General features: G+C 73.2%; 53 protein-coding genes, 1 tRNA gene, 1 pseudogene and 1 riboswitch (1 of these 56 only partly in view). Of the genes and pseudogenes, 30 read left to right on the plus strand and 25 right to left on the minus strand.

Translation table 11 applies throughout. The features are described from left to right. Positions 1-68: 68 nt before the first annotated feature. Together ACSNN7_RS08445 and ACSNN7_RS08450 are read left to right on the plus strand one after the other, a co-directional pair. Positions 69-653 (plus strand): helix-turn-helix domain-containing protein, encoded by a 585-nt coding sequence (locus ACSNN7_RS08445; RefSeq protein ID WP_436680110.1) that lies wholly within the window; start codon positions 69-71, stop codon positions 651-653. Between the two features lie 139 nt (positions 654-792). Next, entirely contained in the window at positions 793-1389 is a 597-nt protein-coding gene (locus ACSNN7_RS08450; RefSeq protein ID WP_334451287.1) for an ATP-dependent Clp protease proteolytic subunit, read from the plus strand. 361 nt (positions 1390-1750) lie between these two features. On the opposite strand, the gene ACSNN7_RS08455 is transcribed toward ACSNN7_RS08450, so the two are convergent. Beyond that, on the minus strand, positions 1751-3154 hold the full coding sequence (locus ACSNN7_RS08455; RefSeq protein WP_436680111.1) for an FAD-dependent oxidoreductase: 1404 nt from the start codon (positions 3152-3154) through the stop codon (positions 1751-1753). 73 nt (positions 3155-3227) lie between these two features. Next, positions 3228-3725, minus strand: coding sequence for an N-acetyltransferase family protein (locus ACSNN7_RS08460; protein ID WP_436680112.1), 498 nt, complete (start codon positions 3723-3725; stop codon positions 3228-3230). A 97-nt stretch (positions 3726-3822) separates the two neighbouring features. Between ACSNN7_RS08460 and ACSNN7_RS08465 the strand changes: the two genes are divergently transcribed. The 3 genes and pseudogenes from ACSNN7_RS08465 (at position 3823) to ACSNN7_RS08475 (ending at position 5600) form a co-directional block, all read left to right on the plus strand. Beyond that, a complete protein-coding gene (locus ACSNN7_RS08465; RefSeq protein ID WP_436680113.1) occupies positions 3823-4191 on the plus strand; it encodes an ArsR/SmtB family transcription factor in 369 nt (122 codons plus the stop codon). A 106-nt stretch (positions 4192-4297) separates the two neighbouring features. After that, a pseudogene (locus ACSNN7_RS08470) lies at positions 4298-5020 on the plus strand (aquaporin); the annotation flags it as partial. 172 nt (positions 5021-5192) lie between these two features. Then, positions 5193-5600: an arsenate reductase ArsC gene (locus tag ACSNN7_RS08475; protein WP_436680175.1), complete on the plus strand. Its 408-nt coding sequence runs from the start codon at positions 5193-5195 to the stop codon at positions 5598-5600. A 279-nt stretch (positions 5601-5879) separates the two neighbouring features. Here ACSNN7_RS08475 and ACSNN7_RS08480 read toward each other — a convergent pair. Further along, positions 5880-5955, minus strand: a tRNA-Arg gene (locus tag ACSNN7_RS08480). A gap of 429 nt (positions 5956-6384) precedes the next feature. On the opposite strand from ACSNN7_RS08480, the gene ACSNN7_RS08485 reads away from it, so the two are divergent. The 9 genes from ACSNN7_RS08485 (at position 6385) to ACSNN7_RS08525 (ending at position 19639) form a co-directional block, all read left to right on the plus strand. Further along, positions 6385-7116 carry a GAF and ANTAR domain-containing protein gene (locus ACSNN7_RS08485; protein WP_436680114.1) on the plus strand — a complete coding sequence of 244 codons (732 nt, stop codon included), beginning with the start codon at positions 6385-6387 and terminating at the stop codon, positions 7114-7116. A 545-nt stretch (positions 7117-7661) separates the two neighbouring features. Further along, positions 7662-8036, plus strand: coding sequence for an STAS domain-containing protein (locus tag ACSNN7_RS08490; RefSeq protein ID WP_436680115.1), 375 nt, complete (start codon positions 7662-7664; stop codon positions 8034-8036). A gap of 15 nt (positions 8037-8051) precedes the next feature. Next, the gene (locus ACSNN7_RS08495) at positions 8052-9194 is read left to right on the plus strand and encodes a carboxylate-amine ligase (RefSeq protein ID WP_436680116.1); all 1143 of its coding nucleotides are present in this window, start codon (positions 8052-8054) and stop codon (positions 9192-9194) included. Between the two features lie 34 nt (positions 9195-9228). After that, positions 9229-10611, plus strand: a complete 1383-nt coding sequence (locus ACSNN7_RS08500; RefSeq protein ID WP_436680117.1) for a M20/M25/M40 family metallo-hydrolase — start codon at positions 9229-9231, stop codon at positions 10609-10611. A gap of 159 nt (positions 10612-10770) precedes the next feature. Beyond that, the gene (gene glnA, locus ACSNN7_RS08505) at positions 10771-12195 is read left to right on the plus strand and encodes a type I glutamate--ammonia ligase (protein WP_436680118.1); all 1425 of its coding nucleotides are present in this window, start codon (positions 10771-10773) and stop codon (positions 12193-12195) included. A gap of 287 nt (positions 12196-12482) precedes the next feature. Next, positions 12483-13199 (plus strand): GAF and ANTAR domain-containing protein, encoded by a 717-nt coding sequence (locus ACSNN7_RS08510; RefSeq protein ID WP_436680119.1) that lies wholly within the window; start codon positions 12483-12485, stop codon positions 13197-13199. A gap of 926 nt (positions 13200-14125) precedes the next feature. Continuing rightward, a complete protein-coding gene (ctaD, locus tag ACSNN7_RS08515) occupies positions 14126-16120 on the plus strand; it encodes an aa3-type cytochrome oxidase subunit I (RefSeq protein ID WP_436680120.1) in 1995 nt (664 codons plus the stop codon). Between the two features lie 109 nt (positions 16121-16229). Beyond that, a complete protein-coding gene (locus tag ACSNN7_RS08520) occupies positions 16230-16985 on the plus strand; it encodes a formate/nitrite transporter family protein (RefSeq protein WP_436680121.1) in 756 nt (251 codons plus the stop codon). Between the two features lie 173 nt (positions 16986-17158). After that, complete coding sequence (locus ACSNN7_RS08525) at positions 17159-19639, plus strand: choice-of-anchor D domain-containing protein (RefSeq protein WP_436680122.1); 2481 nt, start codon at positions 17159-17161, stop codon at positions 19637-19639. Here ACSNN7_RS08525 and ACSNN7_RS08530 read toward each other — a convergent pair. The 4 genes from ACSNN7_RS08530 to ACSNN7_RS08545 all read right to left on the minus strand — a co-directional run bounded on the left by ACSNN7_RS08530 (position 19636) and on the right by ACSNN7_RS08545 (position 21583). Further along, the gene (locus ACSNN7_RS08530) at positions 19636-19797 is read right to left on the minus strand and encodes a hypothetical protein (protein ID WP_436680123.1); all 162 of its coding nucleotides are present in this window, start codon (positions 19795-19797) and stop codon (positions 19636-19638) included. The two genes, ACSNN7_RS08525 and ACSNN7_RS08530, sit on opposite strands and share 4 nt — an antisense overlap. 17 nt (positions 19798-19814) lie before the next feature. Continuing rightward, a complete protein-coding gene (locus tag ACSNN7_RS08535; RefSeq protein ID WP_436680124.1) occupies positions 19815-20267 on the minus strand; it encodes an ATP-binding protein in 453 nt (150 codons plus the stop codon). A 289-nt stretch (positions 20268-20556) separates the two neighbouring features. Continuing rightward, complete coding sequence (locus ACSNN7_RS08540; protein WP_334452534.1) at positions 20557-20775, minus strand: hypothetical protein; 219 nt, start codon at positions 20773-20775, stop codon at positions 20557-20559. Positions 20776-20914: 139 nt separating this feature from the next. Then, positions 20915-21583: a DUF1707 SHOCT-like domain-containing protein gene (locus ACSNN7_RS08545; RefSeq protein ID WP_436680125.1), complete on the minus strand. Its 669-nt coding sequence runs from the start codon at positions 21581-21583 to the stop codon at positions 20915-20917. Positions 21584-21720: 137 nt separating this feature from the next. On the opposite strand from ACSNN7_RS08545, the gene ACSNN7_RS08550 reads away from it, so the two are divergent. From ACSNN7_RS08550 to ACSNN7_RS08560, 3 genes are all read left to right on the plus strand, one after another. Continuing rightward, positions 21721-22149 carry an ATP-binding protein gene (locus ACSNN7_RS08550; protein WP_436680126.1) on the plus strand — a complete coding sequence of 143 codons (429 nt, stop codon included), beginning with the start codon at positions 21721-21723 and terminating at the stop codon, positions 22147-22149. 78 nt (positions 22150-22227) lie between these two features. Next, positions 22228-23424, plus strand: coding sequence for a PP2C family protein-serine/threonine phosphatase (locus ACSNN7_RS08555; protein ID WP_436680127.1), 1197 nt, complete (start codon positions 22228-22230; stop codon positions 23422-23424). A gap of 110 nt (positions 23425-23534) precedes the next feature. Continuing rightward, entirely contained in the window at positions 23535-24326 is a 792-nt protein-coding gene (locus ACSNN7_RS08560) for an ANTAR domain-containing protein (RefSeq protein ID WP_436680128.1), read from the plus strand. Here ACSNN7_RS08560 and ACSNN7_RS08565 read toward each other — a convergent pair. Both ACSNN7_RS08565 and ACSNN7_RS08570 read right to left on the minus strand, forming a co-directional pair. Then, on the minus strand, positions 24280-24648 hold the full coding sequence (locus ACSNN7_RS08565; RefSeq protein WP_436680129.1) for an STAS domain-containing protein: 369 nt from the start codon (positions 24646-24648) through the stop codon (positions 24280-24282). The two genes, ACSNN7_RS08560 and ACSNN7_RS08565, sit on opposite strands and share 47 nt — an antisense overlap. Positions 24649-24773: 125 nt before the next feature. Further along, positions 24774-25634 carry a DUF3152 domain-containing protein gene (locus ACSNN7_RS08570; protein WP_436680130.1) on the minus strand — a complete coding sequence of 287 codons (861 nt, stop codon included), beginning with the start codon at positions 25632-25634 and terminating at the stop codon, positions 24774-24776. Between the two features lie 153 nt (positions 25635-25787). Between ACSNN7_RS08570 and ACSNN7_RS08575 the strand changes: the two genes are divergently transcribed. The 4 genes from ACSNN7_RS08575 (at position 25788) to ACSNN7_RS08590 (ending at position 29411) form a co-directional block, all read left to right on the plus strand. After that, a complete protein-coding gene (locus tag ACSNN7_RS08575; RefSeq protein ID WP_436680131.1) occupies positions 25788-27029 on the plus strand; it encodes a DUF2786 domain-containing protein in 1242 nt (413 codons plus the stop codon). Between the two features lie 116 nt (positions 27030-27145). After that, positions 27146-27505, plus strand: coding sequence for a YciI family protein (locus ACSNN7_RS08580; protein ID WP_436680176.1), 360 nt, complete (start codon positions 27146-27148; stop codon positions 27503-27505). Beyond that, positions 27502-28746 (plus strand): RNA polymerase sigma factor, encoded by a 1245-nt coding sequence (locus tag ACSNN7_RS08585; RefSeq protein WP_436680132.1) that lies wholly within the window; start codon positions 27502-27504, stop codon positions 28744-28746. The genes ACSNN7_RS08580 and ACSNN7_RS08585 overlap by 4 nt, the downstream gene beginning before the upstream one ends. A 29-nt stretch (positions 28747-28775) precedes the next feature. After that, on the plus strand, positions 28776-29411 hold the full coding sequence (locus ACSNN7_RS08590) for a dihydrofolate reductase family protein (RefSeq protein ID WP_436680133.1): 636 nt from the start codon (positions 28776-28778) through the stop codon (positions 29409-29411). Between the two features lie 12 nt (positions 29412-29423). Here ACSNN7_RS08590 and ACSNN7_RS08595 read toward each other — a convergent pair whose 3' ends face one another. From ACSNN7_RS08595 to ACSNN7_RS08615, 5 genes are all read right to left on the minus strand, one after another. Further along, on the minus strand, positions 29424-29924 hold the full coding sequence (locus ACSNN7_RS08595; RefSeq protein WP_436680134.1) for a hypothetical protein: 501 nt from the start codon (positions 29922-29924) through the stop codon (positions 29424-29426). 323 nt (positions 29925-30247) lie between these two features. Beyond that, positions 30248-30421, minus strand: a complete 174-nt coding sequence (locus ACSNN7_RS08600; protein ID WP_334452516.1) for a CsbD family protein — start codon at positions 30419-30421, stop codon at positions 30248-30250. Positions 30422-30579: 158 nt separating this feature from the next. Next, entirely contained in the window at positions 30580-32838 is a 2259-nt protein-coding gene (locus tag ACSNN7_RS08605; RefSeq protein ID WP_436680135.1) for a heavy metal translocating P-type ATPase, read from the minus strand. Between the two features lie 14 nt (positions 32839-32852). Beyond that, positions 32853-33833 (minus strand): hypothetical protein, encoded by a 981-nt coding sequence (locus tag ACSNN7_RS08610; RefSeq protein WP_436680136.1) that lies wholly within the window; start codon positions 33831-33833, stop codon positions 32853-32855. A 32-nt stretch (positions 33834-33865) separates the two neighbouring features. Then, positions 33866-34075: a heavy-metal-associated domain-containing protein gene (locus ACSNN7_RS08615; RefSeq protein WP_436680137.1), complete on the minus strand. Its 210-nt coding sequence runs from the start codon at positions 34073-34075 to the stop codon at positions 33866-33868. Positions 34076-34169: 94 nt separating this feature from the next. Here ACSNN7_RS08615 and ACSNN7_RS08620 point away from each other — a divergent pair, with 94 nt between their 5' ends. Next, positions 34170-34469 carry a metal-sensitive transcriptional regulator gene (locus ACSNN7_RS08620; RefSeq protein WP_154939970.1) on the plus strand — a complete coding sequence of 100 codons (300 nt, stop codon included), beginning with the start codon at positions 34170-34172 and terminating at the stop codon, positions 34467-34469. Positions 34470-34576: 107 nt separating this feature from the next. Here ACSNN7_RS08620 and ACSNN7_RS08625 read toward each other — a convergent pair whose 3' ends face one another. The 3 genes from ACSNN7_RS08625 to ACSNN7_RS08635 all read right to left on the minus strand — a co-directional run bounded on the left by ACSNN7_RS08625 (position 34577) and on the right by ACSNN7_RS08635 (position 37989). After that, positions 34577-35200 (minus strand): DUF305 domain-containing protein, encoded by a 624-nt coding sequence (locus ACSNN7_RS08625; protein ID WP_436680138.1) that lies wholly within the window; start codon positions 35198-35200, stop codon positions 34577-34579. 69 nt (positions 35201-35269) lie between these two features. Beyond that, positions 35270-35926 (minus strand): hypothetical protein, encoded by a 657-nt coding sequence (locus ACSNN7_RS08630; protein WP_436680139.1) that lies wholly within the window; start codon positions 35924-35926, stop codon positions 35270-35272. Between the two features lie 29 nt (positions 35927-35955). Continuing rightward, a complete protein-coding gene (locus ACSNN7_RS08635; RefSeq protein WP_436680140.1) occupies positions 35956-37989 on the minus strand; it encodes a heavy metal translocating P-type ATPase in 2034 nt (677 codons plus the stop codon). A gap of 306 nt (positions 37990-38295) precedes the next feature. Here ACSNN7_RS08635 and ACSNN7_RS08640 point away from each other — a divergent pair, with 306 nt between their 5' ends. Both ACSNN7_RS08640 and ACSNN7_RS08645 read left to right on the plus strand, forming a co-directional pair. Beyond that, complete coding sequence (locus ACSNN7_RS08640) at positions 38296-39645, plus strand: YibE/F family protein (protein ID WP_436680141.1); 1350 nt, start codon at positions 38296-38298, stop codon at positions 39643-39645. 166 nt (positions 39646-39811) lie between these two features. Then, a riboswitch (cyclic di-AMP (ydaO/yuaA leader) is annotated at positions 39812-39942 on the plus strand. 4 nt (positions 39943-39946) lie between these two features. Then, positions 39947-40966, plus strand: a complete 1020-nt coding sequence (locus ACSNN7_RS08645) for a coiled-coil domain-containing protein (RefSeq protein ID WP_436680142.1) — start codon at positions 39947-39949, stop codon at positions 40964-40966. A 62-nt stretch (positions 40967-41028) separates the two neighbouring features. Here the strand turns inward: ACSNN7_RS08645 and ACSNN7_RS08650 are convergent, their stop codons facing one another. Further along, the gene (locus tag ACSNN7_RS08650) at positions 41029-41691 is read right to left on the minus strand and encodes a carbonic anhydrase (protein ID WP_436680143.1); all 663 of its coding nucleotides are present in this window, start codon (positions 41689-41691) and stop codon (positions 41029-41031) included. 232 nt (positions 41692-41923) lie between these two features. On the opposite strand from ACSNN7_RS08650, the gene ACSNN7_RS08655 reads away from it, so the two are divergent. Together ACSNN7_RS08655 and mycP are read left to right on the plus strand one after the other, a co-directional pair. Beyond that, positions 41924-42244, plus strand: coding sequence for a helix-turn-helix transcriptional regulator (locus tag ACSNN7_RS08655; protein ID WP_436680144.1), 321 nt, complete (start codon positions 41924-41926; stop codon positions 42242-42244). 106 nt (positions 42245-42350) lie between these two features. Beyond that, on the plus strand, positions 42351-43583 hold the full coding sequence (gene mycP, locus ACSNN7_RS08660) for a type VII secretion-associated serine protease mycosin (protein WP_436680145.1): 1233 nt from the start codon (positions 42351-42353) through the stop codon (positions 43581-43583). Positions 43584-43711: 128 nt separating this feature from the next. On the opposite strand, the gene ACSNN7_RS08665 is transcribed toward mycP, so the two are convergent. The 6 genes from ACSNN7_RS08665 to eccCa all read right to left on the minus strand — a co-directional run bounded on the left by ACSNN7_RS08665 (position 43712) and on the right by eccCa (position 52117). Further along, a complete protein-coding gene (locus ACSNN7_RS08665) occupies positions 43712-45052 on the minus strand; it encodes a WXG100 family type VII secretion target (protein WP_436680146.1) in 1341 nt (446 codons plus the stop codon). Positions 45053-45069: 17 nt separating this feature from the next. Beyond that, positions 45070-45633: a hypothetical protein gene (locus tag ACSNN7_RS08670; protein ID WP_436680147.1), complete on the minus strand. Its 564-nt coding sequence runs from the start codon at positions 45631-45633 to the stop codon at positions 45070-45072. Positions 45634-45666: 33 nt separating this feature from the next. Next, positions 45667-47199, minus strand: a complete 1533-nt coding sequence (locus ACSNN7_RS08675; protein WP_436680148.1) for a S8 family serine peptidase — start codon at positions 47197-47199, stop codon at positions 45667-45669. A gap of 84 nt (positions 47200-47283) precedes the next feature. Further along, the gene (locus tag ACSNN7_RS08680) at positions 47284-47562 is read right to left on the minus strand and encodes a WXG100 family type VII secretion target (protein WP_436680149.1); all 279 of its coding nucleotides are present in this window, start codon (positions 47560-47562) and stop codon (positions 47284-47286) included. 28 nt (positions 47563-47590) lie between these two features. Next, complete coding sequence (locus tag ACSNN7_RS08685; RefSeq protein ID WP_030329557.1) at positions 47591-47899, minus strand: WXG100 family type VII secretion target; 309 nt, start codon at positions 47897-47899, stop codon at positions 47591-47593. A 255-nt stretch (positions 47900-48154) separates the two neighbouring features. Continuing rightward, complete coding sequence (gene eccCa / locus ACSNN7_RS08690; protein ID WP_436680150.1) at positions 48155-52117, minus strand: type VII secretion protein EccCa; 3963 nt, start codon at positions 52115-52117, stop codon at positions 48155-48157. 169 nt (positions 52118-52286) lie between these two features. Between eccCa and eccD the strand changes: the two genes are divergently transcribed. Further along, positions 52287-53684: a type VII secretion integral membrane protein EccD gene (eccD, locus tag ACSNN7_RS08695; protein ID WP_436680151.1), complete on the plus strand. Its 1398-nt coding sequence runs from the start codon at positions 52287-52289 to the stop codon at positions 53682-53684. Here eccD and ACSNN7_RS08700 read toward each other — a convergent pair. After that, positions 53668-54849, minus strand: a complete 1182-nt coding sequence (locus ACSNN7_RS08700) for a type VII secretion protein EccE (RefSeq protein WP_436680152.1) — start codon at positions 54847-54849, stop codon at positions 53668-53670. The genes eccD and ACSNN7_RS08700 overlap by 17 nt on opposite strands. 164 nt (positions 54850-55013) lie before the next feature. Between ACSNN7_RS08700 and eccB the strand changes: the two genes are divergently transcribed. From eccB to ACSNN7_RS08715, 3 genes are all read left to right on the plus strand, one after another. Continuing rightward, entirely contained in the window at positions 55014-56486 is a 1473-nt protein-coding gene (eccB, locus tag ACSNN7_RS08705; RefSeq protein WP_436680153.1) for a type VII secretion protein EccB, read from the plus strand. 131 nt (positions 56487-56617) lie between these two features. Next, complete coding sequence (locus ACSNN7_RS08710; protein WP_436680154.1) at positions 56618-56953, plus strand: hypothetical protein; 336 nt, start codon at positions 56618-56620, stop codon at positions 56951-56953. Continuing rightward, on the plus strand, positions 56946-57003 hold the 5' portion of the coding sequence (locus ACSNN7_RS08715) for a WXG100 family type VII secretion target (RefSeq protein WP_436680155.1). 1226 nt of this gene lie beyond the right edge of the window; the window shows 58 of its 1284 coding nt (coding positions 1-58); the start codon lies at positions 56946-56948; its stop codon lies off the right edge, out of view. Before ACSNN7_RS08710 ends, ACSNN7_RS08715 begins: the two co-directional genes overlap by 8 nt.

Raw genomic sequence — 57003 nt, forward strand, 5'->3', positions numbered from 1 at the left:
GTGGGCGGGCAGAACGACGGGCATGATGGGGGAGAAGTCCGGCAGACGCCGACCGCGAGGAGGCCCGCATGTCGTTGCTGCGTCGGGTGATCGGTGGGGTGCTGCGCCGGCTACGGCTGCGCCAGGGCCGGACGCTGCGCGAGGTCGCCGAGGCGGCCGGGGTGTCGCTGCCCTATCTCTCCGAGGTGGAGCGGGGGCGCAAGGAGGCCTCCTCCGAGGTGCTCGCCGCCATCTGCCGCGCCCTCGGCATCAACCTGTCCGACCTGCTCGAAGAGGCCCGCGACGACCTGCGCCGGGTCGAACGGCGGATTCCCGCCGCGCCCCGGGCCGCCCTGTCCCGGCTGGAGCGGGTGCCGGCGGCACGCGGCGAGGCCGGCCCGACGCTCCGGATCGGCTTCCAACCGGCCGGGGCGACGCCGCCGCCGGCCGCCCCGACCTCGGTGCGGCAGCCGGTCGGACCGGTGCTGCGGCTGGGCGGGCCGCTGCTGCACGTCGGCGGTCCCGCGCCGGCCGTCGGGTCGACCGTCGGCGGGGTGGGCCTGCGGGTCCGGCTGATCGCCTCCGCGCCGGCCGGACGCCCCGGCCCGCGTACCTCCAGGATGCTGGCCCGCCGCCGGGCCCGGACCGGCCGGCGGCGGCTGAGCGCGGTGTAGGCCGGCCGCCGTTCTGCCGTCGGCGGATCTGCCCGCGGCAGAAACCCTGGGGGCGCGACCGGCGCCGGGCGCAGGCTGGAGATCGCCGGTTCCCGGGCGGTGCCCCTCGCCCGCCGGCGGCAGTCTGGAGGGCGGTCACATGATCGGGTACGACGTGCGCATGCTGGACGGTGGTCAGCCGACGTTCGGAGACCACGTGTTCGAGCGGCTGCTGCGGGAACGGATCGTCTTCCTCGGCACCGAGGTCACCGACGCCACCGCGAACCAGATCTGCGCGCAGATCCTGCTGCTCGCCGCCGAGGACAGCGACCGGGACATCTTCCTCTACATCAACTCGCCGGGCGGTTCGGTGAGCGCGGGGATGGCCGTCTACGACACCATGCGCTACGTGACCAACGACGTGGCCACGCTGGCGCTCGGCTTCGCCGGGTCGATGGGGCAGTTCCTGCTCTGCGCCGGCGCGGCGGGCAAGCGCTTCGCGCTCCCGCACTCGCGGATCATGATGCACCAGCCCTCCGGCGGGATGGGCGGCACCGCCGCCGACATCACCATCCAGGCGGAGAACATGCTGCACGTGAAGCGGACCATGCACGAGCTGATCGCCCAGCACAGTGGTCGCACGCTGGAGGAGATCCAGCGCGACTGGGACCGGGACCGCTGGTTCACCGCCGAGCAGGCCCGCGACTACGGCCTGATCGACCAGGTGATCACCCGCGCGGACCAGCTCGCCGGCTGACCGGCGGGCGCCGGCCAGCGCCCCGGCGGCGAGAGTGGTACGACGGACAGAACCTCCGGGGTGCTGACGCGGGTCTCGCGTGGAATACGCCGATCCCGGCCCGGAGCGGACTCGCCCCCTCGCTCGCGTCCGCCCGGCCCGTGACCTGCGATCCTCGGTGCACTTTGGAGCCTATGCCGGGCACGCGCCGCGCCGCTGAGCAAGACGCCGCAGCGCTTTCGGAGCAAATCCTGTTACATCCTGCGCGTCGCCTCGCTCCCCGTTGACAGCGCCATCCGGTCGGACAGCGGCGGACCGGCCCCCGCGCGGCCCGCTGCCCGCCGGCGGCCGGGCCCGCGGACAGATGATGGCGGTGGCGGACTCAGCTGCCGCAGCAGCCGCTGGGAGCGGCGTCGAGGCTGACGAGGTGCAGCGGCGTCGACAGCAGGCCACCCGAGATGCCGGTGGCCAGGCCCCGGCTGCCCGGCTCGGCGGTGGGCGCCGGCCCGCAGCAGCCGTCGCTCGCGGCGGAGTCGGCCGGGTTGCTGTTGCACACTCCGGTCTCCGGGAGGTCGAGCTGCACGTCCCGGGCGGCGTCCCAGTCGCCGGCGAGGGCGGCGACCACGGAGCGGACCTGCTCGTACCCCGTGGCCATGAGGAAGGTCGGCGCGCGGCCGTAGCTCTTCATGCCGACCGCGTAGTAGCCGGCCTCGGGGTGGGCGAGCTCGTCGACGCCGTGCGGTGGGACGGTGCCGCAAGAGTGCTCGTTCGGGTCGATCAGCGGGGCGAGGGCGCGGGTGGCACCCATGACGGGGTCCAGGTCCAGCCGCAGCTCGGCAGTGATGGAGTGATCGGGGCGGAAGCCCGTCGCGGCCACGATCCGGTCGACGACCACCGACTCCTCGCCGCCGTCGGCGTGCCGTACGACCACCGCGACCCGTCCGTGGTCGGGCGTGAGGGCGTGGACGGAGAAGGCGGTCAGCAGGGTGATGCGGCCGGCCTCGACGTGCTCGCGCAGCCGGGCACCGAGAGCCCCGCGGGCGGGCAGCGCGTCGGCGTCACCGCCGCCGTAGGTACGGCCCGGCGAGGCGGACCTGATCGCCCAGGTCACCTCGGTGCCCGGCGCGGCGGCGGCCAGCTCGGCGAGGGAGAGCAGGGTGTTGGCGGCGGAGTGCCCGGCGCCGACGACGAGGGTGTGCCGGCCGGCGAACCGCTCCCGGTCGACGCCGAGGACGTCCGGCAGGGCGTGCTCCAGGAACGGGGTGACCGCGCGCTCGCCGTGGGCGGGCAGACCGGATGCCCCGAGGACGTTGGGCGTCCCCCACGTGCCGGAGGCGTCGACGACGGCGCGGGCCAGGAGCTCCTGCCCGTCGGCGAGCCGGATCAGGAACGGAGCCTGCTCCCGGCCGGCGGTACGCAGCCGGTCCAGGCCGAGCCGGCTGATCGCCTCCACCCGGGCGCCGTAGCGCAGATGCGGCTTGAGCTGCGGCAGCTCCGCGAGCGGCTGAAGGTAGCCGGTGACGAGTTCGGCGCCGGTGGGCAGGGCGTCCGGATCGGGGGCGACCCAGCCGGCTTCGTCGAGCAGCCGTCGGGCGGCGGCGTCGAGGTCGTACCGCCACGGGGAGAAGACCCGGACGTGCCCCCACTGCCGGACGGCGGCACCGGCGGTCTCACCCGCCTCCAGCACCACGAACGGCAGGCCGCGCTCGTGCAGGTGGGCGGCGGCGGCCAGACCGACCGGCCCGGCGCCGATCACGGCCACCGGCAGTTCTTCCAGGACGCTCATCGATGACTCCCTTACTAGATGTATTTCGAAACAAGAGGGCGCACCGCGGCGCGGGCACAGACGACCCGACAGGTCAGTCGATGACGGCGCTGCGCCGTTCGAGCAGGACCACGTCGCGCCAGCGACCGTGGTGGCGGCCGATGCGCACGCGGGTGCCGATGACGCGGAACCCGGCCCGCCGGTGCAGGGCGAGGCTGGCGGCGTTCTCCGGGAAGACGCCGGACTGGACGGTCCAGATCCCGGCCGCCTCGGTGGAGGCGATCAGCGCGTCCAGCAGCAGCCGGCCGACGCCACGGCCCTGGGCGACCGGATCGACGTAGACGGAGTGTTCGACCACCCCGGCGTAGACGGCACGGGACGAGGTCGGCGCGACGGCCACCCAGCCGAGGACGGTGCCGTCGGCGCCGACGGCCACCAGCCGGTGCGCGGCCAGTTTGGCGGCGTCGAAGGCGGCCCAGGTGGGGGCCGTCGTCTCGAAGCTGGCGTCACCCGCGTCCAGTCCGGCCTGGTAGACCGCAAGCACCGCGTCGGCGTCGGCTGCCGTCATCGGTCGGACGGTGATGTCGGCCATCAGCAGGCTCCGTTCGGGCCGGGGGCGGGTCGACTTGTCTCGACATCCGTCGAAGCAGAGACTTGCACGTTGATTAGAGAAATGTCAACCTAGAGACATGTCAAAGCAAGCCGCACCCCTGGCGGTGGTGGACCTCACCGCCGACGCTTCCTGCTGCCCGCCCCTGGCGCAGCGGCGGGTGCCGGCGGAGACCGCCGCGGTCCTCGCGCCCGCGTTCAAGGCGCTCGGCGATCCGGTGCGGCTGCAGCTGATGTCGATGATCGCGTCGGCCGAGCAGGGCGAGATCTGCGTGTGCGACCTGACCCCGGCGTTCGACCTGACCGGGCCGACCATCTCGCACCACCTCAAGACGCTGCGGGAGGCGGGCCTGGTGGACGCCGAGCGGCGCGGCACCTGGGTCTACTACCGGGCCCGGCCGGGCATCCTGCGCCGGCTGGCGTCACTGCTCACCGTCGATCCCGCCTAGGCGCCACGGTCAGCGCTCCGGGTCCCGCCTCGCCGAGATGAGCGGCCGACCTGGCAACCGTCCGACTGAGCACCCGGGCAGCCCGCACATGGGAGAGAACAGACAGATGACCATCGCACTCCGGCGGCGCCTGCTGGCCGAGTTCACCGGCACCGCGCTGCTGGTCACCGCCGTGGTGGGCTCCGGCATCATGGCCACCACGCTCTCCCCCGACGACGTCGGCCTCCAGCTGCTGGAGAACTCGATCGCCACCGCGTTCGCCCTGGCCGCGCTGATCCTGATCTTCGGTCCGGTCTCCGGCGCCCACTTCAACCCGGTCGTCTCCGCCGCGGACTGGCTCCTCGGCCGCCGTACCGGCACCGGCCTCCCCGCCCGCGACCTCGCCGGCTACACCGCCGCGCAGGTCCTCGGCGCGATCGCCGGGTCGATCCTGGCGAACCTCATGTTCGACCTCGCCGCCGTCGGCTTCTCCAGCAAGGACCGCTCCGCCGGGCACCTGTGGCTCGGTGAGGTGGTGGCCACCGCCGGCCTGATCCTGCTGATCTTCGCGCTGGCCCGCTCCGGCCGCGCGCCCGTCGCCCCCGCCGCCGTCGGCGCCTACATCGGTGCCGCCTACTGGTTCACCTCGTCGACCTCGTTCGCCAACCCCGCCGTCACGATCGGGCGGGCGTTCACCGACAGCTTCGCCGGCATCGCGCCCGCCTCGGTGCCCGGCTTCGTCCTCTTCCAGTTTGTCGGCCTGGGCGTCGGCGTCGGGCTGCTGGCCGCCCTCTACCCCGACGCCGGACGCGCTGCCGACCAGGTCGTCGTCCCCACCGAGGACGCCGCGCTCGACCACGGCGCATGACCACCGACTTCCGCGGTCTGGTCAACCCCGCCCGGCCCTCCGGACGCTATCGGCTGCTCGACCGCAACAGCGACCCCGGCCGCCCCCTGCCGGAAACCCTCCGCGACGGGCCGGTCAACAGGCCCTGCGACCGACACCGCCAGAAAGGCTCATGATGTCCGACAAGCCCAGCGTCCTGTTCGTCTGCGTCCACAACGCCGGCCGCTCCCAGATGGCCGCCGGCTGGCTGCGCCACCTCGCCGGTGACACCGTCGAGGTCCGCTCCGCCGGCTCCGCCCCCGCCGACACGGTCAACCCCGCCGCCGTCGAGGCCATGCGGGAGGTCGGCATCGACATCACCGACCAGACCCCCAAGCTCCTGGAGTACGCCACCGCCGAGTCCTCCGACGTCATCGTCACGATGGGGTGCGGCGACGCCTGCCCCGTCTTCCCCGGCAAGCGGTACGAGGACTGGAAGCTCGAAGACCCGGCCGGCAAGGGCGTCGAGGCCGTACGCCCGATCCGCGACGACATCCGTACCCGGGTAGCGAAGCTGCTCTCCGAGCTGCGTCCCCCCGCCTGACCAGTCGGGTCGCCGCCGCCCGTTGCTCGTCGCCTGTTCGCCGGCCGTGGCTGTTGGGTCGCGTCGGGTCGTGGTCGGCTCGCCGTAGGCGGCGTGAAAAGCCCGACGTAGGCGAAGCCGAGCGGGTCGCCGAGCCCCACCGAGCGGCCCGGACGGGCCACCAACGTCGACGGCTTCCCGGTATAGCGGGTGACCGTCGACCTGGAAACGGTGGGGCGGGCGCGAGCGGGCACGAAGGCCCCGACACGAGGAAGATGATCAATGATCAAGGTTGTGACCTGGTGCCCCCGGCAGGATTCGAACCTGCGACACACGGTTTAGGAAACCGATGCTCTATCCCCTGAGCTACGAGGGCGCGAGGGCCCAGCTTACCTGCCAGCGGATAGCCACGAGTGCCCAGGAGTGGCGTCCCGCGTCCACCCGTGTCTGTCGCCGCTACTCGGCCGGAATATGGTCGTGACGGCGAATTCCGGGCAGGCGGCCGGGTCGACGGCCGGGACCAGGCCAAGCAAGTAGGCCAGGGCGTGTGCCAGGCGGCCGTCGGCCTGCAGGACAGGGTTGATCGGGATGCGCCGGCGGTGACGGAGGGGAGTATCGTGAGAGGCCTGTAGCCCACATCCGCCTTGTTCGGATGTGGCGAACCGGCGTCGAGCAACTGGCGTGGGTCCCGGCTCCGCCATGGTGGGTCCGTGCAGCAGTCCGCGACGCGCGGACTGCCATTCCCGCACCCCACCCCCGGTTCAGACTGCTGCGGCGGGTGCGCCGGTCAGGAGGACCTGGTGCGATGACCCACCCAACGACGAGCCCCGGTGAGCTGACGGATCCGAATGACGCGTTCGCCGAGCTCGGCCGCATCAAGCTCGGCGAGGCCGACCTCGACGACGTGTTGCAACGCGTCGCGGAACTGACCAAACGAGTGCTGCCCACCCCGGTGGAAGTCTCGGTCACGCTGGTGCGCGGCGGCACCGCGCACACCGCGGCGTTCACCGGCGATGTGGCCCGCGACCTGGACGAGCGGCAGTACGCCCAGGGACGCGGCCCGTGTCTGGACGCCGCCACCAGCGGCGACGTCATTCCCGTGCCCGACCTCGCCGCAGAGGAGCGCTGGCCGGACTGGGCCGAACGCGGCGCGAAGGCCGGGGTGGGCAGCTCGGTGTCGATCGGCCTGCCCATCCAGGAGGCGGTCGTCGGGGCGCTCAACGTCTACGCCGTCACCCCGCACGCCTTCGACGACGACACGATCAGCGTGCTGCAGACCTTCGCCGCGTACGCCGCCGTGGCGCTGGCCAACGCGCACCTCTACGACAGCACCGCCACTCTCGCCCGGCAGATGCAGGAGGCGATGGCCAGTCGTGCGGTCATCGAGCAGGCCAAGGGCATCATCATGGGCGAACGCCGCTGCACCTCGGACGAGGCGTTCCGGATCCTGTCCAAGGTGTCACAGGACTCCAACCGCAAGGTCCGCGACGTGGCCCAGGCCCTCGTCGACCGAGCCGCCACGACGACGATGGCCTGACTGCGGCCCGGACGATTACTGCTCCCCGGTGGCCTCCCGTGACCAGCCGCCTGAGCTCACCGGATGACCGCCCAGCTCCTGCGGATCACCGTGTCGCAGGGCTTGGGCGGCCCCGCACCGGCGCAGGCGCTACCTCACGAACCGGCGCCCCTGCGCACATCCGGTGGCCGTCGTGGGGAGATACGGCAGGACGTCGGTGCGCTGACCGAGGGTCGATGGGACGCGGGGTCACAGGAGTCGCACGTCATGGGGTCCGAAGTCGAACGTCCGCAGCGGAGGCGTCGTGCCTTCTGGGCGCTGACCACATCCCCCACGGCCAGCAGGTCCCGGCTCACAGACACCAGCAGGTGTGGGGCCGTTCCCTCGGGGTAGGGACGAGTGCACGGGTCAAGACATGCGCCCTCCACTGCCCTCCCTGCCGCGTCCCGTCGCGCGGCACGAGCGGGCCGCCGATGGACAGCGGAGGCGCCATGTCAGAACACGAGACATCTCGTACGCGCGGCCGTCGGTCCGCTGCGAGGATCGATCGGCTCGGTGATCCCATCATGTCGCTGGCCCTCACCGGTGAGGGTTCGGCGAAGCTCGTCACCGTCTCGGGTGAGATCGACATGAGCAACGCGCACCTGCTCACCGAGTTGGTGGAGTGCGTCTGTCGCCCGCCGGTACCGACGATCGCGGTGGATCTCTCCGCGGTGCGTTTCTTCAGCGCGCACGGTGTGAGCGCGCTACTGCAGGCCCAGCACTTCGCGGCGACGGCCGGGGCGACGCTCCTCCTGCGGGATCCCGCGCCGTGCGTCATCTACATCCTCGCCACGGCCGGCGCCCTGGCGAAATTCCCGCTCAGCCGGGGCGTGGACCGTCCGCCCCACCCGCGAGCGACGACCGTTGACCTGGTGACGCCGGTGCGGCGCCACCCCTGACGATAGGAAGCCTCGATGGTCACCACCCCACTCGCCCGTGATGACACGGCCGCCCACGTCGGGCGGCTCCCGCTGACACTGGGTGTGGAGGAGGAGTTCCTTCTCATCGACCCGGACAGCGGTACGAATGTGCCCCTGGCAGACGAGGTCGTCCGCGGCCTGCAGGCAGCGGTGCAAGGTCACTCCCGACGTGAGTTGCGGCGCAGCATGGTGGAGATGGTCACCCCGGTCTGCACCGACCTGTCCACGCTCCGGGTCCATCTGCTGCGGCACCGCCGGGCGGTGGGCGACGCCGCGTCGGCGGCGGGGGCGCGGCTGGTGGCGATCGGTGCTACGCCGGTCGCCGAGCCACACCGGGCGGTGCCACCGCAGCAGCGCTACCGCGCGATGACCGAACACTACGGACCCGTCGCGGCCGACCCCGCCGTCTGCGGCTGCCACATCCACGTCGGCGTGCCGGACCCTCACCTGGTCGTCGAGGTATGCAACCGGCTGCGGCTGTGGCTGCCCGTGGTGCAGGCCCTGACGGCCAACTCGCCCCTGTACGCCGGGCGGGACACCGGGCATGCGAGCTGGCGGTCGGTGCAGCTGCAACGCTGGCCGGGTGTCGGCCCGACGCCCCACTTCGACTCGCGCCGGGACTACGACGAGACGGTCGCCGCGCTGGTGACGTCGCAGGTGATGCTCGACGAGGCGATGGTCTACTGGTACGCGCGTCCCTCGGCGACGTACCCGACGGTCGAGGTACGGGTGAGCGACGTCTGCACCGACGTCGACGACACGGTCCTGGTAGCCGCGCTGGTCCGGGCCTTGGTGGCGACCGCCGTCGACGAGGCGTACGCCGGGGTGCCGGTGCCCCGGGTCCGGGACTGCGTGGTGGCCGCCGCTCACTGGCACGCCGCCCACAGCGGGCTCGACGGCACCCTGACCGACCTGCGGCTCGGCACCGCGCGGCCGGCCTGGGAACTGGTCGGGGACCTGTTCTCGACCGTCGAGAGCGCCTTGCGTGAGCACGGCGACCTCGGCTTCGTGCGCTCGCGACTCGCCCGGCTGCGCCGGGTCGGCAACGGCGCCACCTGGCAGCGCCGCACCCTGCACCGGACGGGGGACCTGCGAGCGGTTCTGCAGGAACTGGCCGAGCGAACCGTGGCCGGCTGACATCACCCAGGTAGAGACTTCAGTGGAGGCATACATGACGTCGGACATCCACGCCTACCTCGACGCGCACCGGCGCGATCTGATCGAGGAACTCATCGGTTGGGTGCGGATCCGGTCGGTGGCCGGGCTGCCGGAGCGCGAGGTCGAGGTGCTGCGGTCGGCGAACTGGTTGGCGGGCGCGCTGCGCGACCTGGGGTTCCCGGTGGTGCAGGTGTGGAACCGGGAGGGGGCGCCGGCGGTGTACGCCGAGTGGTGCGAGGCTCCGGGCGCGCCCACCGTGCTGATCTACAGCCATCACGACGTGCGGGCGGCCAAGGACGAGCAGTGGGAGGAGACCCCGCCGTTCGAGCCGGCAGAACGCGGTGGGCGGGTCTACGGCCGGGGCACCTCCGACGCGAAGGGTCAGGTTCTCGCGCATCTGTGGGGCGTGCGGGCGCACCTGGCGGCCACCGGGCGCGCCGCGCCCTCGGTCAACATCAAGCTGCTCGTCGAGGGCGAGGAGGAGACCGGCTCGGCACAATTGTCGGACCTGCTCGACGAGCATCGCCCGAGCGCGGACCTGGTGCTCTTCTCCGACACGCTGCTGTGGCACCGCGAGCACCCGGCCCTCTGCATGGGGTTGCGTGGCATGATCAGCGCCGAGATCGAGGTGTACGGGCCGCTGCGCGACGTGCACAGCGGGGCCGTCTCCGGACCGGCACCCAACCCGGTGATCGAGCTGAGCAGGCTCCTCGCCGCGCTGCACGACGACAAGGGCCGCCTCACCCTGCCCGGCTTCTACGACGACGTGGTCGAGCCGTCGGAGCGCTTCCGGGCCGAGCTAACCGCGCTGCCGTACCGGGACGAGGACTGGCTGGCCCGATCGGAGACCCGCAGCATCGGCGGGGAGGAGGGCTACAGCGTTCTCGAACGGCTCTGGACCCGACCCGCGGCCGAGGTGCTCACCGTCGCCGCCGGGGACGTCACCGGCGTGTCCCGCGCGGCCGTGCCGGCGGTGGCCACGGCCAGCCTGAGCATCCGCACGGTGCCGGACCAGCGGATCTCCGACGTCGCGGCACAGCTGCGCCGGTGGGTCGCCGACACCATCAGCGACCGGGTCGAGTACCAGCTGACCATCTCCGAGGAGACCGCGCAGGAGCCGTACCGCACGCCACCGGATCATCCAGCGGTCGCCGTGCTCGCCGCGGCCATGCGCGACGGCTTCGGGCGGCCCGTGGGCCGGATGGCCAACGCCGGCGGCGGGCCGGCCGAACTGCTGGCCCGCAAGCTCGACGCGCCGGTGCTGTTCTTCGGCACCGGCCTGCCGGAGGACCGCTGGCACGACAGCGACGAGAGCGTCGCTGTGGACGTACTGCTGGCCGGCGCCGCCACCCTTGCGCACTTCTGGTCCGGCCTTGCCGCACCCCCAACCCCGTAGGAGATACCAACGCCCACCCGGTCGCGGCCGTCACGCAACGGCGAAGCCGGACGGAACGGCGACGCCGCCCGGCGAGCCGTCGTACCGTCGAAGCACGGGTGCGCCGACCGGGCCGCCGTCGGTTCGGCCCGTGATCGAACCACGCCTTCGGGGGGACCTGTGTTTGCCAGCTCCGAGGAACTGCTGCGGTACCTCAAGAACGAGGACGTGAAGTTCGTCGACGTACGTTTCTGTGACCTGCCCGGCGTGATGCAGCACTTCAACCTGCCGGTCGAGTCCGTCGACGACGACCTCCTCACCGACGGCCTCGCGTTCGACGGCTCGTCGATCCGCGGCTTCCAGGCGATCCACGAGTCGGACATGCTCCTGCTCCCGGACGTCGCCACCGCCTTCATCGACCCGTTCCGCACGCAGAAGACCCTCGCGCTGAACTTCTTCATCCACGACCCGTTCACCCGCGAGGCGTACTCCCGGGACCCGCGCAACGTGGCGAAGAAGGCCGAGGCGTACCTGGCGGCGAGCGGCATCGCCGACACGGCGTACTTCGGCGCCGAGGCGGAGTTCTACATCTTCGACTCGATCCGCCACGAGACCTCCGCCCACCAGTCGTACTACTACATCGACTCGATCGAGGGCGCGTGGAACACCGGCCGTGAGGAGCAGGGCGGCAACCGCGGCTACAAGACCGCCTACAAGGGCGGCTACTTCCCGGTGCCCCCGGTGGACCACTACGCCGACCTGCGCGACAGCATGGTCCGCCGCCTCATCGACGCCGGCTTCACCGTCGAGCGCTCGCACCACGAGGTGGGCACCGCCGGCCAGTCGGAGATCAACTACAAGTTCTCCACGCTGCTGCAGTCGGCCGACCAGCTCCAGCTCTTCAAGTACCTGATCAAGAACGAGGCCTGGGCCGCCGGCAAGACCGCCACCTTCATGCCGAAGCCGCTCTTCGGCGACAACGGCTCCGGCATGCACACCCACCAGAGCCTCTGGCTCAACGGCGAGCCGCTGTTCTACGACGAGACCGGCTACGCCGGCCTGTCGGACATGGCCCGCTGGTACATCGGTGGCCTGCTGCACCACGCGCCGTCGCTGCTGGCCTTCACCAACCCGACGGTCAACTCGTACCGCCGGCTGGTGCCGGGCTTCGAGGCGCCGGTCAACCTGGTCTACTCCCAGCGCAACCGCTCCGCCTGCACCCGCATCCCGGTCACCGGCAGCAACCCGAAGGCCAAGCGCGTCGAGTTCCGGGTCCCGGACCCGTCCAGCAACCCGTACCTCGCCTTCTCGGCGATGATGATGGCCGGCCTGGACGGCATCAAGAACAAGATCGAGCCGCCCGCGCCGATCGACAAGGACCTGTACGACCTCCCCCCGGAGGAATGGGGCGACGTCAAGCAGGTCCCCGGCTCACTCGCCCAAGCGTTGGACTCCCTGGCCGACGATCACGACTACCTGCTCGACGGCGGCGTCTTCACCACCGACCTCATCACCACCTGGCTCGAGTGGAAGCGCGCCAACGAGGTCCAGCCCATGGTGCTGCGCCCCACGCCGCACGAGTTCGCGCTCTACTTCGACTGCTGAGCCGCCCCGCTCCCGGGCCTGGGTGGACGGCGGTGCGAGCCCGACGGGTCCGCGATCGCCGCGTCGGCCCTCGGTAACGCCGGGAACCAGTACGGCTGGGTCCTCGGAGAGTCGCGGGCCCGAGGTAGCGATATGCTCCTCGCCTGTGGCTGACGTCTCCATGGTGTCGGCGGTCCGGCGTCAAGAAGCGGCGCGGTTCATGGGTTCCTCTCTGGGCCCTGCAGTGATCCGCATGCCCGGGCGTCCGCTGCAGCGTCTGTGACGTGCCCTCATGAGGGACAACAGCAATGACCGACGCGATCTCCATGCTGCCTGTCGTCGCATTCGCGGAGCTGGGCCGGATCAAGTTCAATGAGACGGATTTCAGTGGTGTGCTGTCCCGGGTGGCCGGTGTGGCCACTCGAACCGTTCCAGGTGCTGACCAGGTCTCCGTCACGCTGGTCGGAGCCGGCGGCGCGCACACCGCGGCGTTCACCGGCGGCCTCGCCCTCACCCTCGACGAAGCGCAGTACACGCAGGGCGACGGGCCCTGCCTCCTGGCCGCGGCGGCCACCAGCACCGTGCACGTGCCCGACATGGCAGCGGAGAGCCGCTGGCCGACCTGGGCCGGTCAGGCCCTGACCGCCGGCGCGGGCAGTTCCCTGTCGATCGGCCTGCCCATGCACGAGTACGTCAGCGGGGCGCTCAACATCTACGCCACCCGACCCGACGCCTTCGGCGACAAGGCGGTGACCCTCGCCGAGACCTTCGCCGAGTACGCGGCCGTCGCCATGACCAACGCCCACCTGTACGACACCCAGGTGACTCTGGCACAGCACATGCAGACCGCGATGAAAAGCCGTGCGGTGATCGAACAGGCCAAGGGCATCATCATGGGTGAGCGGCGCTGCCCGGCCGACGAGGCGTTCGCGATCCTCGCGAAGATCTCCCAGGACTCCAACCGCAAACTGCGCGACGTCGCCGCGGCCCTCGTCGCCCGCGCCACATCGGCTGCGGAGCCGTGAGCCGACACCTGGTCACCGGTGATGCACCGGCGCTGTCACTGCCGGCCCTGCGGGGCGGCCCCGGACGGGATCTTCTTACCGGCCGGGGCCTGACCAGGACACTTGTCGCGAACCGCGCCCCGGTGTCCCCCCAGGCTATGCCGCCAAGACCAGCCACGCGCCACGGGGCAACGTGGCTGGCCCTACGAGGTGGCCGAGCCATGCAGCTCCGGCGCCGGTCAGGGGCCGGGTGGCGGGCCGGCGACCAGAACCGTAGGGGTGCCCACGGGTACCCGGATCCCGACCGGCGCCGCCGCCCGCCGGCGTCTGCGGCGCCGCCGGGGTGAGCGTCCTGCTGCACGCCGCTGGCCAGGCGGCCCGCCTCGGGCACCGGTTCCACGTTCGCGGAGCTCACGGGGTGACCGCACTGGTCCTGTGCATCACCGGCGTGGAAGGCTTCCTGTCGGATGCGGGGGCACCCGGCGGCCCGGGCAGAGGTCAGCGCAGCCAGTCGAACGGTGGACGGCACCGCGTCGCCGGGCGGGTTCACCGACGAGCTTGACCGGGACATGCACGAACGGCAGTACGGGCAGGGGCGCGGCCCCGGCCTGGACGCCGCGGCAGGCGGTGACGTTCTCCGTACCCGATCTCGCCGCCGACGACCGCTGGCCCCACCTGCCAGCGGTTGCCCACGAGTGATCAGGAGTGTCCTCCCCTCGCTCGCGGGATCCGCTTCCTGCAACGCCCGAAGTGACGGGTACTACGTGCCCCCGCCCGCCGGCACGGCGGCAAGGGGCAGCGCGGCGACCGAAAAGACCCGGGTGACGAACCGACGAAACCGGCGGCCATCTCGCACCACCTCCACCGTACGCCGGAAATACGAGCTTCCCGTCGGTTAGATGACATATGGGCGGTGCCCCATCACTGAGACGACACGAGGCGGAGAGATGTCGAAGCGTACGACGCTGCCGGCACGAGATCATGGACCGGCGATCCTCGTCCCCACCGCGTTCGGCGGCTATCCGGGGCCGGTGCGGCGCCCGCTGCCCGGCGCTTCGCTGATCAAGTTCCTCGCCACGACCGACCACAAGCAGATCGGCCTGCTGTACCTGCTCTCCTCGTTCGCGTTCTTCGTCATCGGCGGGTTGGAGGCGATGCTGATCAGAGGCGAGCTGGCCCGGCCCGGCCTGCAGTTCCTCTCCGCCGAGCAGTACAACCAGCTGTTCACCTCGCACGGCGCGGTGATGCTGCTGCTCTTCGCCACCCCGGCGGCGTTCGGGTTCGCCAACTACATCGTGCCGATCCAGATCGGCGCACCGGACGTGTCGTTCCCCCGGCTCAACGCCCTCGCCTACTGGCTCTACTTCTTCGGCGGGCTGATGGTCCTGGGCGGATTCCTGACGCCCAGCGGCTCGGCCGACTTCGGCTGGACGGCCTACACCCCGCTGAGCAGTGCCGAGCATTCCCCCGGAGTGGGCGCGAACATGTGGATCGTCGGCCTGGTCGTCTCAGGGCTGGGCACGATCCTCGGCGCGGTCAATTTGATCACCACGATCCTGACCCTGCGGGCCCCGGGCATGACCATGTTCCGGATGCCGATCTTCACCTGGAACATGCTGATCACCAGCGTGCTGGTGATCTTCGTTTTCCCCCTGCTCGCCGCCGCCCTGCTGGCGCTGATGGCCGACCGGCTGTTCAACGCCCACGTCTTCGACCCGATGACCGGCGGACCGATGCTCTGGCAGCACCTGTTCTGGTTCTTCGGCCATCCCGAGGTCTATATCATCGCGCTGCCGTTCTTCGGCATCGTCACCGAGGTCATCCCCGTCTTCTCCCGCAAGCCGCTCTTCGGCTACAAGGGCATGGTGGGCGCCACCATCTTCATCGCCGGCTACTCCATGATCGTCTGGGCGCACCACATGTTCACCACCGGGCAGGTGCTACTGCCGTTCTTCGCCGCCACCACGTTCCTGATCGCCGTACCCACCGGGGTGAAGTTCTTCAACTGGCTCGGCAGCATGTGGAAGGGGCAGCTCACCTTCGAGACGCCGATGCTCTTCTCCATCGGCTTCCTGATCACCTTCCTGCTCGGCGGGCTGACCGGAGTGCTACTGGCCAGCCCACCCGTGGACTTTCACGTCCACGACAGCTACTTCGTGGTCGCCCACTTCCACTACGTCGTGTTCGGCACCGTGGTCTTCGCGCTCTTCGCCGGCTTCTACTTCTGGTTCCCGAAGATGACCGGCCGGCTCATGGACGAACGCCTCGGCAAGATCCACTTCTGGACGATGTTCACCAGCTTCCACGGCACGTTCCTGATCCACCACTGGCTCGGGGCGCAGGGCATGCCCCGCCGCTACTCCGACTATCTGGAGGAGGACGGCTTCACCTGGATGCACACGTTCTCCACCGTCTGGTCGTTCATCCTCGGCGTCTCCACCCTGTTCTTCATCTGGAATGCCTGGAAGTCGTGGCGGTACGGGGCCAAGGTGGCCGTGGACGACCCCTGGGGCTTCGGCAACTCCCTGGAGTGGGCCACCACCTGCCCGCCCCCGCTGCGCAACTTCGACCGGATGCCCCGGATCCGCTCCGAGCGCCCCGCCTTCGACGCCAAGTACGGCCCGCTCGTCGCCGACCTCGGCCGGGACCTGCCACAGCGCGACACCAAGCCGCCGCAGACGTTGCGCGAGGAGCTGCACCGCGAGAAGCCGACGCCGGAGTCGCCGAGCGCCGAGGGCGCGCACGCGCGGACCGACTACCAGCCGGCACCCGAGTCCGGAGCGCGTCCGGTGGATGTGCCGGACCCCGACCAGATCCGGCGGCCCTCCTTCGACCACACGGAGGAGCCCGGACGCGATCCGTGGGGTGGACAGCGCAGCCCCACCGACCGCGGCAACGACCGGTGGCGACGCCCCCAGGGCAAGGACGAGGAGGAAGGCTGACCCGGGGGACCGCCGGTCTCGGCTCCGTGCAACGGGCCACAGCCACCATCGACCGTGACGGGCAGGCCCTGGTGTGAGGAAAGATCGGCGGAGCGGTTCGGAGCCGGCGGTGGTGCAGGCGTTCGACCGCGTGGCCGAGGAAGGCGCCACTCGGCTGGCGCGCCGGTGGGCCCCGCTGATCGTCACCGGGATCCTCGGCGGCCTCGACGTCGGCACCGGTGTGCTGGCCTACCTCCTGGTCACGCAGGCAACCGGGCAGCCCTTGCTCGCCGGGCTCGCCTTTGGCATCGGGTTCGTGGCGCTGCTGCTGGCCCGCAGCGAACTGTTCACCGAGAACTTCCTGGTGCCGGTGACCGCGGTGGCCGCCGGCCGCAACACCCTGCGCTCGCTGCTGCGGCTGTGGAGCGTGACCCTGGCCGGCAACCTGCTCGGCGGTTGGCTGGTCGCCTGGCTGATCACCCGGGCCTTCCCCGGCCTGCGCCGCACCGCCGTCGAGACCGGCACGCACTACGCCACGCTCGGCGTCAACCTGCGTTCCTTCACTCTGGCCGTGCTCGCCGGCATGGTGATCACCCTGATGACCCGGATGCAGCACGCCACCGAGAGCCTCGGCGTACGGCTGGTGCCGGCGCTGCTCTTCGGCGCGCTGCTGGCCGGCGGGCAACTCTTCCACAGCGTGCTCGACTCGATCCTGATGTTCACCGCGCTCACCACCGGCCATGCCCCCTTCGGCTACCTCGACTGGCTCGGCGCCCTCGGCTGGTCCGTGCTCGGCAACATCGTCGGAGGCGTCGGCCTCGTCACCGTCCTCCGGCTGGCCCGCGTCTCCCACGAAATTGCCGATGAGCGGTCCCATCAGCGGTGACGGCGACGATCGGCGCCGGAGGCGGGTGCCCGGCGGGTGAGCCGAGTACCACGAGCCGGACAGGCACCTCCCATTCGAACCGGTCGGTGGATGTCGAAGATCACTTGGCTTCCTACGCTGCCTGAGCCAGGGCAGATGCCCGGCGTCACGTCTCTGACAATCATGGGGCATTCGTGCGTACCCTCCGCGTCGCCATTGCTGGCGCCATCGCACTTCTCATCACATCCACAGGATCGGCCGGGGTGGCGCAGGCGGCGGAAAGCGCCGCGCCTTCGGCCCCGTACACGGCCTTCACCATGAGCTTCGACGGTTGGGGCTACATCGACGGCAGCTTCTCCTACGAGCCGTCGCGGAACACGGTGGAGATCTACCAGCAGAACGCCAACGGCTACGCGCTGGTCATGCGCGGCTTCTCGGCAGAGCACTGGCACGACCTCAACGTGACCCCGCCCAAAGGCACCAGGTTCGTCGCCGGCCAGACGTATCAGACGACGACGAACTTCTCTCCGCAGGAGTCCATCACCGTTCTCAATGTGAGCGGCGACGGGCAGCGCTGCGAATGGAGCAGCACGCCGGGGACCATCCAGGTCAAGGAAGCGGAATACGACGAGGCGGGCAAGTTCACCGCCTTTGCCGCCACGTTCTCCGTACCCTGCGGCTGGCGCGGCAGCGCCAAGGGTGAGATCCGCTTCCAGTCGAGCGCCGGCTACAAGGCGACCGACACCTGGGGCTACCGGCTGCAGATGGGTTCGCAGCCGGCCGGCATGCCCGGTAAGCCGCAGGCCGTCACGGTCGAGGCGAACGGCAGCGAGCCCACCACCTTCGGCGCGGCGTCGCTGTCCGGGTCGGACCCTGGAGCCTTCGAGATCTCGGCCAACACCTGCTCCGGCAACACCCTGGCCTACGGGCAGACCTGCCAGCTGAGCATCACGCCGAAGGCCTCGGCCATCGGCGAGCAGAGCGCGCTGCTCACCCTGGTCGAGGACTCGGTCGCCGGCAAGGTCACCCGCCTGCTCTCGCTGACCGGCTACGACGCCCGTCGCGCCACCGCATCTCCGGGCTACTTCAGCTTCGGCGCGGTGCCGGCGTACGAGGTGTCTGCGCCGCAGACCGTGACACTGACCGGCGCGGGCGACCTCCCGATCACCTTCGGGCAGGCGACGCTCGACGGCGAACACCGCACCTCGTTCAAGATCATCAATGACGGCTGCTCCCAGAAGACCCTGAGCACGGGGCAGACCTGCTCGATCACGGCGGTGGCGCGTCCGTCGGCACCGACGATGGTGGGGGCGATGCTGGTCCTTCCCGACGACAGCTTCGCCGGCAGGACGCAGCTCTCGATGGGCGTCAACGGCTACAGCGACGACGGCGGCACCTACTACCCGGTGGCACCCTTCCGCATCATGGACACCCGTTCCGGCAAGGGCGCTCCGAAGCGCATGGTCGGACCCGGCGGCCTGGTCAGCCTGCAGGTCACCGGCTCCGGCGGCGTGACGACCGAGGCCTCCACGGTGGTGCTGAACGTGACCGTCACCGGTCCCACCACCAACGGCTTCGTCACCGTCTACCCCTCCGGCCTCTCGCGCCCGACCGCTTCCTCCCTGAACTTCACGAAGGGATGGACCGGCGCGAACTCGGTCACGGTGCGGGTGGGTGCCGACGGCAAGGTGAAGTTCTACAACCACACCGGCTCGACGCACATCATCGTCGATGTGGACGGTTACTACTCCAAGGGCCACGAGTGCTGCTCGGGATACATGGGCGGCCAGTACCACCCGCTCTCCAAGCCGGTACGCATCACCGACACCCGGACCTGGGGCAACGGCCGGGTGCCCCGCGAGCACTACATCAACTCCGCGGCCTCGTGGGGATCGACGATCAACCCGCGGGTCAGGGCGTTCGCCGTCAGCGTCACGGCGACCCAGCCGAGTTCGGCGGGCTTCCTCACCGCCTGGGACGGATCCCAGGACAACCTGCCCAACACCTCCACGTTGAACTACTCGACCGGGGCCACCGTCCCGAACTTCGCCGTCGTGCCCACGACGCCGTGCGTCAACTGCGGCAGCGCGACGGGCTGGCCGTCCATCGGCGTCTACACCCACGCGCCGGCACACATCATCGTCGACATCGTCGGGTTCTACGACGACGGGTCGCTGCCCAACGGTCTGCGCTTCGAGTCGATCGCGCCGACCCGGATCGTCGATACGCGTACCGGTCAGGGCTGGCCGTCGCGTCTCGGCCCGGGCGCCACGGCGACGGTCCCGACGCCGAAGACGATCGCGAACGCCGACACCTGGGGCCTGGCGACGAACGTCACCGCCGTCAAGCCCACCTCGACGACCGTCATGACGATCTGGCCGTCCGGGGTGGCCCGGCCGAGCACGTCCAGCCTCAACCCCAGGGCAGGCTCGCTCGTGTCGAACGCGGTGCAAACCATGATCAGCGCGGAAGACAAGTTCAACGTCTACAACGCCTCCGGGTACACCGACTTCGTGGTCGACGTCGTCGGCACCTTCAACCTGTATCCGCCGAGCCCGCCCGCCGGCTGGGGTGGCGATCTCAGCTCCGTTGCCCCGCAACCCGGACACCAGGCGGCCCGCCCCGCAACTGCGGCACCTGAGGTGTCGGCAGTCCAACGGGTGAAGCGAATCTAGGGAACCGTCACGGCGAGGAGATGGCCTGCGGCTGCGCCGCAGGCCATCTCCTGCGCCGCGAGGTTGCCGAGCAGTTGCGCGGCGGTCGCCCGGTTGTGGTTGTCGGCGTCCGTCAGGTGGCCCACAAGGTCGTCCCAGACCTCGTCGGCCCACGGCACCGGCCCGGACCGTGGCTTCAGCGCTGCTGATCCCGGCCGGCAGCGCTGGGGCGGTGCTGGCCCGGGCCGATGCTCACCTCGCACCACACGATCTTTCCGGGCGGCTGCAGATGCGAGCCCCAGTCGGCGGCGAGAGTGTCGATCAACCACATCCCGCGCCCGCCGAGGGCCTCGAAGTCCGGCCGGGTGAGCACCGGCACCACCGGGTTCGAGTCGGTGACCTCCACCAGGATCCGGTCGGCGGAGAGGCTGACCTGCAGGCACATCGGGGGCGGGCCGTACCGCACGGCATTGGTGATGATCTCACTGGTCAGCAGCACGGCGGTGTCGGCTACCTGGGAGGGCACCGCCCAGCGGTGCAGGTGCTCGGCGACGAAACGCCGGCCCTCCGCGCTCGCCGTGCCGGCGCTGGGCAGGTCGGAGAGGATCGCCGTCCGTAAGCCGGGAGAACGACTCGAGGGAGGCAGCAACGGGGGCTCCTGAGGCGTGCGGCCAGCGGTGAGCGGTGTACCTCGCAGACGCCCATCGGACGCCACCTACCGGCAGCGCACCAGCCAAGTGTGACACGACCTCGGTCGAGCAGCAGCGCGACGACTCCGGATGCCCCGCGGTTACCGCACCGGCTCTGCCGGTGACCGGGACCCGACGCACGGTGACCGGCGTGGGTCAGCGGGTGACGCGACACCCGCCGCCGCGATCCGACCTGCGGACCGGTGCGCCGGCGGGCCCTGCGTCAGTCCCGCATTGAGGTGCCCCCGCTCAGCGAGGCAGCTCGCGCCAGGCGGGATTGCCGCCACGCCACGCCCCGGCGAGGATGCTCGCCGAGGTACGACTCGGACACTCCTGCACCTTCGACCGGCCGTACGCGCCGCCGATCTGTGCCTGTACCTCCCACCGCAGCCCATCGCTGCGGATGAACACGTCGCGACGCCCGCGTGCCGTCGCGTCCCCGTTCCACCAATGCTCCTCGACGATCACCTCGCGACGGTATCTCAACGAACGGTCAGTTGGCACTGCCCGGTAGCCCACGTCCGGCGGCTCGATCGGCTGGCCAGGCCGCCCGGCCCGGGTCCGGCGGCGCACGGAACCGGACTCCCGGTCCGGTGGCGGCAGATCGTCAGTCGTCGGAGCCGGGCGGGTATCCCTCCAGCTTCCTGCGCTTCTTCTCCTGCTTGCGCAGCCGGATCTGCCGCTCGGAGGGCTTGCGTTTGATCGCCACCCCGCCCCAGAGGGCGAACCCGCCCACGGTGACCGTCGGGGCGCCCGGCGCGCCCGGCCCGCCGGCCCGGTGGTCGAAGCCGCCCATCACCCCGACCCCGGTCACGTGCACGGTGGCCCGCTCGGGCACCCAGATCTCCAGGCCTCCCATCAGGGCGTACGCCTTGATCCGGACCGCGCCGACGGTGAAGATCGCGTCGCGCAGGTCGACCAGTCCGCCGCCCCAGAACGCCACGCAGGTGAACTCGGGGCCGACGCTCCACGGGCCGGACCGTTCGAACTTGCCCGCCAGGGCGTAGCCGCTGCGCGACACCGGCGCTCCGGCGGCGTACGCCGGCGGCAGGTCACCGAAGAGCCGCGTGCCGACGGCCGGGAGGTCCCGGGTCAGCGGTTCCAGCTCGGCGTAGGTGCGGGCGGCGTAGACGTGGCCCAGCCGCTCGTCCAGCTCGCTGAGGTCCAGCCGGCCCTCCGCGGCCGCCGCCCGCAGCACGGCCGCGACCCGCTCCCGGTCGGCGTCGGAGGTGCGGATCTGTCCCGGGTGAACCGGTTCCGGAATGAGCTCGCTCACATAGAGGAGCGTAGAACAAGGGTGCACCGGCCGGGGGTTCGGCGCGGGCCCGAGCCGCGGCCCGCGGCGGCCCGTTGTCCGGCTCACGACCCAGGCGAAGCGGCATAGGACGCGGCCACCGAGGGTACACCGGGATCATGGCACAGCTGCGTACCTCACCCCCGTCGCCGCAGGCCACCGAGCTGCGGCGGTGGCAGCTGTCCGGGCCGGCGGACCTGCGTGGCCTGCGCGCCTCCCTGCACCAGGCGCTGACCGGTGCGGAACTGCTCGCCGGGGAGCAGCTCGACGAGGTCCCCGAGCTGGTCGTGCTGGTCGCCACGGAACTGGCCACCAACGCCCTGCGGCACGGCATCCCGCCGACCATCGTGCGCCTGCTGGTCACCGAGGACCGGTTCATCCTGGACGTCGCCGACCACGACCTGAGCACCATCCCGGAACTGGTCGACACCCGCCCGATGGGGGCCGGCGGCCGGGGCCTGCAGATCGCCGAGGCCCTCTCGCTGGACGTCGGCTGGTACGCCACCGACCGCACGAAGAACATCTGGGCCTCCTTCCCCCGAAGCTGACGGCCCGGCGTTCGCAGCGGCGGCCGGCGGGGTACCCGGGACCGGCACTGACAGGTTGGGCGAGGGGTGGGGGGAGCGATGGCCGAGCGGGAAGCGCTGCACGGACTGCTGCACCACTCCCACCACGCCCGTGCGGAGGACCTGCCGCTGCTGGCCCGACGGATGGCCGCCCAGCTCGGCGCCACCGACATGCGCATCCATCTGGTCGACCACGAGCAGCGGGAGCTGTTGCCGATGGAAGACCGCGCCGGCGACGGGACTCCGCTGGCCGTCGACGGCACCCTCGCCGGACGGGCCTACGCGACGATGCGTCCGTACGCCGCCGACGGCGGGCCCGGGGCGGCGCGGCTCTGGGTGCCACTGCTGGACGGGCTGGAACGGATGGGCGTGGTCGAGGTGGTCTCCGCCGAACCGGTCCCCGCCGACCGGGTCGGTGAATTCGAGGCGGCCTGCGCGCTCCTGGCAGAGTTGGTGGTCACCCGCTCCAGCTACAGCGACACCGTGGAGCGGGTACGCCGCCGGGAGCCGATGCGGCTGGCCGCCGAGATGCTCCGCGCCCAACTGCCGCCGCTGAGCTTCTCCACCGGCAGCATGACCATCAGCGGCATCCTGGAACCCAGCTACGACGTGGGCGGGGACGCCTTCGACTACGCCGTCAACGGCGACCTCGCCCACCTGGCGCTCTTCGACGCGGTGGGGCACGGCTCGCACGGCGGCATGCGGGCGGTGATCCTCGCCAGCCTCGCGCTGGCCGCGTACCGCAACGCCCGGCGGGCCGGTCAGGACCTGATCGCCACCTACCACCACATCGACAGGGCGGTCCGCGACCACGACCGGCGGGGCCTGATCACCGGCGTGCTGGCGGTGCTCGACCAGCGCAACGGCCGGCTGCGGGTGATCTCCGCCGGGCACCCGAGCGGCCTGGTGCTGCGCCGGGGCCGGGTGGCGACCGTGCTGCCCACCCCGACCGCGCTGCCGGTCACCCTCGGCGAGCACCGGGCCCCGGTGGTGGTCGAGGAGGCCCTGGAGCCGGGGGACGATGTGCTCTTCTACACCGACGGGATCATCGAGGCGCGCTCCACCGACGGCGAGGCCTTCGGGGTGGACCGGCTGGTCGACTGCGCGGTCCGGGCGCTGGCCGACGACCTGCCGCTGCCGGAGACCGCCCGCCGCCTGGTGCACTCGATCCTCGCGTACCAGAACGACCAGCTGGGCGATGATGCCACCGTGCTGCTGGTGCGCTGGCACGGTCCGGCCGGACCGTCGTTGGCCTGATCACCGACGGGATTGACGGCGAACGCGCCTGGGTACCGGCGATTTCGTCAGGAACCGCGGCGGGGGCGGCGGCGTGCCGCAACCCCCGCCTGCGGTGGGAAGGAGGCACCGTGCCGGCCAACGAACAACCACACCCCCGTCCCGCCGCGGCCTCCCCAGACGGCCGGGACGGCCGCACCGGCGGCAACGCGCTAGCCGCCCGGCTCGCCGCGCTCGCCCGCGAGTTCCAGGGCGAGCGGACGGTGGAGGACACCCTCCGGGCCATCGTGCGGGCGGCCGTCGACACCGTGCCCGGCGCCTGGCACGCCGGAATCACCGAGATCGAGGGGCGGCGCCGGGTGAGCACCCCGGCCGCCACCGGCGAGGTGGTCCAGCGCATCGACCGGGCGCAGTACGAGACCCGGGAGGGTCCCTGCCTCACCTCGGCGTACACCGAGCGGACCGTCCGGCTGCCCGACGTGGCCACCGAGGAGCGCTGGCCGGCGTTCATCGTCCGGGCGCGGGAGCTGGGTGTGGGCAGCATGCTGTCGTTCCAGCTCTACGTCGCCCGGGACAACCTCGGCGCGCTCAACCTCTACGCCCGCGAGCCGCACGCCTTCACCGACGAGTCGGAGCGGGTCGGGCTACTCTTCGCCGCGCACTCGGCCGTGGCGGTCGCCGACGCCCGCCGACTGGACCAGCTGAGCCGGGCGCTGGACGTCCGCGACCTGATCGGCCAGGCCAAGGGCATCCTGATGGAACGGCACCGGCTCACCGGCGACCAGGCCTTCCAACTCCTGGTGACGGCGAGCCAACGGATCAACGTCAAGCTGGTCGACGTGGCTCGTGACCTGGTGGAGACGGGCGAGCTGAACGTCACCGGCCAGCCGGAGAGAGCCCGAGCAGGGCGAGCACCCCGGTGATCTCCAGGACCCGACGGACGACGGGTCGCACGTCGCCGGCCACGACCAGCGGGCAGCCCCGGGCGGCGGCCAGGGCGTACGCGTCGAGCAGGACGTGCACGCCGGAGGAGTCCAGGAACGGCACGTCGGCGAGGTCCACCTCGACCGGGGTGTCGGAGAGGCCGGCCAGCACGGCGTCCAGCGCCGCACGCAGCTCACCGGAGGTGGCGAGGTCCACCTCACCGGCGACGCTCACCCGCAGGAGTTCGCCGGCGGTGTTCGTCAGGGTGATCCGGAGGCCCCGCGCCGATGTCGGCACGAGGTGCCCGCGCTCGGTGTGCACTGCCTTGCTCCCTACGCCCACCGGGCCCGTTCCCTCGTAGCAGAAGGCAGAGACCAGCGCGTCGAGCCTAACCCCACCGGTCCGGGAACGCACGCGCCCGTCCCGTCCGCGGGACGGACGCGGGGTCAGTCCCCGGCCGGTACCGGGTCGTCGTACTCCCCCGGCGGACCGGTGTAGAGGGTCCCGTCGACGTACGGCCAGGCGTTCGGCGCGCAGCCGTGCAGCCCCAGCGTCTGCTGCTGCATCACCGGGGCCGGCGCGCCCCGCGCCGGGCAGAGCTCGTGCCCCGCACCGAGCCGGTGGCCCACCTCGTGGTTGAGCACGTACGCCCGGTAGGTCGCCAGGTCACCGCCGAATCCCGATGCCCCGCGCGCCCAGCGGGCCACGTTGACGACCACCCGGTCGCCGTTGCGGCAGGAGGTGTAGCGGTCGTCGGCGTCCCCGCACAGGTCGGCGCGGGTCGCCGGGGTGGTTAGCAGCACGGTGAAGTCGGCCGGGGTGGACGGGCCGACCCGTTGCAGCCGCCACCGGCCCCCGCCCGTCCAGCCTCGGCGGTCCGCGAGCACCACGGCCACCTCCCGGCCGAACCGTTCCACGTCCACCTCGTCGATGCCGCCCTCGACCGCCACCCGGTAGCGCAGCAGCTCGCCCGCGCGCCCGGCCACCGCGCCCTGCGCGGTGGCGGTCCGCCAGGTGCCCGTACCCCGATCGGGGTAGCGCAGGACGCGGGCGGTGGGGGTGGCCGCCGGGCGGCCCCGGGGCGGGGCGTCGGCCGGCGCGGCCACCGCCGCGCGGGCCGGCGCGGGCGCGCGGCGGACGTCGCCGACCAGGCCGCCGAGATCCAGCCCGCCGCGCCGGGCCGCCCAGGCACCGCCGCCCAGGCCGGCGACCACCAGCAGCACCAGCACCAGTACGCCCGCCCGGGCCCCGCGCCGACCGCGGTGCCGGCCCCGCTCGGTCGCCCCGCTCACCGTCAGGCTTGTCACCCTCGACCTCCGTCCGTTCGGGCAGGAGTACGCGAACGGGGCTCGGACGGATGAGTGATCGGGCCGCCGAATCCGGACCCGGTACCGTTGCCGGCAGACACTCCCGACGATCCGGACATCACCCGGGCGTCTCCCCCTCAGGAAGGACCACCCGTGCCGGACGTTGACGCCCTCATCGCCGCCGCGGTCGCGGCGGTGCGCGGCACCGACGTACGCGACGCGGAGCGGAAGCTGGACCGGCTCGTCGTCGGCACCGGCGCCACGGACGGCACGGCGGCGGTGGACGCCGCCCTTCTCGACCGCCTGGCGGGCGCTCTCGCCCGGCTCTGGTCGCGCGGCTGGCAGCCGGTCGACGTGGCCCGGATGGTGGCCCGTCGTCTCGGCCCGCGAGCCGGCCGGCTGGTCCGCGACGCGCTGGCCGCCGAGCGCCGCACCCCGGCCGGCGACGTCCCGCCGTGGTGGGACGAGCAACTCGACGGGCTGGCCGCCCGGGTGTGGTGGGACGACGACGCCGGCTGGCTGGGCCGCTGGGCCACCCGTGAGGGTGAGGACCGGATCACCGCGCTGCGCGACGCGGTCGAGGTGCTGGCCCTGCTGGACAGCCTGCCGCCGGTCGCGATGCTGCGCCCGCCGCCCGGCGGGGGCGGGTCGGCCGTCGCCCGGCGCGGCGCTGCCGGGCGCACCGGTTCGGTGATGCTCGACCGGGTCCGGGCGCTGCTGGCCAAGGCGGAGTCGACCACCTTCCCGGCCGAGGCGGAGGCGCTGACCGGCAAGGCGCAGGAGCTGATCGCCCGGCACAGCCTGGACCGGGCGCTGGTCGAGGCCACCGCGGAGCGCCCCGACCGGCCCGACGGGATGCGCCTGAGCACCGACGCCCCGTACGCGGGAGCGAAGGCGCTGCTGGTGCAGGAGGTGGCGACGGCGAACCGGTGCGAGTCGGTCTGGAACGACGATCTGGGCTTCGCCACCGTGCTCGGCTTCGCGGGCGACCTGGAGGCGGTCGAACTGCTTTACACGTCGCTGCTGGTGCAGGCCACCGCCGCGATGCTGCGCGGCCGCGCCGAGCGCGGGCGGGGCAGCAGCCGGCGGACCAAGGCGTACGACGAGTCGTTCCTGCACGCGTTCGCCCTGCGCATCGGCGAACGGCTGCGGGCGGCGACGGAGGCGGCCGACCGGCAGGCGGCCGAGGCGACCGGTCCGGAACGGCTGCTCCCCGTGCTGGCCGCCCGCTCCGACGCGGTGCGGGAGCGGATGGAGACGCTCTTCCCCGGCGTCACCCGGGCCCGGCTGACCATCCGGGACGCCGACGGCTGGCACTCCGGCACCTCCGCGGCCGATCGGGCGTCGCTGGGCCCCGGCGCGCCACCCGCCCGGCCGCTGCCCGGCCGGCGCTGACCACTCGGGCAGAATCTTCGCAGCGGCGGTGTCGGATCCACCGGGCCGGCTCCGACCACTTCCCGAGGGCCACGAACGGCGTGGCCACGCGAGGTCAGGAGCACCACGTGAAGTACATGTTGCTGATCTGGAACCGGCCCGGCTTCGTCGAGGGCCTCTCCGAGCAGGAGCGCACCGCGCTCTTCGGCGAGGTCGACGAGATCATGAAGGAGCTGACCGGGACCGGTGAGCTGGTCGGCGGTCAGGCGCTGGCCGACCCGTCGCAGACCCGTACCGTCCAGCTGCGGGGCGAGCGCCCCGAGGTGACCGACGGTCCGTTCATGGAGAGCAAGGAGCAGTTCGCCGGCTACCTGATGGTCGACTGCGACACCCCGGAGCGGGCCGTCGAGATCGCCGCGCGCTGGCCCGACGTCCGGATGGGCTTCGGCGTGCTGGAGGTGCGTCCGGTGATGGACGAGGCCGGGACCGAGATGTGACGCTCCGGGAGGTGGAGGACCTGCTGCGTGCGCTCGCGCCGCAGGTCCTCGGCATCCTGGTCCGCCGGCACGGCGCCTTCTCCGCCTGCGAGGACGCGGTGCAGGAGGCGCTGCTGGCCGCCGCCACCCAGTGGCCGGAGCAGGGCGTGCCGGACAATCCACGGGCGTGGCTGCTCACCGTCGCCGGCCGTCGGCTGACCGACGAGTGGCGCAGCGAGCGGGCCCGCCGGGACCGCGAGGTCGCCGTCGCGCTCCGGGAGCCGGCGTACGCGGCGGTCGCCCCGCCCGCGGACGAGTCGCCGTCCACCGCCGACGACAGCCTCACCCTGTTGTTCCTCTGCTGCCATCCGGCGCTGCCCCGGTCGGCGCAGCTGGCGCTGACCCTGCGCGCGGTGGGCGGGCTGAGCACCGCCCAGATCGCCCAGGCGTTCCTGGTGCCGGAGCCGACCATGGGCCAACGCATCCGTCGGGCCAAGCAGCGGGTCGAGGCGGCCGGCGCGCGGTTCGTCATGCCGTCGCCCGCCGAGCGCGACGAGCGGCTGCGCACCGTGCTGCACGTGCTGTACCTGATCTTCAACGAGGGCTACACCGCCTCCAGCGGCGCGGACCTGCACCGGGTCGAGCTGACCGGGGAGGCGATCCGGCTGACCCGCCAGCTCCGCCGGGCGCTGCCCGACGACGGCGAGGTGGCCGGCCTGCTCGCGCTGATGCTGCTCACCGACGCGCACCGGCCGGCCCGGACCGGGCCGGGCGGGGAACTGGTTCCGCTCGCCGAGCAGGACCGCAGCCGGTGGGACCGGCGCGCCGTCGCCGAGGGGGTGGCCCTGGTGACCGAGGCGCTGACCTGGTCGCCGCCGGGGCCGTACCAGCTCCAGGCGGCGATCGCGGCGGTGCACGCCGAGGCGCCCTCGGCGCAGGAGACCGACTGGCGGCAGATCGTCGCGCTCTACCGGGTGCTGGCGGCGGTGTCGCCGAACCCGATGGTCACCCTCAACCAGGCCGTCGCGGTGGCCATGGTGGACGGTCCGCGCGCCGGGCTCGCCCTGCTCGCCCCGCTCGACGCCGACGAGCGGATCGCCGGCCATCACCGGCTGGCCGCCGTCCGGGCCCACCTGCTGGAGCGGGCCGGGGAGCGGGAGGCGGCGCGGGAGGCGTACCTGCTGGCCGCCCGGCGGACCACCAGCCTGCCGGAGCGGCGCTACCTCGAGGTACGCGCGGCCCGCCTGGCGGGCGACCGATGACTTCCGGCGACGACGGGAGTCCACCCCGCATGGCTACGGTGAGCTGTCAGATATCGATGTCGCTGGACGGGTACGTGGCGGGGCCGGACCAGAGCCGGCAGGACCCGCTGGGCCGGGGCGGGCTGCGCCTGCACGAGTGGTTCTTCGGGCTGGACGCCTGGCGGGAGCGGCACGGGCTGGCCGGCGGGGAGCGCGGCGTCGACGCCGAGGTAATCGACGAGATGACCCGGGACGTCGGGGCGTACGTGATGGGGCGCCGGATGTTCGGCGGCGGCGACGGGCCGTGGGACCTCGACTGGACCGGCTGGTGGGGCGACGACCCGCCGTTCCGGACACCGGTCTTCGTGCTCACCCACCACCCCCGCGAGCCGCTGACCATGCGGGGCGGCACCGAGTTCCGGTTCGTCACCGAGGGGCTGTCCGCCGCGCTGCGCCAGGCGCGGGAGGTGGCCGGCGAGCGGGTGGTCTCGGTGGCGGGCGGCGCGAGCACGGTCAACCAGTGCCTGGCGGCCGGGCTGCTGGACACCCTCCAGCTGCACCTCGTCCCGATCGTGCTGGGGGGCGGCGAACGGCTCTTCGACGGCGTCGGCGACCCCCGGCTGGAGCAGGTGTCGGTGGTGGCCGGCCCGACGGTCACCCACCTGACCTACCGGGTACGACGCTGAGGGGTACGCCGGTCAGACGTGGCAGTCGCGGGTGAGCCGCTCGGGGATTCGGACGAAGCCCGTCGCCATCCACCTCGCCGGGCTGTCCGCCGCGGCGCCGGTGTCGATCTGCTTCGCGGCGTCGGTCACCAGCTCCCTGATCCGCGGGTCCTCCGCGTTGGCGGCCTGCTCCCGCACGTCGTCGGCGAGCGCGGCGAGACTGCCCTTGAGCTGGCCGTTGAGCTGCTCCGGGGTGAGCTGACGGCGGGTGGCCGCCGCCGAGTCGTCGGCGATCTTCCGGCTGCCCTCGATGATCAGTTGATCGACCTTGCGGCAGACGGCGGCGGTGTTGGCGGCGCTCGGGCCGCTCGGCGACGCGCTGGGGCCGGCGGTCGGTGCGAGGGTCGCGGCGGGGGTGGCGCTCGCGGTGGGCGTCGCGGCCTGCGGGTCGGCGGCGTCGTCACCGGCCTGCTGGCAACCGGCGGTGAGGGCCGCGCAGGCCAGGGCGAGCGCGGCGGCGGAGCGTCGGATCATGACTTCCCCGTTCGGGTGTCGACCGTCTCGGGTGGACGGTACGGGCCGGCCGGTGGGTGGGCGGGAACGCCCGACCCCGGCCGCTTCGGTCGGGACGCGGCGGACGCTGTCCTGGCAACGACCCCGGTCGCCCCCGGGACACGCGGGAGCCTTTCCCGCCCCGGGTCGTCCGCGCATTCTGCTCCGGTCTGGACTCCGGTCACCGTCCGCTGTCGGGCTCGACAGTGCCGCCGAGGCTCTCGGCGACGTCGGCCGGGCCGGGCCGGTGTGGCACGCAGCACGCCGGGCCGACGGATCGTCGGCCCGGCGCGCGGAAGCGTACGTCAGCTCTTGAAGGCGTCCTTGATCTTCTCGCCCGCCTGCTTGAGGTTGGACTTGGCCTGGTCGTTGCGACCCTCGGCCTCGAGGCGCTCGTCGTCGGTGGCCCGACCGACGCCTTCCTTGATCTTGCCGGCGGTGTTCTCGGACGCGTTGTCGATCTTGTCGTCGATACCCATGCGATCCTCCACGTAGCAGTTCCTCCGACGCTCCGGATGTACCCCACCCGCTCCGGACGGAAACCCACCGCACCGACGGGGTGATCACCCACGGTGACCCGCGGCGCGAACCACCGTTCCGGGCGCCGCCGACCCCGGGGGCCGGCGGCGCTCGCGGCTCAGGCGACCGGGCGGAACCCGCGCAGCCGGAGGCTGTTGGCCACCACGAAGACCGACGAGAAGGCCATCGCCGCTCCGGCGATCATCGGGTTGAGCAGGCCGGCGGCGGCCAGCGGCAGGGCGGCCAGGTTGTAGGCGAACGCCCAGAAGAGGTTGCCCTTGATGACGGCCAGGGTCCGCCGGGAGAGCCGGATCGCGTCCACCGCGGCGGTGAGGTCCCCGCGCACCAGGGTCAGGTCGGAGGCCTCGATCGCCACGTCCGTGCCGGTGCCCATGGCCAGCCCGAGATCGGCCTGGGCGAGCGCGGCGGCGTCGTTGATCCCGTCGCCGACCATCGCGACGGTCCGCCCCTCGGCCTGGAGCCGGGTGACCACGTCGACCTTGTCGGCCGGCAGCACCTCGGCGATCACCTCGTCGATGCCGACCTCGCCGGCCACCGCTCGGGCCACCGTGTCGTTGTCGCCGGTGAGCAGCACCGGCCTGAGCCCCAGGCCACGCAGCTTCTCGACCGCCGCCCGGCTGGTCGGCTTGACCACGTCGGCGACCGCGAGGACGCCCCGGGCCCGCCCGTCCCAGCCGGCCAGCACGGCCGTCCGACCGGCCGCCTCCGCCTCGCCCGCCGCCCGCACGACCTCCTCGGGTACGGCCAGGCCCCGCTCGCGCAGCAGCCGGAGCCGGCCGACGACCAGCTCGTGGCCGTCGACCGTGCCGGTGACGCCGAGCCCCTCGGCGTTCGCGAAGCCGGTGACCGGCGGCAGCGCGCCCGCCTCGGCGGCGCCCGCCGCGACCGCGCGGGCGATCGGGTGCTCGGAGCCGGCCTCCAGCGCCCCGGCGAGCCGGAGCAGCTCGCCGCGCTCGACCCCCGGGGCGGGGAGCACGTCGACCAGGGTCATCCGGCCGGTGGTGACCGTGCCGGTCTTGTCGAGCACCACGGTGTCCACCTGGCGGGTGGACTCCAGCACCTCCGGCCCCTTGATCAGGATGCCGAGCTGGGCTCCCCGACCGGTGCCGACCAGCAGCGCCGTCGGCGTGGCCAGGCCGAGCGCGCAGGGGCAGGCGATGATCAGCACGGCTACCGCGGCGGTGAACGCCACCGTCGGGCCCGCCCCGGTGCCGAGCCACCAGCCCAGCGTGGCCACGGCCAGGGCGATCACGACCGGGACGAAGACGCCGGAGATCCGGTCGGCCAGCCGCTGCACGGCCGCCTTGCCGGTCTGCGCCTGCTCCACCAGCTTCGCCATCTGCGCGAGCTGGGTGTCCGCGCCGACCCGGGTGGCGGTGACCACCAGCCGGCCGCCCGCGTTCACCGTGGCGCCGACCACGGTGTCGCCCGGGCCGACCTCGACCGGTACCGACTCCCCGGTGAGCATGCTGGCGTCGACGGCGGAGGTGCCCTCGTCCACCACGCCGTCGGTGGCGATCTTCTCGCCGGGGCGGACCACGAACCGGTCCCCCACCGCGAGCTGGTCGACCGGGATCCGGCTCTCCTCGCCGCCGCGCAGCACCGCGACGTCCCGGGCGCCCAGCTCCAGCAGGGCGCGCAGGGCGGCGCCGGCGGTCCGCTTGGAGCGGGCCTCGAAGTACCGGCCGGCGAGGAGGAACACCGTGACGCCGGCCGCCGCCTCCAGGTAGATGTTGCCGGCCCCGTCGGTGCGGGTGATGTCGAGCCGGAACGGGTGGGTCATCCCGGGCATCCCGGCGTCGCCGAGGAAGAGCGCCCAGAGCGACCAGCCGAACGCGGCCAGGGTCCCGAGCGAGACCAGGGTGTCCATGGTGGCCGCGCCGTGCCGCAGGTTGATCCAGGCGGCCCGGTGGAACGGCAGCCCGCCGTAGACCACCACCGGGGCGGTCAGGGTCAGCGACAGCCACTGCCAGTAGGTGAACTGCCAGACCGGCACCATGGCCAGCACGATCACCGGCACGGTCAGCGCGACCGAGACCCACAGCCTGGTGCGCAGGCCGCGCAGCTCGTCGGCCGGCTCGGCCGCCGGCTGGGCCGTTCCGGCCGGGGTGGGCGGGGGCGGCACGACGGCGGTGTAGCCGGTCTTCTCCACCGTGGCGATGAGGTCGTCCGGGCTGACCTCGTCGGCGTACCGGACGGTGGCCTTCTCGGTGGCGTAGTTGACGGTGGCGGTCACGCCCTCCATCCGGTTGAGCTTCTTCTCGATCCGGGCGGCGCAGGACGCGCAGGTCATCCCGCCGATGGAGAGCTCGATCAGGTGGGGTGCGACCGGCAGGGACTTCGCGGTCGAGGTCATCGCGGCGCCTCCGATCAGTTGTGCCCGTGACCGGGGGCGCCGTGGTCGGCGCCGGTGGTCGGGGCGGGAGCGGCCGGGACGGTCGTCGGGGCCGGTGGCACGGCACCGGCCGGCACGGTGAACTCGGCGGTGCGCACCGTGCCGCCGTGCTTGAAGTCGAGGTAGAGCCGGTAGCTGCCGGCCGAGGGCACCTCCGCGGCGAAGGTCACCGCCGGCCCGGCCGGGGTGCGCCCGTCACCGGGTACGCCCTCCGGGTGCACGTGCAGGTACGCCAGGTCGCCCTGCCGCAACGCCACCAGGTGCCCGTACGCCCCGAGGTACGGCTCCAGGTCGGTGACCGGCTTCCCGTCCCGGCTGACGGTCAGGGTCAGCCGGCTGGTGCGCCCCGGCTCCGGGGTGCCGGCGAGGGTGACGGTGTAGCCGTCGACCGTGGTGCTGGTGGCCGGGGCCGGCAGCGGCCGGGGCTGGAGCGGGCCGGGGACGGCCACGTCGACCCCGAGGGTGAGCGGCTCGCCGCCGGACGGCGTGAAGTCGGCGAAGGCGCGCCAGACGCCCGGCCCGCTCAGCGGGGAGTCCACCCGCCAGGTGCCGTCGGCGTCCAGCTCGGGATGAACGTGCCGGAAGCCGGACAGGTCGCGCTGCGCGACGATCAGGTGCATCCGCTTGTCGTGGGCCACCTCGTAGCCGGTCACCGGCGCGCCGTCGGGACCGGTGATCCGGAAGGCGAACTGCCCGGCCGGGGCGTCCACCGGCTGCATCGTGTAGCCGCGGTCGGAGACGAGCAGGCCGCCGGGCAGGTGCACCGCCGCGGCGGTGGCGGCACCGCCGCGGGGGTCGGCGCCGTGCGAGTCGGCGCCGTGGCCGGCACCGGCGGGGTCGTGGCGGGCGTCGGCGACCGGCGTGACGGGGTCGGTCAGGTGGCCGACCCCGTACGCCGCGCCGAACACCGCCGCGAGGCCGAGGGCGAAACCGCTCAGCTTCGTCGCCGTGTTCATCCTGCTACCTCGGTTTCCTCGGGTGGTCCCCGTCACGCCTCGACGAGGTCGTATCCGGCCTCGTCGACGGCGGCGCGGACGGAGTTGGTGTCCAGCGGGCTCTCGCTGGTGACGGTGACCCGGCCGGAGGCCAGGTCCACCTGGACGTCCCGGACGCCCTCGATCGCGCTCACCTCGGTGCTGACCGAGTTCACGCAGTGCCCGCAGGTCATGCCCTGTACCTGGTACGTGGTGGTGACCATGGCCGCTCTCCTCTCGCCTCCATGCTATACCCCCCAGGGGTAGCTCTCCGGAGGACCGTAGCATACCCCCCAGGGGTACGCTATCCTGGTCGGCATGACCACACCGAGCACCCCGACCCGGGGCTACACCGCCAGCAAGGACCAGCTGCTCGCGCGGCTGCGCCGTGTCGAGGGCCAGGTCCGCGGCGTGGAGAAGATGGTCGACGACGACCGCTACTGCATCGACGTACTGACCCAGATCTCAGCGATCCAGGCCGCGCTGGACAAGGTGGCCCTCGGCCTGCTCGACGGCCACGCCCGGCACTGCATGCACGAAGGGGCCGCCGAGGGCCGCGCCGACGAGATGGCCGCCGAGATGATGGCTGCCGTCGGTCGCCTGATGAAGCGCGGCTGACCGGTCCACGACCGGTGCCGGCGCGCCGGGACGGGTCGCGGCGCGGGCGCGCCGACCGACCGTGACGCCCGGAGCGGCGAAGGCTCCGGGCGCCCCGGCGGTGACGGTCAGAGCCGGGCGAGCATCTTCCGCATGGTGTCGATCTCACCCTGCTGGGACGTGACGATCTGCTGCGCCATCGCCTTGGCATCGGCATCGGCGCCCCGGGCGAGCTCCTCCTTCGCCATGGTGATCGCGCCCTCGTGATGGGCGATCATCATGGTCAGGAACTGCCGGTCGAACTCCTGACCGGAGGCGTCGGCCAGCTTCCTCATGTCGGCGTCGGACATCATGCCGGGCATGCCGTGGTCCTCGTGCCCGCCGTGCGGGCTGCCGGACGGGACGGGCCGGCCCCACGCGGCGAGCCAGCCGGTCATGGTGGCGATCTCCGGCGCCTGGGCGGCCTTGATCTGCGCGGCGAGGCGCTTGACCTCGGGTTCCCGCGCCCGGCTGTCGGCCAGCTCCGACATCCGCACCGCCTGCTCGTGGTGCGGGATCATCATCTGGGCGAACATCACGTCGGCGTCGCCGAAGGCGGCGGACCCGCTCGCCGACGGGCCGGCGGTGGCGCCCGCGCCCGGCATGTCGTGGCCGGCCGAGTGGTTCCCGCCGCCGCAGGCGGCCAGGGCGGCAGCGACGCCGAGGGTCACGCCGGCCAGGGCGGCACGGCGCGCGATGGTACGAGTGGACACGATCGAAACCTTTCGGTGTGGGTACGTACGCGACGGACTCCGGACGCGGCGTGGCCGCGTCAGGTCGTCCTATCTGCGCAGCACCGACACCGTGGCGAGGCGGAGACCGACCGGGTCCGGAGGCGGGGCGCGGGGCCCGCGCGAGGGCCGGCGTGGCCGGCGGGTCGCTCCGGCGGCGCGGGCGCGGCGGAGCAGCAGGGCCGCCAGCAGCAGCGTCACCGTGACGGCACCGAGCACCGCCAGGCAGACGCTCCAGCCGCTCGGGGCGCCCGAGGGTGGGTCGGCCGGCAGCGCCAGCGTGCCACCCGCGCTCGCCTCGGCAGCCGTCCGCCGGCAGTCGGCCCCGGCGCAGTCCTGACCGGCCGCTAGGTCGGCGACGTGCTCGGGACCCGGCACCAGCGTGACCGCGGCACTCCCGGCACCCTGCACCGGCGCGACGGTGACGTGGCCGGCGCCCGACACCGGCGCGACGGCGGCGTGGGCGGCGCCCGACACCGGCGCGACCGCGGCATGGGCGGCCGGGACCCCGTCAGCCGGGGCGGCAGGCGCGGCCGGTTCGGGGCGGGTGGCGGTCGGCGACGAGCCGACGGCGTGGCCGTCGGAGTGGGACGCGGTGGAGTGCGTGCCGTGGCCGATGGTGTGCATGGCGGCCAGGCCGAGCAGGGTGCAGGCGAGCAGCAGTAGCCGGGCCCACCACCCGGACGGCCACGCCGTCGCCGCACGCACCCGATCACGCTAACCGACCGCTGCCCGGATCAGAGGCGTACCCGGCGCAGGAGCTGGGCGTTGAGGGCCACCACGATCGTCGAGGCGGACATCAGCGCCGCCGCGAGCGCCGGGCTGAGCGCCACGCCCGCCCCGGCCAGCACGCCGGCCGCCACCGGCAGCGCCACCACGTTGTAGCCGGCCGCCCAGGCCAGGTTCTGCCGCATCTTCCGGTACGCCGCCCGGCTCAGCCGGACCACCCCGGCGACGCCGCGCGGGTCGGACGAGGCGAGCACCACCCCGGCCGACTCGATCGCCACGTCGGTGCCCGCCCCGATGGCGATCCCCACGTCGGCCCGGGCCAGCGCCGGCGCGTCGTTGACCCCGTCGCCGACCATCGCCACCCGCCGCCCCCGGCGTTGCAGCTCGATCACCTTCTGGTCCTTGTCGGCGGGCAGCACCTCGGCGAAGACCTCGTCGACGCCGGGCCGGAAGCCGAGGTCTTCGGCGACCGCCTCGGCCACCTCCCGGGCGTCTCCGGTGATCATGGCGATGCTGGGGACCCCCTCGGCGCGCAGCTGGGCGATCGCCTCCCGCGCCTCGGGGCGTACCTCGTCGGCGAGGGCGAGCAGGCCCAGGACGGTGTCGGGCAGGCGGACCAGGTGCAGCACCGCCGCGCCGCGCTCCGCCCAGCGCCGGGCCGCCGGCTCCAGCTCCCCGGGCAGCTCCAGCCCCTGTTCCCGCAGGAGCGCGGGGCCACCGACCGCGTACGGCGTGCCGTCGATGTCGGCCCGGACACCGCGCCCCGGCAGCGCACGGAAGCCGGCGGCCGCCGCCGGGCCCCCGCGCTCGGCGGCGGCCGCGACGATCGCCCGGGCCAGCGGGTGCTCGCTGTCCACCTCGACCCCGGCGGCGAGCCGCAGCACCTCGTCCTCGCCGGTTCCCGGGGCGGCGGCCACCCCGACCACCGCGTGCTCACCCTTGGTGAGGGTGCCGGTCTTGTCGAAGAGCACCACGTCCACGGTGCGCATCCGCTCCAGCGCGAGCCGGTCGCGGACCAGCACCCCGGAGCGGGCGGCCAGCGCGGTGGAGAGCGCGATCACCAGCGGGATGGCCAGGCCGAGCGCGTGCGGGCAGGCGATCACCAGGACCGTCACGGTCCGGACCACCGCCTCGTCCCGCTCGCCCAGCGCGGTCCACGCCAGGACGGTCAGCACGGCGGTGCCGGTGGCGAGATAGAAGAGCCAGGCGGCGAAGCGGTCCGCCAGCACCTGCGCCCGCCCGCCGGACTGCTGCGCCTGCGCCACCAGGCGCTGGATGCCGGCCAGCGTGGTCTGGTCGCCGACCGCGTCGACGCGTACCCGGATCGCCGAGTCGGTGGCGACGGTGCCGGCCACCACCCGGTCGCCGACCGCCCGCGACACCGGGCGGGACTCGCCGGTGACCATCGACTCGTCCAGCTCGGCGGCGCCGTCCACGATCCGCCCGTCGGCCGGCACCCGGCCGCCGGGGCGGACCAGCACCACGTCCTCGACGCCCAGCTCGGCCACCGGCACCCGCTCGACGCCACCGTCCGGGCCGACCCGCTCGGCGTCGTCGGGCAGCAGCGCGGCCAACGCGGCGAGCGCGCCCCGCGCCTGGCCGATCGCCTTCATCTCCTGCCAGTGCCCGAGCAGCATGACGGTGACCAGGGCGGCCAGCTCCCACCAGAAGTCCAGCGCGAACGCGCCCAGGCTGGTGGCGAGCGAGGCGGCGTACGCGACGGTGATCGCCATCCCGACCAGCAGCATCATGCCCGGGGCCCGGTCGCGCACCTCGCGGACGGCCCCGACCAGGAACGGCCGGCCGCCCCAGAAGAAGACCACCGAGCCGAGCACCGGCCCGACCAGGGACCGGCCGGGGAACTCCAGCGAGTAACCGAACCAGTCCATCACCATGTGGCTGGTGACGACGACAGGCAGGGTCAGCGCCAGGCACAGCCAGAACCGGCGGCGGAACATCTCCGGGTCATGGCCGGCGTGCTTGTCGTGGCCCCGATGCCGGCCCGGCGCCGGGTGCCGGGCAGCTCCGGCGTGCTGGTCCATGCCCCCAAGATGCCCGGGGTGCGCGCCGCCGGTGGTGCGAACCGGGCGGACTAACAGCGAACCTGGCTACGATTCTCCGGCCATGACACTCCGCCCGCCGCCGCCGCGGCCCCGCGTACCGCGCCGGGGTCCGTTGCCGTGGCGAACCACCCGGGCGGCCCGCCGACCACGCCGCCCGCTCACCCTGCGTGAACACGCTGGCACCCGGGGGCGAGACCCCGGTACGCGTCCCGGTGCACACCGCCCGCCGGTGAACCGACCGGCCGGCTGACACGTACTCCGCCCTGGATCGTTGGGAGACTCGCAATGGGCGCCGACCACACCCGTCCCGCTCCGTCCGCCCCGCCCGGGGTGCGGCGGATCCTCGTCGCGACGGTGGTCCCGCTGTTCGTCGTCACGGTGATCGCCGCGCTGGCGCTCTGGCCGCGCGACTCCCGGCAGACCGACGGCGGGGCCGAGCCGCCGCGCCACCACGGGACGGTGACCCGGGTGCTGACCGAACCCTGCCCGCCGGCACCCGAGGTTCCCGACGGGTCGCCCGGCGCGGCCGAGGGTCCGTGCGGGACGGTCACGGTCAAGGTCGAGCAGGGCCCGGACAGCGGGCAGCTGGTGCAGACCCAGGTGCCGTCCGGCCCGGGCGCACCGACCGTGGCGGTGGGCGACGAGGTGGTGCTGGTCCAGCTCTCCGACCCGGCCGACCCCACCGCCAGCAGCTACCAAATCGCCGAGCACCAGCGGGGCAAGCCGCTGATCTGGCTGGTCGCGCTCTTCGCGGCGGCGATCGTGGCGTTCGGCCGACTGCGCGGGCTGGCCGCGCTGGCCGGGCTGGGCGCCAGCTTCGCCATCCTGCTCACCTTCGTCGTACCCGGCATCGCCACGGGCGGCTCGCCGCTGCTGATCGCCATCACCGGCTCGGCGCTGATCATGTTCGTGGTGCTGTACCTGACCCACGGGATCACCGCACAGACCTCGGTGGCGGTCCTCGGCACGCTCGGCAGCCTGGTGCTGACCGGGCTGCTCGGCAGCCTGGCCACCGCCGCCGCCCACCTGACCGGGTTCGGCAGCGAGGAGGCCACCACGCTGTCGCTGTACCAGCGCGACGTCGACCTGCACGGGCTGCTCCTGGCCGGCATCATCATCGGCTCGCTCGGCGTGCTCGACGACGTCACCGTCACGCAGGCCGCCACGGTCACCGAGCTGTCGCACGCCAACCCCGGCCTGTCCCGCACCCAGCTCTACCGGGCCGCCACCCGGGTCGGCCGGGCGCACATCGCCTCCACGGTCAACACCATCGTGCTCGCGTACGCGGGCGCGTCGCTGCCGCTGCTGCTCCTGCTCACCGCCGACAGCCGGCCGGTGAGCCAGATCCTCACCAGCGAGTTCCTGGCCCAGGAGATCGTCCGCAGCGCGGTGGCGACGCTCGGCCTGATCGCCGCCGTACCGCTGACCACCGCGCTGGCCGCGCTGGTCGCCACCGCCGGGCGCGGCCCGGCACCCGATCCGGTGCCGGGCGACGGCCCGGCGCCGACGCCCCGCCCCTCCGCCGACCGGGACGCGGCGCTCGAGGCGCTGAGCGCCACGCGCCCCGGCGGACCGTCCACCCCGGCCCCCGCACGGTGGCCCGACCCGGAAAGGAGCACGGACACCGCATGGTGAAACTCCGCTGCGTGACCGACGCCGACGCGGAACCTGACGAACGCGTCACTCGTCACGTACCGCCACGACGAAATAACGCTTTTAGTCGGGTTCTGGACGTAGATCCCCGGTACGACTCTCAGGTAACCTCGCTGCCGGTCACCGCCGAAGGCGCGCAGCGGCGCCTGCGGTGCCGCCGCCCAATCGCCGTGAGGCGAGCCGGGGAACCAGGTACATGGGGTGAATCCGCGCGAGCGGTAGGGGCCACTTCCGTCCCGAACCCGTCAGCTAACCCGGTCGGCGGTCGACGGAAGGGAACACTGTGACGGCACCCCTGCGCCGCTGGTTGACTCCGGTGGTGGCCGTGTTCGCCGCCCTGGCCATCCTCGCCGGGCCCACAGCGGCGACCGCCGCGCCCTCGACCCCCACCCCCTCCGGCCACGGGGAGGACGAGGAACCCAAGCTGCTCACCGACGTCATCGAGCTGCGCAACCGCGAGTACTCGAAGGCGAAGACCCAGCTGGAGAAGTCCAAGAAGCGCCAGCAGCAGCTCGGGCTGGAGGTGAAGCGCGCACAGGACGAGTTGGAGGCGTTGCGGCCGCAGGTCTCGCAGATCGCGGCGCAGTCGTACCGGACCGGCCGGATCGGCGCGGTGGCGGCGCTGCTGGAGAGCAGCGGGCCGGACTCGTTCGTCCAGCGCGCCTCCGTGCTGGACGAGCTGAACATGGTCAACGGGCAGAAGCTGGCCCGGGTCACCGCCGCCAAGAACCGCGCGGAGCAGGCCAAGCTGGCCCTCGACGCCGAGGTGCGCGAGCAGCAGAAGCTCACCAACGACATGGCCCGGGAGAGCCGGGAGGCGGAGAAGGCCCTGGCGCTGGTCGGCGGCCGGGGCTTCACCGGCGGCCTGGTCGATGCGAAGTCGCCGGTCGCCCGGATCGCACCTGGTCGGACGGCGGACGGCGGCTGGCGCCCCGAGTCGCGCACCGAGGACGACCCGACCACCTCCGGCACCATCACCCCCCGCACCCTGCACGCGTACAAGGAGGTCCGGCGGGCCGGCTTCAAGCGGTTCGTCGGCTGCTACCGGCCGGGCGGGCCGTGGGAGCACCCGAAGGGCAAGGCCTGCGACTGGTCGTTGCAGAACAGCGGTTTCTCGTCCTGGCACAACAACGACACCCGGATGTACGGCAACAACCTCGCCGCGTTCCTGATCCGCAACGCCGACCGGCTTGGCATCTACTACGTGATTTGGAACCGGCAGATCTGGTTCCCGGCGACGGGGTGGAAGTCGTACAGCGGACCGTCGGACCACACCGACCACGTGCACATGTCGATGCTGTAGCGCACGACCCGTACCGAACGAGGGCCGTCCCGATGGGGGCGGCCCTCGTCGCGTCGGGGGTGTCAGCCGGTGACGGCGCTCGCCTGGCCGGCTTGGGCCGGCACGGCGGCGGACCCGTCGGCGGGCACCGCGGCCACCGTGCGCACCTCGCCGGCGGCGAGCCGGTACGACATGCCGACCACCGCGCAGCGCCCGGCGGCGACCGCGTCGGCCAGGACGGCGGATTTGCCGAGCAGCGTTTCCACGGTGTGCCCGATGTGGATGTCGACGATCCCGTCGACGTCGTCGATGCCCTGCTCGGCCGCCCGCCGGAGGCTGGGCACCACCGCGTCCACCACCGCCCCCAGGTGCCCGGCGGGGGCCGCGCCCGTCCGTACCGCGTCCCGGGCGGCCTGCACGGCACCGCAGGAGTCGTGACCGAGCACCACCACGAGCGGGGTACCCAGGACGCTCACCGCGTACTCGACGCTGCCCAGCACCTCGGGCCCGGCGGTGTGCCCGGCGGTCCGGACCACGAAGAGGTCACCCAGGCCCCGGTCGAAGATGATCTCGGCGGCGAGGCGGGAGTCGGAGCAGCCGACGATCACCGCGAACGGGTGCTGACCGTCGGCGACGGCCGCCCGGTGCCGGGAGTCCTGGTTGGGGTGGCGCGGCGCGCCGGTCACGAAGCGCCGGTTGCCGGCGTGCAGCTCGGCGAGTGCCTGCGTCGGATCGGTCAGGGTCATTGACTCACCTCGGTCCCTCGCGAGATCGACCTGATCAGAGCCGGCCGGCGACGGAGGCGGCCTCGCCGCCCACCGTCACACGCAGTGAAAGATACGTCAAGGTATACGTGATATGGATTTCATACATTGCGGCGACGCCGGCACCGTGTCTCGCCGCCATGCCCACCGGCCGGGCTCCGGTTGCACGCAGGCCAGGGCGGAAACGTCGGCCGGCTGGCCCTACCATGACGGGATGGCGACGACTGCGCGGAACGGGAGCACCCGGAACTGGACGTTCCTCACCAACCACGCACACGTGCTGCTCGCCATCGCCCGCAACCCCACCGCCCGGCTCCGCGACGTCGCCGACGAGGTGGGAGTGACCGAACGTGCCGCGCAGGCCATCGTCGCCGACCTGGAGGTCGGCGGCTACCTGCGCCGCACCCGGGTGGGCCGGCGCAACGAGTACACGGTCAACCCGCGCGGCCACTTCCGGCACCCGGCCGAGGCCGATCGCCAGGTGGGCGACCTGCTCGCCCTCTTCACCAGCTCGCCGGCCGAGTCCACCTCCTGAGCGCCGCCGCGCCGCGCGGACCGACCCTCCGCCGGTCCGCGCCGGGCGCGAGAGGGCCGGGTCGCCCGTCGCCCCGCTACGGGCGCGGCGGCGGTAATCTCAGCGCGTGCGCGAGAGCTTCCGACCGGCCGGGACCGAGACGCCCGGGCGTCCATCCCGGACCGTCCTCGGTGGAGTGCTGGCGGCCCTGCTCGCCTCGCTCGTGCTGCCGCCGGCACCGGCCGAGGCGGCGCCGAGCTGCCCCGGCCCCGCCGGTGGGGCCGCCCCCGCCGAGACGCCGTGGGCGCTGCGCCGGCTCGACCCCGCGTCGGCCTGGCGGATCACCCGCGGCGAGCGGGTCACCGTGGCGGTGATCGACTCCGGCGTCTCCCCCACCCACCCGCTGCTCAAGGGGCAGGTGCGCGAGGGCCAGGACTTCAACGGCCTCGCCCGGATGCAGGGGCGGTGCGATCAGGCCGGCCACGGCACCATCGTCGCCGGGATCATCGCCGGGCGGGACGACACCGGCGCCCCGTACAGCGGGATCGCCCCCGCCGCCCGGATCCTGCCGGTCCGGGTGCTGCCCGACACCCAGCGCACCAGCGACCCCGGCCTGCCCGTGCAGATCGCCGCCGCGATCCGCTGGTCGGTCAACCAGGGCGCCGAGGTGATCAACCTGTCGCTGGTCACGGTCGACCACCCCGAACTCGCCCGCGCCGTCGACTATGCGCTCGGCAAGGGCGTGGTGGTGGTGGCCGCCGCCGGCAACCGGCAGCAGGAGCAGCAGGACCTGCCGGCGTACCCGGCCGCGTACCCGGGCGTGATCGCGGTGGCCGGGGTCGACCGGGAGGGCGGTCACGTCGGCAGCTCGGTCAGCGGCAACTACGTGGACATCGCCGCGCCCGGGCTGGACATCGTCGGACCGGCCCCGGGCGGCCCGGGCTACCTCGCCGAGCCGCAGGGCGGCACCAGCTTCGCCGCCGCGTACGTCTCCGGTGCGGCGGCGCTGCTCCGCTCGGCCCAGCCCGAGCTCACCCCGGAACAGGTCGCCTACCGGCTCACCCGCACCGCCGACAGCCCGCCCGAGGGGCACAACCCCGAGCTGGGGTACGGGGTGGTGAACCCGTACCGGGCGCTGACCAGCCTGCTCGGCACCCCGCGCAGCGCCGCGCCGGCCGGGGCGCTGCCACCACCCGACGCGGCGGACGACCCGCTGGGCCGGCAGCGCACCGTGGCGCTCTGGGCCGCCGGGGCCGCAGCGGTGCTCGCCGCGGCGCTGCTGGCGGCCCGGCCGATCATCGCCCTCGGCCGACAGCGGCGGTGGCGGCCCGGCCGCCGCACCGAGCCGGCCGACGCCTGACCGACCGGCGATTTCCGCCCGGACCGCCGACGGTCGACAGCCGTTTCCGACCGCCGACGGCCGACGGCCGACGGCGCGAACGGCGGAGCGCCGCCCACGTGGTCGTGGACGGCGCTCCGTGCCGCAGCTCAGCGCAGGATGCCGGGTGCGGCGTCGCCGTCCGCGCCCCAGACGTCCTCGTCCTCCTCCAGCCAGGTGTTGCGGGGAGCTTCCTCCTCGCCGTAGCCGGCGCCGTGTCCCCCGCCCATCCCGGCCAGGCCGCCGCCCTTCACGCCGGCGCCGCCCCGGACACCACCGGCCGCGGCCTTGCCGGTCCCGGCGCCACCGCGACCGGCCGCACCGCCCATGCCGCCGGCCATACCGCCCATGCCGCCCACGCCGCCGCCGAGTCGGCCGGCGCCGCGGCCCGCGCCGCCCCGGCCGGCGCCCGCGCCGGCCGCGCCGCCCATCATCCCGGGCATGCCGGTGCTGACCGGCTTGCCGAGGGCACCACCGCCGGGGATCATGCCGCCGACACCGCCAAGACCGGGGCCGCCACCGGCACCACCGCCGGAACCGAGACCGGTGGTGGCGGGCAGGCCACCGCCGCCGAGGCCCGAGCTGGGCAGGGTGCCGACGCCGCCGCCGGCCCCGGCCAGCCCGCTGCCGTACTCGTCGCCGAGGCTGCCGGTGCCGCCGCCGGGGTAGCCGCCGGTGCCGGAGGAGAGGTCCGGGTGGGTGCCGGTACCGATGCCCGGGCCTACCGAACCGGTGCCCGGGCCTCCCGAACCGATGCCGGGGGGCGAGCCGACGCCGCCCATCGAGGGGCTGTCGCCGAGGCCGCCGGTGGAGGGTGCGCCACCGATGTCCGGCACGCCACCGCCGCCACCACCGCCGCCACCACCGCCGAGCTCCGGCTTCGTGAAGTCGGTGCTCACCGCCGGCGTGGTGCTGCTGGTCGGCGCGTCCAGGTTCGAGTCGATCGCCAGGTATTGGCCGCTGACCTGACCGTAGACCCGGTTGGCGTCGTCGGTCTTGTCGTTGAACCAGTCGACCATCGAGCTGATCGGGTCCGCCAGGCCGAGGAAGTCCGGCTTGACCTTCATCTCGAAGAACCCGGCGCTGATCGTGATCCGCGCGTTGCGGGCCTCCAGCACGTCGTTCACGCAGCTCGCCGGGACCGGGAACTCGGCCTGCGCAGCGCTGAGCTTGTCGGCGGCGTCCTTCAGCGAGTTCACGATGCCGCCCCGGCTCTCGGCGTCGGCGACCACCTCGCCGGTGCTCTTCGCGATCCCCTCGATGTGCGTCTTGAACGCCTCGTACGCCGGACCCTTCCACGTCTCGCCGAGGTCCTTGACGTTGGTCTCGAGGTTCTGCTTGACCGTGGTGAGGTTCTTCAGCAGCTGCTCCCAGCCGAAGGCGGCACTGGTGACGTCACCGGGCCTGCCGTCGATGACGATCTGCTGGCACATCTCTTCCCAACTCGGCATCTGCCGCCTCCCCCGACTCAGTTCTTCCCGGCGCGGCTGGACGCGCTGTTGAAGGCGTTCTCCATCTGGTTGGCGTTCATCCGGTTGCGCTCTTCAGCCGTGTCGTAGTTCTCCTTGACCTTTCGGAGCGCGTTGGCGGACTTCCAGAGCTCGCGGGCGAGTTCGCGCAACCGGGTCTGGGTGCTGTCGTACAGACCGGCGTGCTTGGCGGCGAGGGCGTTGGCCCGCTCGAAGCTGCCGAGCGGGCTCTTGTCACCGCCGCCGCCCACCGCCGCCGCCCCACCGGCGGCGTTGCGCATCCACTTGCGGATGTCTTCTTCCATCTTGTACGACTGCTGGTTGAGGAAATCGGCGTGGTCGTCCAGCCACTTGATCGCCTTGTCGAGGCTGGTGGCGTCCCACTCGGTCTCGGCGCCCGCCCCGCCTGGGGCGGGGGTGAGGCCGGTCGGCCGGTGCGCCTTGTTGACGTTGTCCATCGAGACGCCGTCGTAGTAGACGAACGGCGTGATGGTCGGTGCCACCGGGACGTTGGGCGTGTCGATCTCGACCCTGTCCGACTGCTGCGTCCTGTCGTCCGTCATCGGTTCCTCCCCGTCGCCGACAGACTTCCTGGCTTACTGGTGGTGGGCGCCGGAGCCCGGCGGGGCCGGCGGCGGTGGGGGCGTCGCCCCCGGTTGCGGCCAGGGCGCTTGGGGTGCCGCACCGGGCGGACCGTAGGCCCCCGGCGGCGGCACCTGACCCGGCACACCCTGCGGCACCGCGGGCGGATACGGGCCGGGCACACCCTGCGGCACCGCAGGCGGATACGGGCCGGGCACACCCTGCGGCGCTGCGGGCGGATACGGGCCCCGGGCGCCCGGGACGGTGCCCGGCGCCCCGGCGGGACCGGCGGAGCTCGGGTGACCGGGCGGCGGCGGGTAGCCGGGACCGGCGGTGGGGGTGGCCGGGCGGCGGCGGGACCGGCGTACCAGCACGATCACCAGGATCGCCACCGCGATCGGCACCAGCAGGCAGAGTGCACCTTGGATCAGCGCACCGGCGCCGTTCTTCACCCCGAACGCGACGGCCGGGCCGTCGTCCTTCGTCCGCGCCGGCAGGGGCTGCGCCTGCTGCTCCCCGTCACCGCCGGCGGGGGCCCCGGCCAGCAGCGGGTTGCTCGACACGGCCGGCACGGAGCGGGTCAGCGCCGCCACCGGGTCCACCGCCCCGAACCCGTACTCGTGGTCACGGCCCTTGGTGCCCTGGTCCTGCGCGGTGCGGATCAGCCGGTTCACCACGTTGGGCGCGTCCAGGTCCGGGTACTTCGCCCGGACCAGCGCCGCCACGCCGGACACGATCGCCCCCGACTCGCTGGTGCCGCTGCTGACGCCGTAGCCGTTGTCGGACACCGAGGTGGGCAGCGGTGTGATGATCTCCTCCATCGGCGCGGCCAGCACCGCCTCCGGGCCCCGTACGCTGCCGCCGGAGAAGGAGCCGTCCCTGCCCAGGCCGGTCACCCCGATCACCCCGGGAATGTTCGCCGGCGAGCCGATCTTGAAGTAGCCCTGCTTGGTGTTGCCGGCGGAGGCGACCACCACGACGTTCTTGTCCAGGGCGTAGCGGACGGCGGCCACGTCGTCCGGCGTCGCGCCAGTCTTGACGGCCAGCGAGATGTTGACCACGTCGGCACCGTTGTCGGCAGCCCAGCGGATGCCCTCCGCCAGTTCACCGACGTCGAGCCGGTCACCGACGGAGATGGGCAGGATCTTGGCCTCCGGGGCGATGCCCAACTGCCGCATCGGGCCGCCGCCCCGTCCGGCGATGACGCCCGCTATTGCCGTGCCGTGCGCGATCTTGTCGTCGGTGCCCCAGCCCTTCGCGGAGCCGTCTGCACCGGTGGCGTAGCCGGGGAGCACCTGGCCACGCAGGTCGGGGACCTCGGGCTCGACCCCCGTGTCGAGGACGGCGACGACCACCCCACGGCCCTTGGAGATCTTGTGAGCCTGGGGAATCTTCAGCGCGTCGATGTACCACTGGAGGCCACGTACCGTGTCGGCGGCACGGGCCGGCGCCGGCGTCACCAGCGGCGCCGTACCGGCGGCGACCACCAGGGCCAGCGTGGCCACGGTGGACCTCAGCACCGGCCGGGAACTTTTCCGCGTACGCATGACACTCCCAGGACCTCGACGGCTCGCAACGCAGTGCGGCTCCGGTCCGGTCTAACCGGACCGGAGCCGCGACGGCTGATTATCTCAGCTCCACACCTTGGCGTTGCTCATCTCGGTGGAGACGTAGTTCTCGCGCGCCACGCCGACCGCACCGCCGATCTCGTTCAGGATGCGGTTGATGTCGCGGACCGCGGTGTCCCACTGCGCCTGGTGCTGCTCGTAGGCGGCCCGGTCCTCGCCGTCCCACTGGAGCTTCGACAGCATCGACCGGAGCGTGTCCAGCTTCTCGTCGATGGTCCGCGAGATGGACTGCATCTGCTGGTTGGCGCTCTCGAGGACTGCGTAGTCGACCTTGATGCTCATGGTTTCCTCCCCTGCTCTTCTCGGCGGATCACGGGTTGAGAGCAGAGTGGAACTTGTCCAGCATCTGCTGCTGCTCTTCGTCGTTGACCTGGTGCGTCGTACCCGACTTGTCGAGCAGGTCGGCGATGCTGTCCATCGCCGTCAGCAGCTTGACCGTGTCCTCGTTCCAGCGCGTCATCAGCGACTGGAAGCCGGTGGACGCCTGTCCCTTCCAGGCGATGGCCAGGTCGTCGACCACGTTCCACAGCTTCTTCAGCTCGCCGTCGACCTCGCTGCGCGTGGACCGCACGTCACTCGCGGCGGTATGCAGAGTCGCTGCTTCGACCTCGAACGCCATGCTTCACACCCTTCCGTCATGTTGTGGCGGCGGTAACTGCCGCGCCCTCCCCCGCGGCAAGGCCAACACCCCACCGACGGACACTCCGTAAGAGACGGTAGCTCACCGTGTCCAGCGCGCGCAGCCCTGCCCGGGCGGGGAACGGCGCACGCCTGAGCTCATTGTGGACGGACCCGTCGCCCGGCGTCGACCCCTTACCCTCCATCGACCTGCTTCGGTGCGGTGCGAGTGACCGGATCGAGGCTGGTCACCGCGTCACACCGGCTCGACCCACGCGGTCTGGATCAGTTGCTGACCGTCGCGGCGCCGGACCAGGGTGCCCCGGCCGGGCGGCTGCGGACTGGGACGCAGCGTGCCGAAGACGGCCCCCTCCTCGCGGTTGCCGGACATCAGCAGGCCGGGCGAGTCCAGCTCGCGCAGGCGCTGCAGGACCGGCTCGTAGAGGGCGCGGGCGATGCCGCCGACCCGGCGGGTGACGATCAGGTGCAGGCCGATGTCGCGGGCCTGCGGCAACAACTCGTGCAGCGCGCTGAGCGGGTTGCTCCCGCCCGAGGCGACCAGGTCGTAGTCGTCGACCAGGATGTAGAGGTCCGGTCCCTTCCACCAGCTCCGGTCGCGCAGCTGCGCGGTGGTCACGTCCGGCCCGGGCAACCGGTTCTGCAGGGCGCTGCGGATCGACCCGAGGCCCTGGCTGAACACCTGGTTCGACGGCGCGTAGTCGAGCAGGTGGTCGCCCTCGACGGCGCCGAGCAGGCCCCGCCGGTAGTCGGCGATCACGATCCGCGCCTGGGCCGGGGTGTACCGCTCGGTGATGCCCCGGGCGATCAACCGCAGCACGTTGGTCTTGCCGCACTCCGCGTCGCCGAAGACCGTCAGGTGCGGCTCGTTCGCCAGGTCGAGGTGGACCGGCGCGAGCGCCGCCTCGTTGACGCCGATCGGCAGGCCCGGCGCGGAGCGGTCCGCCACCCGGAGCAGCTCGTCGAAGGGCAGCTTGCGGGGCAGCAGCCGCACCTTGGGCGCCGGCGAGCCCGGCCAGGCGTCGGCGACGTGCCGGGCCAGCTTCGCCGACGCCTCGGACAGGTCGTCGATGTCGCGCCGGTTGTCGATCCGCGAGACCGCGGTGAGGAAGTGCAGCTTGTCCCGGGTCAGACCGCGACCCGGCGCGCCGGTCGGCACGTTCGCCGCGGCCCGCCGGTCGATCTCCGACTCGTTGGCGTCGCCCAGGCGCAGCTCCAGCTTGGTGCCGAGCAGGTCCCGCATGTTGATCCGGACCTCCGCCCAGCGCACCGCGGTCAGCACCACGTGCACCCCGAAGCCGAGGCCGCGGTTGGCCAGGGTGGTGATGGTCTGCTCCAGCTCCTCGTACTCCTGGCGCAGCGTGTTCCAGCCGTCCACCACCAGGAAGACGTCGCCGAACGGGTCGTCGGCGAACTCGCCGGCCGCCCGGCGCCGCCGGTAGCTGGCCACCGAGTCGATGCCGTGCTGGGCGAAGCGGGTCTCCCGGTCGTCCAGGACCGCCACCACCTCGGCCACCGTGCGGCGTACCGCCTCGGTGTCCCGGCGGCCGGCCACCCCGGCCACGTGCGGCAGCCCGTCCAGGCTGCGCAGCGCGCCGCCGCCGAAGTCGAGGCAGAAGAACTGCGCCTCGCGCGGGGTGTGGGTGAGCGCCAGCGAGGCGATCATCGAGCGGAGCAGGGTGCTCTTGCCGCTGAGCGAGGCGCCCACGATGACCACGTTGCCGCCCGCACCGGCCAGCTCCACCATCATCGGATCGCGGCGCTGCTCGTACGGGCGGTCGACCACGCCGACCGGGACGGTGAGCTGCCCCCGGCCCGGCCAGGTCGCGGTGCAGAGCCCGAAGGTCGAGTGGACGGCCAGCGGCGGCAGCAGCTCGGAGAGGCTCGGCGGGTCGGCCAGCGGGGGCAGCCACACCTGGTGGGCCGGGGTGCCCCGGCCCTTGAGCCGCTCGATGAGCACGTCCAGCATCGCCACGGCCTTGCCGTCGGCCGGCTTCTCCTCGGCCGGGGCCACCTCGACCGGCGCCTGCGGGACCTGCACCGGCACGAAGTTCACCCCGTACGGCACGATCCGGCGTTGCACCAGAGCCCGCGACGATCGCTGGCCCTCCCCGGGCGCCCGGTACGGCCCGGAGACGTACGCCGCGCGGAACCGCAGCATGGTGCTGGTGTCGGTCTTCAGGTAGCCGTGGCCGGGCGCGTTCGGCAGCTCGTACGCGTCGGGCACGCCGAGCACGATCCGGCTCTCCACCGCCGAGAAGGTCCGCAGACCGATCCGGTACGACAGGTGGGTGTCCAGCCCCCGCAGCTTCCCCTCCTCCAACCGCTGGCTGGCCAGGAGCAGGTGCACGCCGAGCGACCGGCCCAGCCGGCCGATCATCACGAAGAGGTCGATGAAGTCGGGCTTGGCGGCGAGCAGTTCGCTGAACTCGTCGCAGATGATCAGCAGGCTCGGCATCGGCGCGAGCGGCTCACCGGCGGCCCGGGCCTTCTCGTAGTCGAACCGGGAGACGTAGTTGCCGGCGTCCCGCAGCACCTCCTGCCGGCGGGTCATCTCGCCGGCGAGCGCGTCGCGCATCCGGTCGACCAGCGGCAGCTCGTCGGCCAGGTTGGTGATCACGGCGCTGGTGTGCGGCAACGCCTCCAGCGAGGCGAACGTCGCGCCACCCTTGAAGTCGACCAGGACGAAGTTGAGCTCCTCCGACGAGTGGGTCACCGCCAGCGCGCCGACGATCGTGCGCAGCAGCTCGCTCTTGCCGGAGCCGGTTGCGCCGATCACCAGGCCGTGCGGGCCCATGCCCTCGTGCGCCGACTCCTTGAAGTCCAGCTCGACGACGTTGCCGTCCGGGCCCACGCCGAGCGGGATGCGCAGCCGGTCCCGGTGGCTGCGCGGCCGCCAGGTCTGCTGCACGTCCACCGCCGCCGCGTCGCCGACGCCGAGCAGGTCGGGCAGCTCCGTGCTGCGGGCCAGCGGCTCGTCGGAGGTGGCCTGCTGCTGGGAGAGCCGGTAGGGCGCGATCTGCCGGGCCAGCCCCTCGGCGGCCTCCGCGCTGAGCCGGTCCGGCGTGCCGAGCCGGGAGCTGGAGGTGCCCCGGACCAGCTCCAGCGAGCTGCCGTCACCGGCGTCCAGGCAGAGCAGCCAGCGGCCGGCGTCGCGCGGCACGGTGCCGGAGAGGTCGATGGTGGTGACGCCGAGCAGACCCGGCCCCATCAGCTGGGCGGTCGCCGACACCTCACCGCCGTCGATCACCACCACCACGTGCGGGGCGGTGGTCAGCGGCTTGGCCTCCGGGGAGAAGCGGGGCCGTCCGGCCAGTTCGGCGGCGAGCGACTCCTCGGCCTCGGCCAGGCTGGCGAAGACCAGCCGGCGCGCGCCCGCGGCGTCGGTTCGCGCGCTGTGGTGCGCGTGCGGCAACCACTTGGCCCAGTCCCACACCTGCTGCCGGTCGGGCGCGGCGACCACCGCGAGGATCAGGTCGTCGGGGGCGTGGAAGGTGGCGAGCTGGGCGAGCGCGGCGCGGGTCAGGTCGAGCACCGGCTCCCGGTCGCCGCGCAGCACGATCCGGCTGAACGCCCGCAGGGAGAGGGCGGTGGGCAGCTCGGGCACGCTGGAGTGGGCCCGGACGAACCGGCGCAGCGCGATCGCGCTCATCGGTTCCAGGTCCTCCACCGGCTTGGTCTCCGGCGGGACGATCTCCACGGCGAGGCGCTGCGGGCCGGTGGCGATCCGGGCCTCGCCGAAGTCGTCCTCGGTGATCCGCCGCTCCCACATCCGCCGGGAGGCGGCGATCGACCAGAGCGCGTCCGGCTCCGGGTGCCGCCAGGTCATCGCGGCCCGCTGCTGCTCGGCGGCGCGCCGGGTGCGCTTGCGCATCTGGGCCAGGTAGCGCATGTAGTCGCGCCGCTCGGCGTTCAGCTCGGCCTTGTCGTTGCCGCCGTTGCCGAGCGTGCCGAGCGCCATGCCCAACATGGACACGCCGAAGAGGCCGCCGGCGACGTACGTCATCATGCCGCCGCCGCGGCCGGCGTAGAGGAAGGCCATCGCGCCGACACCGCAGACCATCGGCAGGATCATCAACAGCTGACCCATGCCGCGGGGCGTCGGTTCGGGCAGCTCCGGAGGGGACTCCAGCAACACCTCGCCGCGCGGCAGCGCGGGACCCGGTTGGCGCGGAAGCCGGCGGAACACCACCGTGCTCACGGCTGTCTCCTCCCCAGAAGCGGCCCTGATGCGGTTTCGCGACCGACCTGAGTCGTCGGGTGGGCATCGTACGTAACCGCCATCGTAGGTAATCTCCCGTGGGCATCGTGGACCCGCGGGGGCGAGGCCGCCGGCCGGAGTGGATCTGACAGCGCACGAGGAGGCCACAGTGGCGACTAAGTCGGCGACCGGCGGGTTGAGCCGGATCACCATCGTGGCGCCCCGGACCAGGATGGATCTGGCGCTCCCCTCCGACGTGCCGCTGGCAGACCTGCTGCCCACCCTGCTCCGGTACGCCGGCGAGGATCTCGCCGACGAGGGCGTACGGCACGGCGGTTGGAGCCTGGCCCGGCTCGGCGGCCAGCCGCTCGACGGTGGCCGCACCGCCGCGCAGCTCGGGGTCCGCGACGGCGAGGTGCTCTACTTCAACCCGCGCGCGGCGGCGGCCCCGGAGATCGTCTTCGACGACGTGGTGGACGCGGTCGCGACGGCGACCAACCAGCGCCCGGGCACCTGGCAGGTCGGCACCACCCGGTCGTTCTCGGTGCTGCTGGCCGCGGTGACGCTGGGCGTCGGGGCGGCCGTCACGCTGCTCGCCGGTCCGCCGCAGCTGCCCGGCGCGGTGGCCGCCCTGCTGATGGCGGTCCTGCTGGTGGTGGGCGCGGCGGTGCTGTCCCGGGCGGCCGGCGACAGCCGCACCGGCGCGCTGCTCGCCATGGCCGGCCTCGGGTACGCCGCGGTCGGCGGCCTGCTGGTGCTGGCCGGTGACCGGACGCTGACCGAACTGGCCGGCCCGCACCTGCTGCTGGCCGGCACCGCCGTGGTGCTCTTCGGCGCGGTCGCCGCGCTGGCGGTCGGTGACCGGATGCCGCTGTTCTTCGGGGCCCTCGCGGTCGGCGGGGCGCTGGGCCTGGGTGCGCTGCTGTCGCTGGCCTTCGGCATCGGAGCGGCGGCCGCCGCCGCCATCGTCGCCACCGTCGCGTTCGCGACCCTGCCGGCGCTGCCGATGATCGCCTACCGGCTCGCCCGGCTCCCCGTGCCGTCCATCCCCACCGGTCCGGACGACCTGAAGACCGACACCGAGACGGTCGACGGCCGCCGGGTGCTGCGGCTCAGCGAGCGCGCCGACGCGTTCCTCACCGGTCTGCTGTGGACGGTCTCCCTGGTGGTGCTGGGCAGTCAGGTGGTGCTCGCGGTCAACGGCCGGCTGCCGGCGGTGCTGCTCTGCCTGGTGCTGGCGCTGCTGTCGCTGCTGCGGGCCCGGCCGTTCATCGGGCGCGCCCAGCGCACCCCGGTGCTCTTCGCCGGCACCGTAGGCCTGGCGCTGACCGCGGCGGCCACCTTCGCCGGCGGCTCGCTGGCGACGCGGCTCGGGCTGGTCCTCGGCGGCCTGCTGCTGACCGCGGTGATCAGCCTGATCTACGGCCTGAGCGTGGCGGGCAAGCGAATCTCGCCGGTCTGGGGCCGGACCCTGGACATCATCGAGATCCTGCTGATCGTCTCGCTGGTCCCGATGGCGTTCTGGGTGTGCGGGCTCTACGGCTGGATCGTCAATCTCCGACCCTGATCGTGCCGGCCGCGGTGGCGACCGGAGTGGTGGCGTAGACCCCCGGGCCGTGCTGGCCGTCCAGCGGCCGGGCCGGGATGCCGCACCGGCGGGCCATGTCGCGGACCACCTTGACCAGGGCCTCGACGTGACCGTCCATGGCGGCGACGCGTAGCAGCGGCGGCACCGGTCGTCCGCCCGGCACCACCACCGTCGCCACGGTGTGCGACGGGGCGGAGGTCGAGGTGATCGCCTCCACCAGGGTGCCCAGCGACGCCTCGGGCCGCTTGCGCAGGGTCAGGCAGAGCTGGGTCCAGCCGCCGCCGCGCAGCCCCGTCCAGGTCTCCACCGGAGCGGCGGGGGCGAGGTCGAGGCCGGCCGCCGAGATCACCGCGGCGCGCAGTTCGTCGCGGCCGAGCACCCGGTGGCTCAGCCCGGCCGCGTTCAACGCCTTGCCCAGCCGGCCCACGCCGGTGGCGACGGTGCGGTGCACCCCGCGCATGCCGCCGCCCCGGGTCACCGCCTCGGTACGGGCGTCCCGCACCGACAGGCGCAGCGCGACCCAGACCGTCCGGTGGGCGGCCGGCGGCGCGCCCGGCGCCGGGTACCAGACCAGGGTGTGTGACACCACCTGGGTGAGGGTGACCGGGCCGGTGAAGTCCGCCAGCACCTCGAGGGCGCGGTCCACCACGGCCGCCTCGATCGAACCTGCCGCCGCCCCGGGCCGCCCGGTCAGCGCCACCGCGGCGAACCAGCCGCGCCCGTCCTGGCCGATGCCGAGCCGGGTGCCCCGCTCGGTGAGTTCGATCACATTCAATTCCGGGGTAAGCGCCGCCAGCCGCGGATCGACCACGGCACCCCGGGCGACGGCCGCCCGGGCCTCCTCGCGGCGCCGGCCGAGCCGGCGGCGCAGCAGCAGGTCCTCGTACCACCAGCGGCCACCGCGCCGGGCGAAGGCCGCCGCCGTGGCCAGCACGGCCAGGCCACCGACCACGCCGACCACCCAGCCCGGCCCACCGAGCGCGGCCCAGGCGGCGAACGCGCAGAGTTCCAGCACGACGAGCTGACCGACGGCGACCGGACCGATCCGGCCGCGTCCACTCCGGTCGGCCGGCACCACCGGCCGGTCGTCCGGGACGGCCGGAGCGGCGGGGGTACGACCGGGTGGCGCCTGGAGCTGCGTCATCGGCGAGCGTCCCTTCTGGACATCATCGGCATCCGGCGGGTCGGTGCGGTGCCGGAGGGCGGGCGGGGGTCGGCGGTGACCCGCCCACGGCCCCTTATCGTAGGGAAGCCCGCGGCGGAGTTCGGACCTGATCGTCGCGGACCCACCCCCGCCGGAGGTCAACCATGCGGACCCGCCGCGATCAGGTGCAGGCGTACCGCTTCGTCACCCGCCGCATCGTCTCCGCGCTGCTCTCCGGCGACCCCGAGACCACCAACTTGCCGATGCGCCGCCTCGGCATGGCCGTGATCGGCAGCGTGCTCACCGCCGCCATCGTGCTCGGCGGGGTGGGGGCGTACGGGCAGTTCACCGGGAACACCGCCCCGCTGGAGGCGAACACGCTGGTCATCGAGCGGGAGACCGGGGCGACGTACGTCTTCTCCGACGGGGTGCTGCACCCGACGTTGAACTACACCTCCGCCCGGCTGATCCTCGACGAGGCCGACCCGCCGACCCGGACGATGTCCCGCGCGTCGATCGCCGACCGGCCCCGGGGTCGTACCGTCGGCATCGTCGGCGCCCCGGACGCGCTGCCGGACCGCAAGTCGCTGGTCGGCCTCCCCTGGTCGGTCTGCAACGTGCCGGACCCGGGCGACTCCCGGCGGTCGACCACCCGGGTGACGATCAAGCGGCCGCTGACCGGCGGGACGCCGCTGGGCGACCGGGCGGTGCTGGTCCGCAACGACGGGCAACGCTTCCTGCTCACCGGCGGCTCCCGGCTCGAGATCGTCGGTGGGGACCCGGCGCTGGCCGCGCTGCGGATGGCCAACGCCACCGTCCTCGACGTCGGCGCGCAGCTGCTCAACGCGGTGCCGGCCGGGCCGGTGCTGCGGGAGCTGGGCATCGACGGCGACGGCACGCCGAGCAGCCGGTCGGTCGGCGGCCGGCCGGCCCGCATCGGTCAGGTGTTCCGCGCCGCCGGCGCGCACTACGTGCTGACCCGCGACGGCCTGGTCTCGATCGGCGAGGTGAGCGCCCTGCTGTTGCAGAGCGACGGCGGTCAGGTCACCGACATCAGCCCGGACCAGGTGGGCGAGCTGTCCGGCCGGCGGCTGGAGCCCGAGGGCATGCCGCAGACGCTGCCCGCGCTGCACCAGGTCCGCCCGGGGCAGACGGTGATCTGCGCGAGCTACCGGCCGGGGGCCGCCGGCGGGCCGCCGACCACCACCCTGGAGGTCTACGACCGGACGCCGGCGGAGCTGTCCGGCGCCGACGGCGCGACCGGGGTACGGCAGGGCGCGCGCGACGCCGTCGAGACCGCCGAGGAGGTGCTGCTGCCCGGCGGCAAGGGGGTGCTGGTCCAGGCCGCCCCGGGCGCCGGGGAGGGCACCGAGGCGGCGGCCGGCGCCACGGTCTACCTGATCAGCTCGCAGGGGGTGCGGTACCCGCTGGGCAAGCGCTCCGGCGACGCGGTCGCCGCGCTCGGCTACGGCGGGGTGAAGCCGCTGGTCGTACCGGCGTCCCTGCTGTCGCTGATCCCGACCGGCCCGACGCTGGAGCGGCGCGCCGCGCTGGCCTACTTCGCCCCGGGCGACGCCTCGGGCACCCCGTCACCGGCGGTGCGGGCGGCCACGGAGGCGCCGGCGCAGGGCGGTTGAGGGGTGCCGGCGGCGGGTTGACGGGTCGCCCCGGCTGGCGCCGGTCGACTAACCTGGGCGTGGCCGACGTATCGACTATGGACAACGGGGATGCTGCGATGACCGGGCGTACGACAGTCGACGTTCTGTCCTTGGAGGACTTTCACCAGCGGTTGGCGGAGCGGCTCACCCAGGCCGAGGCGGCGCTGCGGAAGCTGAACACCGAGCTCCAGTGCACCCCGCCCGCGCTCGGCACGTTCACCGACGCCAGCAGCAACGCCCGCCGCTACAGCGAGATCCAGGCGAGCTACGCCGAGCGGGTCGCCCGGCTGCGCCGCGCGGTCGAGGCGTCCCGGACGGCCACCCAGACGATCATGACGAACTACCGCACCACCGAGGCGCGCAACGCGGCGAACGCCGCCGACATCGAGGCCGCGCTCAACGGGGTGAACGAGGCGCTCAAGCAGCGGGGGGACCGTCGTGTCTGAGTACACCCAGCGTTACCAGCATGTCAGTCATCGCGAGCTCTACGACGCGG

Origin of the sequence: Micromonospora sp. URMC 105, from assembly GCF_051386295.1 — a bacterium.
Taxonomy (GTDB): Bacteria; Actinomycetota; Actinomycetes; order Mycobacteriales; family Micromonosporaceae; genus Micromonospora.

Coding starts and splice junctions, on each gene's coding strand:
- ACSNN7_RS08445 (WP_436680110.1), top strand. CDS start 69: ATGTCGTTGCTGCGTCGGGTGATCGGTGGGGTGCTGCGCCGGCTACGG.
- ACSNN7_RS08450 (WP_334451287.1), top strand. CDS start 793: ATGATCGGGTACGACGTGCGCATGCTGGACGGTGGTCAGCCGACGTTC.
- ACSNN7_RS08455 (WP_436680111.1), bottom strand. CDS start 3,154: ATGAGCGTCCTGGAAGAACTGCCGGTGGCCGTGATCGGCGCCGGGCCG.
- ACSNN7_RS08460 (WP_436680112.1), bottom strand. CDS start 3,725: ATGGCCGACATCACCGTCCGACCGATGACGGCAGCCGACGCCGACGCG.
- ACSNN7_RS08465 (WP_436680113.1), top strand. CDS start 3,823: ATGTCAAAGCAAGCCGCACCCCTGGCGGTGGTGGACCTCACCGCCGAC.
- ACSNN7_RS08475 (WP_436680175.1), top strand. CDS start 5,193: ATGTCCGACAAGCCCAGCGTCCTGTTCGTCTGCGTCCACAACGCCGGC.
- ACSNN7_RS08485 (WP_436680114.1), top strand. CDS start 6,385: ATGACCCACCCAACGACGAGCCCCGGTGAGCTGACGGATCCGAATGAC.
- ACSNN7_RS08490 (WP_436680115.1), top strand. CDS start 7,662: ATGTCGCTGGCCCTCACCGGTGAGGGTTCGGCGAAGCTCGTCACCGTC.
- ACSNN7_RS08495 (WP_436680116.1), top strand. CDS start 8,052: ATGGTCACCACCCCACTCGCCCGTGATGACACGGCCGCCCACGTCGGG.
- ACSNN7_RS08500 (WP_436680117.1), top strand. CDS start 9,229: ATGACGTCGGACATCCACGCCTACCTCGACGCGCACCGGCGCGATCTG.
- ACSNN7_RS08510 (WP_436680119.1), top strand. CDS start 12,483: ATGACCGACGCGATCTCCATGCTGCCTGTCGTCGCATTCGCGGAGCTG.
- ctaD (WP_436680120.1), top strand. CDS start 14,126: ATGTCGAAGCGTACGACGCTGCCGGCACGAGATCATGGACCGGCGATC.
- ACSNN7_RS08550 (WP_436680126.1), top strand. CDS start 21,721: ATGGCACAGCTGCGTACCTCACCCCCGTCGCCGCAGGCCACCGAGCTG.
- ACSNN7_RS08555 (WP_436680127.1), top strand. CDS start 22,228: ATGGCCGAGCGGGAAGCGCTGCACGGACTGCTGCACCACTCCCACCAC.
- ACSNN7_RS08580 (WP_436680176.1), top strand. CDS start 27,146: ATGTTGCTGATCTGGAACCGGCCCGGCTTCGTCGAGGGCCTCTCCGAG.
- ACSNN7_RS08590 (WP_436680133.1), top strand. CDS start 28,776: ATGGCTACGGTGAGCTGTCAGATATCGATGTCGCTGGACGGGTACGTG.
- ACSNN7_RS08595 (WP_436680134.1), bottom strand. CDS start 29,924: ATGATCCGACGCTCCGCCGCCGCGCTCGCCCTGGCCTGCGCGGCCCTC.
- ACSNN7_RS08600 (WP_334452516.1), bottom strand. CDS start 30,421: ATGGGTATCGACGACAAGATCGACAACGCGTCCGAGAACACCGCCGGC.
- ACSNN7_RS08605 (WP_436680135.1), bottom strand. CDS start 32,838: ATGACCTCGACCGCGAAGTCCCTGCCGGTCGCACCCCACCTGATCGAG.
- ACSNN7_RS08610 (WP_436680136.1), bottom strand. CDS start 33,833: ATGAACACGGCGACGAAGCTGAGCGGTTTCGCCCTCGGCCTCGCGGCG.
- ACSNN7_RS08615 (WP_436680137.1), bottom strand. CDS start 34,075: ATGGTCACCACCACGTACCAGGTACAGGGCATGACCTGCGGGCACTGC.
- ACSNN7_RS08620 (WP_154939970.1), top strand. CDS start 34,170: ATGACCACACCGAGCACCCCGACCCGGGGCTACACCGCCAGCAAGGAC.
- ACSNN7_RS08635 (WP_436680140.1), bottom strand. CDS start 37,989: ATGGACCAGCACGCCGGAGCTGCCCGGCACCCGGCGCCGGGCCGGCAT.
- ACSNN7_RS08640 (WP_436680141.1), top strand. CDS start 38,296: ATGGGCGCCGACCACACCCGTCCCGCTCCGTCCGCCCCGCCCGGGGTG.
- ACSNN7_RS08650 (WP_436680143.1), bottom strand. CDS start 41,691: ATGACCCTGACCGATCCGACGCAGGCACTCGCCGAGCTGCACGCCGGC.
- ACSNN7_RS08655 (WP_436680144.1), top strand. CDS start 41,924: ATGGCGACGACTGCGCGGAACGGGAGCACCCGGAACTGGACGTTCCTC.
- ACSNN7_RS08665 (WP_436680146.1), bottom strand. CDS start 45,052: ATGCCGAGTTGGGAAGAGATGTGCCAGCAGATCGTCATCGACGGCAGG.
- ACSNN7_RS08670 (WP_436680147.1), bottom strand. CDS start 45,633: ATGACGGACGACAGGACGCAGCAGTCGGACAGGGTCGAGATCGACACG.
- ACSNN7_RS08675 (WP_436680148.1), bottom strand. CDS start 47,199: ATGCGTACGCGGAAAAGTTCCCGGCCGGTGCTGAGGTCCACCGTGGCC.
- ACSNN7_RS08680 (WP_436680149.1), bottom strand. CDS start 47,562: ATGAGCATCAAGGTCGACTACGCAGTCCTCGAGAGCGCCAACCAGCAG.
- ACSNN7_RS08685 (WP_030329557.1), bottom strand. CDS start 47,899: ATGGCGTTCGAGGTCGAAGCAGCGACTCTGCATACCGCCGCGAGTGAC.
- ACSNN7_RS08700 (WP_436680152.1), bottom strand. CDS start 54,849: ATGACGCAGCTCCAGGCGCCACCCGGTCGTACCCCCGCCGCTCCGGCC.
- eccB (WP_436680153.1), top strand. CDS start 55,014: ATGCGGACCCGCCGCGATCAGGTGCAGGCGTACCGCTTCGTCACCCGC.